The sequence below is a fragment of the Bernardetia sp. Wsw4-3y2 genome (assembly GCF_037126295.1).
In the GTDB taxonomy this organism is placed as follows: Bacteria; Bacteroidota; Bacteroidia; order Cytophagales; family Bernardetiaceae; genus Bernardetia.
Genome location: NZ_CP147017.1, coordinates 173,014 through 230,684, shown reverse-complemented (window position 1 = coordinate 230,684; position 57,671 = coordinate 173,014). Strand labels below are relative to the sequence as shown.

The window sequence follows — 57,671 nt, the reverse complement described above, 5'->3', positions numbered from 1 at the left end:
ATCAGATAATTTAACTTTAGCTATCAGTATTGATTTTGTTTTGACAATTCCGATTATTTATTTTTTGGCAATTCGAAAAACTAAAATTTCTAATCTGACAGCTATTACTTTGATGATTGCAGGTCTTTTTTTAGGATTATATTTCCTGCCAAAAGAAAACCAAGTTTATCTACAACTTTTCAAAACCTACTTTTTTCCTGTGATTGAACTAAGTGTTTTGAGTGTAGTAATCTGGAAAGTTAGCAGAGCCATTAAAAAATATAGAACTTTGAAGGCAAATTATGAAGTAGACTTAGATAAAAATACCACTGACATTTCTTTTGACTTTTTTACAGTTTTGAGAAACAGTTGTGAGGAAATTTTACCAAAACTACCTGCTTCTTTATTGGCTACAGAAATAGCAGTTGTTTATTATTCAGTTATTAACTGGAGAAAAATCAAAATAAATCCTCTAAAAGAATTTACCTATCACAAAAACAGTGGAACAGTTGGGCTTTTGGGAGCTTTAGTTTTTATTATTGCTATTGAAACGATTGCTATTCATTTATTGCTGACTCAATGGAGCGTTTTAGGAGCTTGGATTCTGACTATTTTAAGTATTTATACAGGGTTTCAACTTCTTGCTTTTGCAAAATCGTTTTCAAAAAGACCAATTTTGATAGAAAATGACACACTTTACTTGCGTTATGGCATAATGAGTGAAACCGAAATTGAAATAAAAAATATTAAATCAATAGAAGTTTCTGAAAAATCACTGGAAGAATTATTAGAAATAGAGGGAATAGAAAGTAAGGATCAAATCAAATTATATCAAAAACTTTCTCCTTTAGGAAATCTTGAACAGCACAATATTATAATTCGTCTTCATGAAAAGGAAAAACTAAATGGTATCTATGGAATAAATAAAGAATTTGAAGTTTTGGCTTTTCATGTCGATGAAAAAGTAGAATTTATGAATCAAATTGAAGAAAAAATGGAATTTTAAAACTAAAAATGCAATGGAACACAGATTTTATAGATTAAACTGATAAGTAGTTGCTTATCACAATTAGATAAATAGCGACGAAGTTCCTGTTTTTGAAAAATACTTAGGGAAACTATAAAACGCCTCAGAAATATAAAATTATGTTTTTTGAAATAAAAAATCCATCTTAACAAGATTGTAGCATATAATTACTTAAATAAACCCTAGATTCTCTAAAAATAGAAAAACTAGGGTTTAAATAATTGTGAAATAATCTTGCTTGCTGTAGTTGGTGTCTACACCATGTCATGTCCGTCAAGTTAAGAAAACTGTACTCTATTTTAACGTCCATTTTGGCTTCGCCGACTTAAAAGTTCTTCGAAAATATACGATTGCTAAGGGAGAAAAGTGCTGATTTTGTTTATTTTACCTTAGCAATCGTCAGTTATCGAAGATAACAAGACGTTGATAATGGTAGAATAAACAATAGCTTGACGGCTATGGTGTCTACACCAGAACCTTACTCCACCAAAATCACTAAATCCTCTTGTTCTACCATTGAGCCACCAGCTAAAACAATCTTTTTGACTTTTCCTGCTTTTGGTGTACTGACAGTAGTTTCCATTTTCATGGCTTCAATCACAAAAAGAGAATCTCCAGCTTTTACAGTGTCGCCTTCTTTTACCAAAACTTCAGCTATTTTTCCTTGCAATGGCGAACCCACTTCTCCATCTTCGGTTGCATTTGCTTTTTGATTAGAAATTTTTGTTATTTTCAAACTCTTATCCAAAACTCTGACACGACGAATTTGTCCGTTCATATCAAAAGTAACTGTTTTCATTCCATCTTCGTCAGGCTGACTGATAGAACGCAGTTTGATAATTAGTGTTTTTCCTTCAGCAATATCGACCATAATTTCTTCGTTAGGCTGAATTCCATAAAAGAAAATTTTGGTAGGCAGAATTGAAACATCGCCAAATTCTTGAGTTGTGTTATAAAAATCTGTAAATACTTTTGGATATAATAAATAAGAAAGCAAATCTAACTCATTTGCATTTTTGAATTCTTTCTTAAATGATTTCCATTCCTTTTCCCAATCAATTGGCTCTAAATGAGCATTCGGACGTTCTGTAAAAGGTTTTTCTTTTTTGAGAATAATCTTCTGAACTTTCTTTGGAAAACCTCCTTGTGGCTGCCCCAAATCTCCACGCATCATTTCTTTTATCGATTCTGGAAAAGACATTGTTTCGCCTTTTTCCAAAATATCAGCTTTTGTATAGCCATTTGCTGTCATAAACAAAGCAAAATCACCAACCACTTTCGAACTAGGAGTTACTTTAATTAAATCTCCAAAAAGCTCATTTGCAATAGCATAATTTTTCTTTATTTCTTGGAATTTGTCTCCCAAACCTAACGATTCTGCTTGTGGACGTAGATTAGAATATTGTCCTCCTGGTATTTCGTGTTCATAAACCTCTGCTGTTCCTGCCTTCAAATCTGACTCAAAAGGATAGTAATATTCTCTTACATCTTCCCAATAGTTTGAAAAAGAATTGAGTTTTGGTAAATATATTTTTTGCTCACGCTCGTGTCCTTCCATAGCTGCCACGACAGAGTTGAAAGAAGGCTGAGAAGTTAAGCCAGACATAGAAGCCAAAGCAACATCGACCACATCAACTCCTGCTTCAATCGCCTTCAAATAGGTTGCAGACTGAATAGAAGAAGTATCATGTGTATGCAAATGGATAGGCAAATGAACCGTTTCTTTGAGTTTGGAAATTAGTAATTCGGCTGCATACGGACGTAGAAGTCCTGCCATATCTTTAATTGCCAAAATATGCGCTCCTTCATCTTCTAGTTTTTTAGCCAAATCTAAATAATACTGCAAATTATACTTTCCTTGTGGATTGGTAATAATATCGCCAGTATAACAAATACAAGCCTCTGCTAGTGAATTAGTGTGTTTTCGAATAGTTTTGATACTTACTTTCATCGCTTCAACCCAGTTTAAGGAATCAAAAACACGGAAAATATCAATACCATTTTCAGATGCTTCTTCAATAAACTTTATGACCAAATTATCAGGATAGGCTTTGTAACCCACAGCATTTGAGCCACGAAGTAACATCTGTAAAAGAATATTTGGTGCAGCTTTACGGATGTTTTTTAGTCTTTCCCAAGGGTCTTCGTGCAAGAAACGCATCGAAACATCAAAAGTAGCTCCTCCCCACATTTCCAAAGAAAATACTTCTGGATGGTTTTTAGCAAAACTTTCTGTAACAGCAAGCATATCGTAGGGACGAACACGAGTAGCCAAAAGAGATTGATGAGCATCTCTTAAAGTTGTATCTGTATAATGAATGGCTTTGTCTTTTTTGAGCCATTTGCAAAACTCTTCTCGTCCTAATTTATTTAATTTATCTTTTGTTCCTTTAGGAAATTTATCTTGATATTTTTTATCAAAATCTGGAATTTTTGGCGTTCTGAATGTTTTTGTTGGGTCTAATTTTTTTACACTCTCATTTCCATTTACAGTAGTTTCGGCAATGTAACGGAGCATTTTTGTTCCTCTATCAAAACGACGAGGCATTTCGAAAAGCTCTGGATAGTTATCAATAAACTTAACTGTGGCTTCTCCTTTTTGAAATTCTGGATGAGAAATTACATTTAAAAGAAAATCAATATTTGTCTTTACACCTCTAATTCTGAATTCTCTCAAAGCACGATGCAAACGAACGGCAGCTCCCCAAAGAGTTCGCCCTTTTGCAGAAACTTTGATGAGCATTGGATCAAAAAATGGAGAAATTCGTGCGCCTGTATAACAGTTTCCTGCATCCAAACGAATTCCATAACCGTCAGCAGAACGGTAAGCGACAATTAACCCAAAATCAGGTTTGAAATTATTAGCTGGGTCTTCGGTTGTGATACGACATTGAATAGCAAAACCATTACAAGGAACATCGGCTTGACTATGAATATAAATTCGCTTATCTGTCAGTGGATAACCTTGAGCAATCAGAATTTGAGTGCGAACAATATCAATTCCTGTAACTTCTTCAGTAATAGTATGCTCTACCTGAACTCTTGGATTTACCTCAATAAAATAGATATTTTCGTCAGCATCTACTAAAAACTCAACCGTTCCAACGTTATTATACTTTACTTCTTTTGCAATTGATAAAGCATAATCATAAAGCGCATATTTTGTAGGCTGAGAAAGTGTCGGACTGGGTGCAATTTCTACTACCTTTTGAAAACGACGTTGTACAGAACAATCACGCTCAAACAAATGAACTGTTCTTCCATAATTATCAGCCATTATCTGTACTTCGATGTGCTTTGGGTTATCGATATATTTTTCTAAGAAAATTCTATCATCATTAAAGGCTTTTTTTGCTTCACTCTTTGCTTCTTTAAATGATTTTACCAAAGTAGGTTCATCATGACAAACACGCATTCCACGTCCACCACCACCACCAGCAGCTTTTATAATTACAGGATAACCAATTCTAGTAGCTTCTTTAACGGCTACTTCGGCAGAACTCAAAGGGTCTTTGCTATCTTCAATTACAGGAACTAGCGCACGACGAGCAATTACTTTTGCAGCTACTTTATCGCCTAATTGATTCATAACTTCTGGCAAAGGACCTACAAAAATAATCCCTTCTTCACGACAACGCTGTGCAAAATTTACATTTTCAGATAAAAAGCCATATCCGGGGTGAATGGCATCAATTTTTTTTGCTTTTGCAAGTGCAATAATTTCTTCAATGTCCAAATAGGGTTTCAAAGGATCGTCTTCTGCTCCAATTTGGTAGGCTTCGTCAGCTTTATAACGGTGTAAAGAATATCTATCTTCATAGGTATAAATTGCTACTGTTCGGATATTTAGTTCAGAAGCTGCACGAAGAATACGAATCGCAATTTCTCCACGATTAGCCACTAGAATACGGTCTAGTTTTTTTATGTTTTCGTTTTGCATATATCAGTTATCAGTAAACAGTTATCAGCTACTAGTAAGAATACAGTAAAATAATAAATGCTAATTGTGTAATAGGAAAGGTAAAGAATGCTTTAGTGTATTGTGTTTGGTGTTAATTTTTTAAAATTAGATAAAAAAAGAGTTTTATCAAATCAAAATCTAAAACTACACAACTATTATTACAGAATTTACTTGATAAAAGAATTTGAGAAATAGTTTTAGGTAGTTAGTAAGACATTCACAAAGGTAAAAAATACTTCTTTTTACAAAGTGTTATTTATAAGCTCTATATTATGAAAAAACAAAAGTTATTTCTCTATTCTTAAATACAGTGTACTATAAATTTTTTGGCTCTTACGACAATTTAGCGAAATTATAAAAGGGTGTGCGTTTGTTTTAGCTTCGCTGAGGGGTACACTGTTCTCAGCGAAGCTAAACTGAACACACAATGTTTCGCTAAAAAGTTGGAAGAGCAAAAAATATTTTCCCACAATTAAAATCGTGGGTTTTGTTTTTTTGCAGAAAATGCTGTGGTTGGTGTTTTAGCGACACCAACAACCATAACTTGAGAACAAAGGTTTAAAGCATAATAAAAGACCTAATAGTTTTTATAAGAAAACCTTGTTTACTTGTATAAAATATTCCAGTTTAATAAAAATAATTGTACTTTTGAAAATGCAAAAAAAATATTTCTTCTACTTATTCTTCAAAAATTATAGAATCTATTATTTCTTCATTTTCGCCTTATCAAAAACGTTTTTTTCAAGATATTCTAACGCTTCATTATGGACAAAATGAAACTCAAAACCGTATTACGAGCAATCTTCTGAACGAATATAAAAACAAAAAAACTAACTTCGGTAGAGAAAAATGGGTTTACTTTTCTTCTTATATTTCGCCTTATTCTATGCGAGATGTTTTGTTATATGCAAAACTGAATGGTTTTGATGAAGTAGTCTTAAGAATAATGGCAATGATAGCTTATTTTCAGAAAAATGAAGAAGGACAAAAAGATTTTTTTATAGAAGTTTTACAGACTCTTCAAGATGTAACTTTTTTCTTTGAGTTTTATACAGAATCTTTTGAAAAACCATTTCCAAACGCTCTCAAAAAATCGATTCGTTTTTGTCTAGAAAATAAACCAAAAAAAGACTTTACTATTTTTTTTAAAGACTTTCCACATAAGAAAATGCTTTTGGCTGACTGTCTGAATATCTGTCGCCCTAGATTACATCAGGAAATTAATGCAGCTTTTTTGAAGAAAAATTTTAAAGCAAAAATTCCTGTAAAAAAATGGAAACAAGAACTTACAAAAGCACATTTAGAAAAAGGTTCATATCAAGAAAAACGAAATAAACAAAGTCAGCTTTGGAAAGATTTTGTTGTGAATGATAGACTTTCTAGCCAAGAAATTTTAGAAGAATTGCCTCTAATTTTTAAAAATTCGCCTAAAACTGTAAAAGTAGCTTTAGAAAAGCTACAAAATAAATTAAACCAAACTACACAAGAAGAAAGTGAAAACATAGAATTAGCTAACAAACTTTCGCCATTTCAGATTCTTGAAAGTTATAATCAAATTCATAAAGCATATGTAAAACGAGTACACAGAATTTTGCATACACAAGAATTTGTAGAAAGTATTGTTGCCGAACAAGAAGAAGAACTTCATCGTTTGCAAGTAGCTTCAAAACGCATTTTCAAAAAGTGGGAAGGTGAGCTTTTTTTTGGTGGCTATCATCGCCTAATGCTTATTTTTCATGAGTTAGACGAACAACAACGCCTATTTTTTACTCAAATCAATAAACCTGATTTGCAACAAGCACCTAAACAGATGGCGCAAATTATGCAAAGAAGCATACAGATTGAAAATTTACTTTCTACTTTTGAAGAAAATTATTTGAGTGAACTTCCTCCCTCTTTGGTTCAGCAAGAAGGATGGAGAAAAATTGAACGACAAGCACTCAAAAATTTACGTCGTAAAGTAGGCTTTTTTGGAGAACTAGCAGACGTTTTTTATTCTGAAAAGATAGAACAAATCAAACGCCTTTATTTTTATTCCCCAGAAGAAATACAAGATGTTTTGAAAGAAATTGCTATTCATTTAGAAGAATTAGAAGATACAATTTTGCACAGAATTCGTGGCAGAATTGCAGCCTTTAAAGATATTCAAGAGCTTTATTTGGAACAAGCACGTCCACCTATGCAGGCAGCTTTACAGGAAATGTTTGAAGTAGCTAAAGGAGTAAGCGAGCATTTGACAAAACAACTAAATCAGGCTCAAAAGCAACAAAAAGAACATTTAGAAAATAACTCAGATTCAGAAAATGATAACTCTTCTAATTTATTGGGGGAAGTAATCGAAAAGAATTTGAGTAAAAAACAGAAGCAAAAGGTGAAAAAAGGAGTTAGCTTAGAAGATTTTCAATCAATTTATGAGAATAAAGTGCGTCAAACCTATTGGGATAAAACGAAAGCAAACCAAAAAGAAGAATTATCTGTGCTAAGAAATGAATTGAGAAATCAGTTAGAAGATGCACGAAAAACTATTCAAAATATCATTCAGGTAACAAAAGAAGATATAGAAAATACACTTTCAAAGGCACGAAAACAACTTGCTTCTATTTACCAACAAACAGCACAAGAAGAACGAGAAATGATTCCTTTTTTTAAAGAAATTAGAGGAAAAGTAGAACGTATTTTCGAACGCAAACCTTTTGAAGAGGATTTCTTAACGCTTTATCCAGACCTTACAAAAGCAAATGATATTCAGAAAGGATTATTAAAAGAAATTTTGCCTCATACTATTCAAAATATTTCAAGGCTCAATAATAAGAAGGATAATAAAAGGTTTTCAAAGACACTGATAATTTTGGACGAAGCTCTGACAACAGAAGCCCAATCATTAGAAAAAGCAAGTTGGCTGAGTGCTTTTATTTTTCAAAATTCTAGTAGAAATTCGGTTAGCTCGTCCGATTTGATTCATCTAAAAATATTGAGTGAAGATGCTTTAAACACTTATTACACTCAAAATCAGAAAGATACAGCAGCATTTCAACACCGTTTGCAAGATGCTATGATGAATTATGCTACTTCTGAAAAAGGAAACCTGTCGGTGGCTCTTCGTCGACTTATTCAAGATAAAGAAGCCTATTCAAGAATTATTCTTTTGAGTAAATGGACAGAAAAACAACCTCCTTTTCCTTTTAAATTACTAAAAGAATATCGACAAAAGCATCGTATTTCGCCTTGTGTTTTTCTAGTAAACCTTCAACCTAACCTCTCACCACAGCTTCGCCTACGTAGAAATGGTGTTTTTGCAGTACAAGGAATTTATGAAAACTTGGTAGACTGGGTTTTAGAAATGGAATGTTTGTAATGAATTGCATTATTTTCTCCAAATCCTAAGCATAAACAGGATTAAAACCCTGTTAATTAAAAAAAAGAGTCGGAATTATAAATTGGACAGGGTTTTAACCCTGTTTTTATTTTTGTAGTACCCAAAAAATGTCTATTAGTAGGGTCTTAAAGATAGTTAGGATATAAAAAAGCAAATAGAAATACAAAAAAAAGACTTGCAAATAAGATAAATTATAAAATTTATAGTATTAACAAGTCCTAATTTATCTTCACTTTGGTTTAACTTTAGTTTATCAAAGTAGTAGAAACACTAGAGTAGTTAGAGTAATTCTTATTTGTGTGTACGTTCGTCAGAAACAGTAAGTTTATGACGTCCTTTTGCACGTCTAGCACGAATTACATTACGTCCTCCTGGAGTTTCTGTACGTGAACGAAAACCATGTTTGTTTTTACGCTTACGTTGCGAAGGTTGAAAAGTACGTTTCATAATGGTATAGATTTAAATAATTTAAGAATATTAGAAATTAGAATCAGAATTTAAAATCAGTAGAGCTAATTATAAATTTTGACAAATTTCAAAAATTATATTTTTATGCTATAAGCATTATTCCTAAATCGCTTTACAAATATTTTAAAATAATGAAGGGCAAAAGTACAAAAAGACTAGCGTATCTACAAGAATTATTTAAAATTATTTAGTTTTATCTTTCTACAAGCATTTTATTAACTTCTGTACGTTGTGCTGAACGAAAATGAACAAAATATTCTCCATTCTGCCAACCATTGATATCAATAATCAGAGGTGATTTATCAGCTTCTACCGAAAAATATAGAACTCCATCAGCATCGTAAATCTGAACTGTTGCATGCAAATCTGTACTTGGCAAATGAATTTTGATATATGAAGTTTCTACTGTAGAAGGCACAAATTGATTAGAAGCCAGTGTAAGAATTACATCAACAGGCATAATATCAGAATAAGTAGTTTTGCCAGCCGTATTAAGAATTTTTAAGCGATAATGCAGACGAGAAGCAAATGCTTTTTTATCTACAAAAGAATAATATTCTATATCGTTGCTCTGAATAGTTTCGATAGTTGTAAAATTACGTCCATCAATACTTCTTTCTACTTCAAAATAAGAAACAGGAACTGTTTCAGCAGCCGATTTTAATTGCCATCGCAAAATAACTGTCTGTGGAGAAGTGGCTTGTGCCTGAATACTCACTTCTTGTGCATAACTATCAGCGTGTGTATGGAAAGCACAAAATAGCAAAATCAGAAAACAGCCTATACTATGTACAAGAGGATTAAAAGAAGAATATATATATTTTTTTCGCATAGCCGTTTGGTAGAATTGAGAAACTAATTGATTTATTAAATTCAAGATAGTTTCAAATAAATAGTATTGAATAAGATAGCATTTTTTGAAGAATAAGTATTCTTACTCTAAACTAAAATAGTCAGAATTTATACCAATAACCCTATAAGTCGGATTATAGTATAGTAAAAAACATATTTTTCGATAAAGCCATCTTACTCAGCTACAAAATAATCGTTTACTTCTGTAAAAAAGGAAACTTTTTTACCTCAGCTTTCATTCTTTTTCCTTCTCTTACTTCTACAAAAATTTCACTTCCTGCTTTTGTAAAATCTTTTTGGAGATATGCCATTCCGATAGACTTACCCAGTGAAGGTGATTTTGTTCCAGAAGTAACTTCTCCAATCTGATTTCCTCCTTCTTCTGTATTAAAAATTTTATGATGTTGTCTTGCAATTCCTTTATCCAAAACTTCAAAACCTACCAGTTTTTTAGTAACTCCTTCTTTCTTTTGAAGCTCTAAGGCTTCACTGTTGATAAACTTTTTATTGAATTTGGTTATCCAACCAAGTCCAGCTTCTAAAGGCGAAGTAGTATCATTTATATCGTTTCCATACAAACAAAAGCCCATTTCCAAACGAAGTGTATCTCTTGCTGCCAATCCAACAGGAATAATTCCGTGTGCTGCTCCACTTTCCAAAATAGCATTCCAAACGGCAACAGCATTTTCATTGCTAACATAAATTTCGAAACCTCCTGCACCTGTATAACCTGTATTTGAAATAATTACATTTGGCACACCTGCAAAAGTATCTTTTACAAAATGATAATACGGAATTTCTTTTAAGTTAGCTTTTGTAAGAGGTTGAAGCGCATCAATAGCCACTGCACCCTGAACAGCAAAAAGACTAATGTTATCTGAAATATTTGTCATTTCTACACTTTCAGGCTTGTGTTTCATAAGCCAGTTCCAATCTTTTTCGATATTAGATGCATTGACAACCAAAAAATAATCATTTTCTGCCATCTTATAAACTAATAAATCATCTACAATTCCACCTTTATCATTCGGAAAACAAGAATACTGAACTCTTCCATCATAAAGTGTAGCCACATCATTTGAAGTTACATATTGTAAAAAAGCCTCAGCTTCTTCACCTTTTACAGAAAACTCGCCCATATGCGAAACATCAAACATACCTACTTTTTCACGAACAGCATGGTGTTCAGTAGTTTGAGAAGCATACCAAACAGGCATTTCATAACCAGCAAAAGGAATCAGTTTTGCACCTAAAGCTGTATGCACATCGTGCAAAGCAACACGTTTTAAGTCTGTTGAAATAGAAGAATCTTGAGCCATTTTAATTATATGTTTATTGTGTTAAAATCAAATGTCTATATATAAACACAAAAATAGGTATTTTTTTGGAATGGTTGATTTTGAAAATACGTTAATTTTGTAAGTCTTTGCTAGAATAAATTAGAATATAATCCTCAAATTAGGTAATCTTTGCTTTTATTCGTTTTTTTGCATTCCATTTAGACCAAAAGCAATTCCCAAAAAGTAAAACTATGCAAACTCCAAGCGACGATAACAACAGAAACGACGATTATAAAGATTCGAAAAGTAATTTTAAAGAAAAAAAAGACTATACTCATTCAAGACAGAATAGAAATCAAAGACAAACTACTTCTAATTTTATTTTTGGCTGGCATCCTGTTTTGGAGGCACTCAGAAGTGATAAAACTATCGATAAAATTTTAGTAGAAAAAGATTTTAAAAGTGAAGAAATGACAGAACTTATGCAGCTTGTAAGAAAGCAAAGCATTTATGTTCAGCGAGTTCCTGTTGAAAAGTTAAATAGAGTTACACGAAAAGCGCATCAAGGTGTAGTTGCTTTTGTTTCTGAAATTGATTTTGTTCCCTTAGAAAATATCGTTGCAGGAGCTTTTGAAGCTGGCAAAAATCCATTGATTTTGATTTTGGATAGAATAACAGATGTTAGAAATTTTGGTGCAATTGTTCGTTCGGCAGAATGTACAGGTGTAGATGGAATTGTAGTTCCGACACGCTTAACAGCTCAAATGGGTGCAGATGCAGTCAAAACTTCAGCAGGCGCACTTATGCACATGCCAATTTGTAGATATAGAAGTTTGGTAGGCGCAGTTAATTTTTTGAAAGAATCAGGTTTGAAAGTAGTTGCCTGTACTGAAAAAACAGACAAACAGATTTATGATTTGGAATTAGATATGCCTTTAGCCATTGTGATGGGTTCAGAAGAAGTAGGAATTTCGGAAGAAGTGCTAGAAGTAGTAGATGAAAGAGCTAGTCTTCCTATGGTGGGAAAAGTAGGTTCGCTCAATGTTTCGGTAGCAACAGGTGTAGCTTTATACGAGGTAGTTCGTCAAAAATCAATTACGAATTAAAAATTACGACCTAAAAAAGCAGCAAAGCTAATTTTCTAAAAAATAAAAATACAGTTACAGTAAATTAGTATTTTACTGGTAACTGTTTACTGATAACTGATAACTGACATGTGGAGTTTTTGGGAAAATAAATCATTTAAAAAGTACGACTATATTATTGTCGGTGCTGGCATCACAGGACTTTCGACGGCTGCTAGTCTCATCGAAAAAAATCCAAAGGCTAAAATTGCTGTTTTGGAAAGAGGTTTTTTGCCTACTGGAGCAAGCACCAAAAATGCAGGTTTTGCTTGTTTTGGAAGTCTTTCAGAAATTGCTTCCGACCTAGAAACAATGAGCGAAACTGAGCTTACAGACCTTGTAACAAACCGTTTGCAAGGACTTGAAAAGCTACGTAATCGTTTGGGAGATAAAAAAATAGGCTATAAAAATTATGGAGGATACGAGCTTATTTTGGATAAACAAATTCCCTACATTAATGAATTAGATAAAGTAAACCACCTTTTACAACCCATTTTTAACGGACAAAATGTATTCAAGACCAAAGACGGCTTAATAGAAGGCTTTGGCTTTAATGCTCGCCACGTCAGAAGGATTGTCTATAATCGCTTTGAGGGACAGATTCATACAGGCAAAATGATGAAGTCGCTTTTAAATTATGTCCAAAAGAGAGGCGTTACTGTTTTTACAGGCTGTGAAGTAACAGATTTTGAAGATGTACAAATAGAAGGAAAAGCAGGAAAAAACAATGTATCTGTAAAAATCAAAAATCCTTTACAAAATGAAGATGCAAATTTTCCAGACATCGAACTTACTGCCTCAAAAGTAGCCATTTGCACAAATGCTTTTTCTAAAAAACTCATTCCAGATTTGGATTTGCAAGCAGGACGAGGACAAGTTTTGGTAACCAAACCCTTAAAATATTTACGTTTTAAAGGTACTTTTCACTTAGATGAAGGTTTTTATTATTTCCGAAATTTTGGTAGAAGAATTATTTTAGGAGGAGGAAGAAATATGGATTTTGAAGGCGAAACAACCACAAAATTGGAAACTACAGAACTAATTCTTGAAGATTTAAAATCAAAACTAAGTGAGATTATTATTCCAAAACACAAATTTGAAATAGATACCACTTGGGCAGGAATTATGGCTTTTACAGAAAGTTCAAAAACAAAAATCCCACTCCTTCAAAATTACTCTAAAAATGTCGTTTTAGGAGTTCGTTTGGGTGGAATGGGAGTCGCTTTGGGAAGCAAACTTGGAGAAGAAATAGCTGAAATGATGGGAAATTAGGACTTAGAACATATGACATGGGAATTGGAAAATACAGAAATTCAACTTCTATTTTAGAAGTAGGGTTTTCTTATAAAAAAAGAAAAATGCCCTTGTTGGTGTTTTAGCGACAGCGACACCAACAACCAAAACTTGACCATAGAGGTTTAAGATATAAAACAGAACTGAATAGTTTTTATAAGAAAACCCTGATTTTAGAAGTTACGCACCTTAAACTTACGTAATTTTTTTTTAACTTTAGAGCCTGTTCGAGTTTAGATACATAAAAAAGAACATCAGATTTTTTTATTAGTTAAGTTATTGATTTTCAGTTACTAATTAAAATATCAATGACTATGTTTACTAATGAATATTTATCTGATGCTCTTTGGCAATATATGAAAAAATTTATACCTTTTTCGTACTTGGAAAGAAAACGCAAACACAGTTTGTATAATATCTTTTCAGGACTATTTTACATCACTCGTTCTGGCAGTAGTTGGCGTTTACTTCCCAGTAGTTATGGTATTCCTTGGAGTAGTTTGTATGACTACTTTAGCAAATGGCAGAAGATGGGTTGGTACAAAAAACTTTTGGACAAGTTGGTCACAAGAGAACGGTTGGCTCAAGGTAGAAATGCTAAACCCTCTTTGGGTTCTATAGACTCTCAAAGTGTACAAAGTGTATATGGAGGGGAAGCTATAGGTGTAGATGGTTACAAGCTCAAAAAAGGACGTAAACGGCATATACTGGTAGATACGCAAGGAAATTTACTAGAATTAGAGATTAGTCCAGCCAATGAAGCTGACGTGAATCAACTTGCTTATCTAGCTTATTTAGCTCAATTTAGAGGAAGAAAATTCTTTAAAATTCTTGCTGATGCAGGCTATAGAAGTGCTAGTTTGGCTGCTGAAATATTTAGTCAAACAGGAGTACAAATTGAGATTGTCAATAGTCCAAGAAGAGAAAAAAAAGAGGATAAAGCATTTGTACCTCAACCCAAAAGGTGGGTAGTAGAAAGAACTTTTGCTTGGCTTAATCAAAACAGAAGACTAAAAGTAGATTATGAGAAAACTGTAGATTCTGCTAAAGCATTTGTGTATTTAGCTATGATTTTAAACCTCATAAATAAAGGGGCTAGAAGAAAGAAAAAATAAAAACTCGAACAGGCTCTTAGGTTGTGTTTTTTTAGTATGTTTTTTTATTACTTAAATTTTACTTTTGATGAGAGTGTTGATACGAAAATCAACTGCATTTTGTAATTTATCTCTTTATAGTAATTATTTATTAGTAAATCCTAGAAATAAAGGATGTACTCAACTAGCTTTTGGAATGAAAAAAATGAGCCATGATAGTGTTCGCAATTTTTTAGTCCGTGAAGATTATACCCCACAGGATTTGTTTGAACATGTTTGTTTACTGATTGTACTAGCAGGAGGCACTTTAAGTATTGATGCTAGTGTTTGGGATAAACCCTATAGTGATGCCAAATTAAATCCTTTTATAGCTCGTCAGTATTCAGGCAAACATCATGGTGTTGTAAAAGGTATCTGTTTAGTTACCTTATTTTATACTGATATAAATGGGGTTCGTCTTCCTGTTAATTATAGAGTATATGAGCCAACTTCAGGGTTACAAAAAATGAACTTTTTCTTAAAATGCTTAGAGAAGTATTGGATTGGGTTTAGCTCCTGCACTTATAACAGGTGATAGTTGGTATTCTTCAAAGGAAAACTTGCGTTTTATTCGTTCTCATAAAATGGATGCTTTTTTTGGCGTCGAAAAAACTCGTACTGTTTCTACTCAAAAAGGAGTGTGTCAAAAGGTAGCTGATATAGAAATTGATGAAAATGGAGTACTTACTCACTTAAAGAATTTTGATTTTGTAACTTTGTTCAGAAAAGAACAGGCAGGTAAAGTTCGTCATTATGTCTATTAAAAATATTACAACCTAAAAGAACAAGAAAAACCTCAAAAAGCTACAAAAGAAGATTTTGAAAAATCACACCAACTACATTGGCACATTGAAGAATTTCATAGAGCTAGAAAGCAGCTTTGTAATGCTGAAAACTTCTTGGTGCGAACAAGAAAAGCTGTACAAAATCATATTTTTTCAGTCTATTGGGCATTTGTTACACTAGAAGAATATGTAATAAATAAAATATATAAAAATTGGTATAAATTTAAAAACAAAATTACATATCAAACTATCAAAACAAACCTTAGAAAGACTAAAAAAATAAATTTACATTTTTAGCTATCTATAAAACAGGGTTTTAACCCTGTTTATTAATGCGTGAATTTTTCAAAGTGTAAATTTATTCATTTTATATTCTTTATGTAGTATTAGGATGCGTAACTTCTATAGAATATAAGAAAAAAATAGCAATTTAGACTTGTGCCTAATCGATAGGGTTTGCAAACCTGTCGCTACGGAAAAATGAACATTACTAAATTAACCGTGATAACCTTTAATAAATAAACTGTAAATAATTTAGCTCAATTACTTATTTTCTTTAGAAGACTAAATACTTACCTAACTTTTATTTTTACGCAGTGTTTATAGAAATTATTTCAAAAATACATAAAAAGGAAAATAAGATAAGGTTTTTAGCTAAAATTTTTAGTATTTTGCATTTTATTTTTACATTTTCACTTGTTTTGTTTTAATTTATGTCTGATAGTCGTCAGTTTCAAGTGGCTTTATCGCTCTTGCCTCATGTGGGTGCAAAGACTGCCAAACTTTTGATTAGTTATTGTGGCTCTGCTCAGGAGGTTTTTAATGCTTCTCCATCCAAACTACTAAAAATTCCTAATGTAGGACAAAAACTTATTGCTTCACTAAAGCAAAATAAAACAGAAGTATTACATAAAGCTGAAAAGCAGTTGGCTATTGCTGAAAAACAAGATGTCAAAATTCTGATTTATACAGACAAAGGTTATCCTCAACGCCTTTTAAGACACGAAGATTCTCCTTATATTTTATACTACAAAGGCAATGCAGATTTGAATGCCCAAAAAACAGTTGGAATAGTGGGAACACGCAAAGCCACTGAGTATGGCAAAGAAATGACACAGAAGATAGTTAGAGATTTAACGAAATATAATCCTTTAATAGTAAGTGGGTTAGCTTATGGAATAGATATTTTTTCACACCGAGCAAGTCTAGAAAGTGGATTAGATACAATTGGTGTGATGGCAAATGGTCTTGATCAAATATATCCTCCAGCACATAAAAATACCGCTTTTGAAATGATTGATCAAGGAGGACTTTTGACTGAAGGTTGTTTTGGCACAATGCCTGATCCTTCTCGTTTTCCACAACGCAACCGAGTAATTGCAGGTCTTTCTGATGTTTTGATTGTAGTAGAAGCTGCTGCAAAGGGAGGCGCACTTATTACAGCTCATATTGCAAATGCCTATAATTGTGAAGTTTTTGCAGTACCAGGTAACTTGGATTCTGCAAGTTCGGCAGGTTGTAATCGTCTTATTCGCAATCATCATGCTCATATTTATACAGCAATAGAAGACATTGAATATATTTTGAAATGGGATTTGGACGAACAAAATATTCCTCCTATCAAAAAATCAAATGGTCAACTAACCATGGAAGAGCAAATTATTATCAATAAATTAGAAGATGTAGGAGGAACAATGGCAATAGATAATCTTTCTATCAAAACTCAAATTCCCCTTGGTCAGCTTGCAGGACAATTATTGATGATGGAAATGAAAGGAATCATAAAGGCTTTACCTGGAAAACAGTTTAAAGTAATTAGTTAAAACAAAACTGACTTATCAAAATTTTGTCAGAGTTATCTCCTAAATCCAAATAACTCTGACAATAGCTTGAAAAAATAGTCATTCTTAAACAACTTCTATATCTAAAAATAGTATTTCAAAAACGTATTTTCATTCTCTGCGTTCTCTGTAACTCTGTGTTTAACAAAACATACGTATAACTACTTATTATCTAGTTATTTCCCTTCTACAATTTCTTCTTTTATTAAAATGCCATTTCTGTCAGTCATTCTAAAATAAAATGTTTGTCCTCTTCCCAAATAATGTTTAAAAACGGTTGGAATAGTTCTATAACCGTGATGCAATCCACTATTTTCTAAAATATTGGCTACTTTATTTCCATATTGGTCATAAACATCAAGATTTACTCCTGACACAGGATCGACAAGGTTTACTTCAAAGTTATGTCTTTGAACAATCATTTCTTTGCGTTCTATCTTATGCCCATCTGTATAAACTCGCTCCCTTCCTACTTCTTTTCCATTTGTGTCTTTAGCTATCAAAAAATATGTTCCACTTTTGGGAATGAAAACATTATGACGAATATTTATGACTGTCTGTGAGCTTTTATTGTATTCTTTATCTGTAAAATAGGATTTAAAAAGATGGTCTTGGTCATCGTATAAGGCTAGATTCAATTTTGTAGGTTCATCCAAAACAAAAACAAATTTATTTTCAGTTTCGATAAGTTTCATATCTTCATTGTGAGCAATGCTATTTTTATTTACTTCTTGCTCTGCCAACGTTCTCTCTTCATTTTCTTTTGCTGGATTAATTAATTTTATTTTGAAAGTTGCATCTTCTCCAATTTGTTGTGTAAACATAAAAGAACGATAAAAAAAACCTGCTTTTGCTGGAAAGTTTTTTACAATGGTTTTAAAAAACTTTCCTTGCGCATCATACACTTCAATATTTACTTTTTGGTCTTGTTCCAAAAAAGTCTGTAAATAACCATTAAATGTATAAGTAGGAATGTATTTTTCTTGTGCTGTGAATTTCATTTTATCAAAATCTTCTCCTTTAGCTTCACAAACTGCCTTTGCTAAATTTTCAAAAACTTCTTTTTTTGGATGAGAAAGATAAGATGTTTCTTTATTATTAGAAACACACCAAACACTAGATTGAGCAAGATATTCTTTTTGATAGTCATGCTTTGCAATCGTTTGAGCTACTTTTGAAAGTCCTTCATTATCTAATCTATCAAACTGATAAAGAGAATTTTTGTAAGGTGAGCCGTTGCTTGCCTGAATACAGGCTGTCATGACTGGTTGAAGTTTGGTAGCTCCTTTTTGAATGGCAAATTGATAATTTTCCAAAATCATTAGGTCTTGAATGCCTTCATCTTCACTTCGAAATATTGTTCCTGCTGAAATCTTTACTAAAAGAGGTTTTGAGTATGTATTATAAATATTTAGCAAAAGACTTTCACCAAAATAACCTCCCAGTCCTCGTGCATTTATTTTGACTTGTTGTTTTTCAATTAGTTCTGCTAGTTCTATATGTGCCATTTGAGCAGAAGAAAAACTAAAGAAGGAAAATAGAATAAATAATGAAATAGATAAAATAGTAGTTTTCATAAAGTTTAAATAGTAAAAGTGGATAATTGGAGTTCTCTAATTTAACGAAAAAAAGTTATTTTATTTTATTAGTCTGTTTTTCAATTATCAAAATTGCTACTGGCTAGTTAATTTATCTATTTTCTAAAGATATAGCTAACAATTATAATTTAAAAAATTCATATATTGTAAATATAATTTTCTGTAAAAAATATTTCAGACTCAAAAAAATTCATGCAAAAGACAATTGAAGGCATTTTATCAATTATAGTGGCTGTTATTCTTCTTCAAACACTTTATTTTAAATTTGGGACAGCACCCGAATCTGTTTGGATTTTTTCTAAACTTAATGCAGAACCTTCAGGTAGATATTTGTCTGGTTTTCTTGAGCTTATTGTAGCTATCTTAATTTTGATTCCAAAAACTCGTCGTGTCGGAGCTGTAGGAGCAATTGTTATTATGTTGGGAGCAATTGCATCTCATATTTTTATTTTAGGTATTCGTATTCAAGATGATAAAGGACTTTTGTTTGCTCTTGCTTGTATTACACTTGCTTGTGCCATTAGTGTGTTGATTATGAGAACGATACGAAAAAGATGATATGAATTTTAAGTATTCTTTTAAGTGAAAGAAAACAGGAAGTATAAACTACTATTTTCACATTTTTAATGCGTTGATTGTCAATGTATTAAATTCGTAATTCCCCCTTAGGGTTTAAATTTAAAAACAAGGAAACTAACCAAACCCATCCATGCTAAAGCAATACCATAAGTAATTAGAAAATAACCTTTTTTCTGGTTTTTATGCCTAATTTGATACATTAAAAATAAAATACTAAATGCCCCTCCTAATAGTTCATAGAAATGTAAAGTACGTTCTTTTATTCTCTTTTTAGATTGTATTGCTTTACGCTTGTCCCACCAAAAAATAATACCTGAAGCAATATTAATCAAAAATAAGTATACAAATAAATAGTTCATTGAGCTATATTTTATAGTAGAAGTTGTTTAAGAATGTTTTTTTCTAGTTCTGGCAAATATTAAAGTAAAGGCTAAATAGTGTAAACTTTGCCACGTATGAATTTTAGTTTCGTACCTCATAATTAAGGCTTTGAAAGCATCTAACCACGCATTAGTTCTTTCAATAACGAATCTCAATTCATACATTTCTTCATCTTTAAATGGTTGATTATCAAGGTCTTTTTTATTTCTTTTATTAAAATCTATATTATCTACAATATCTAAATGATTACAAAAAGAACGAAAGGCTTGTGTATCAAAGGCTGCATCAGCATTGAGAAAAATTCCTCCTTCTCTAATTTGAGAAGCATTCAAATCATCTATCATAGATTGCATATTTTTTTCAAGTTCAAAAGCATCGTGATGATTGCCTGCTCTTGGAACAGACATCGCTACTGGAATACCATTTTTATCCGTTAGAAAAAGTGCATTGGTTGTTTTTCCTGCTTTTCTTTTGGAATATCCAATACCTTCTCCTCCTCGTTTAGCTGAAGTGTGGCTGCCGTCTAGCTGACAAATAGAAAAATCTAATTCTCCACGATAATCTTCTAAATACTTGATCCATAATTTCTTCCAACTTCCTAATTTTGACCATTTATTATAATGGTAATATACTGTATTCCAGCTAATTGATAAGTTTCCGAAAAATTGTTTCATAGGAAGTTCTCGCCATTGACTCCCTGATTTTAAGCGATACACAATGGCTTGGATAATACGCCAAAGAGCTACTTTTATACGACGACCTTTTGTAAATTGATGTAAATAAGGTAAAATATTTTCGGTTATAAATTTTTTTGATAAGTTTACGTACATAGAGGGAAAAATAGTTAGATTGAAAATGTGATGATTTACAAGTATAACTATTTTGACCTCTTTTTAAAAAAATAAATCACCATTCTTAAACAAGTTCAGTAGAGTACTGGACAGTTGTCAAAATAAATCAGATTGTTTTTATAAACCTAAACAAAAAAAACCTATCCAACCAAAAAGATTGAATAGGGTTTTGCTTTTTTAAACTAAACTATTGTTTAATTTATTCTTGTTCTAAAACTGCACTAATTGCTTTGTCAGCTTGGATAAAGTTACCAGCCTTTTCACCAGCTTCTAATTCTTTACCTGTTGATTTCAAGATTTCAAAAGCAGTTTTTGTATCTAGTTCTGGGTTTAATGCTTTCATTACGCCCAAAAGACCAGCTACATAAGGAGTTGCCATTGAAGTACCGTTTAAGAATTTGTATGTTCCTTTAGGATAAGTAGAAAAAATCTGAACTCCAGGGGCTGCAATTCCCATTTTCATATCTTGTACGTGGTTAGAGAAAGGAGCTATACTCAAATCAGGAGAAATAGCTGAAACAGTGATTACACCATCTGCATTAGCTGGAGAAAAATCTTTTGCATTTTTGTTAGAATTTCCTGCTGCTACTACTACAATTGCACCTGCTGCATTTGCGTATTTTACAGCTTCTGAATATGCTTTTTGATGAGCATCATTTGAAGGACCTCCCAAAGAAAGCGAAATTACATCTGCTCCTGCGTCTGCTGCTTTGATAATTCCTGCCAAAACAGTTTCTTGAGAACCAAAACCAGCATCGTTCAATACTTTAATACTAGAAACCGTTACAAATTCAGAATTTGGAGAAAAAGAAGCGATTCCTTTACCATTGTTAGTTACTGCTGCAGCAATTCCTGCACAATGTGTTCCGTGTCCTAGTTTGTCATAATCACTTTTCTTTTCAAGAGAAAGATAATTTGAAGTAATATCTTCGTGGTCAGCTTCTACACCTGTATCTAAAATAACAATTTTAGCTTTTTTCTTAGGCTTTTGTTCTTTCAAAGAAGCATACATTTCTGCTACTCCCATTTTCTCAAATCCCCAAAGGTCTTTTAAGTTAGGGTCATTGATTCCAAAAGAAGGTTTGTTTGGAGCTACATCAAAAGAAGTTGTTGGATTAGTTGGAAGCTCTAAAATTTCGTTGTTTTCTAAATAATCTACTGCACCTGAGTTTTGAAGTTCGCCAATAATTACATCAATATTCTTTAATTGGAAAGTAGGAATATCTAAAATATAATATTCTTCTAATTCAGAATATTCATCATGCTGTAAATCTGGAAATGCTCTACGAATAGACATACTGTATTTTTCCAAAATTGGAACAATAGCATCTTTATTAGCCATGTTCAAATCCAAAAGAAGCTCGCCATTTGCACTAAGGTTTGAAGGCAAAGTAGTAGTTTCTTTACTTCCAATTATAGTTTCAGCTTCATTTGATTCCATTCCACAAGTAAAGCCATTTTCGTAAGCATCTACTACTGCATCTCTACCTGCATCAAAAAAGAATAACTTTAGTCCTGCAATAACTGCAAAAATAGTAAAGTAAAGAACTTTAGGACGAGGTGCAAAACGATTGAAAATCAGAATGACAATAGTAAGAATTGCCAAATCGGGAGCAAGAACACCCAAAAGGTCGTACATTACTCCACCATCATTAAAAAATAATGATAGAATATAAAGGAGTGAAGAAACAAAAAAGCTGTTTCTTGCAAAACCTGCTGCATGTTGGCGTTCTTTCAGGAAGAAGTAAACTGCTGCTGAGAGCAGAATTCCACCATACGCCAAAGGATATAAGAAATTGAAATTTTCCATAAAATTAGAGTTGATTTATTTTTAAAATGAGAATTTATTACAGATTGAGTTAGGTTTGAACTAAATAATTATCAAAATACACTTTTTTTGAGCCATTACAAAATTGATTAACTTTAATTATTTATAATTTACTACTTTGGTTTGTTTTCTTTTATAATATACCGTCAAAACTACCATTAAATAGGCAGTTTAAAAAAACATTTAATTATATAACGGATTTTCTATCTGTTAAGGTTTCAAATCCAAATTCTTTTAATTTCCTTATTTCTTATCTAGTTTAAAAATAAATAACCAAATACGAAACTTTAGTGGTTTAAGTCCTAAACAGACTATTAAAACTTATCACAGTTGGTAGTTCAGACTGCCGTTCTGAACATCACAAACAGTATTTTGTCAAATTCAATAATCTGGAAGACTGTTATACAAAAATAACCGTGATAACCTTTCTTGATAACCTTTATAGTTAAAACGAATTTTTATAAAAAAATAAACAATAATTTTAGCTAAAAAGGATATGTTTTTCTGTTAAACTTCACTAAACAATGTCATTTCGTAAAACGAAATTTCTTTTTTTTCTGTATATTAGATAAACAAATAGAAAAATGGTCATTTATTTGTGCCTATTATTAATTAAGTCAGCATACAATTATCTGAATAAAAATAAAAAAAGAAACTCATCAAAAAACTTTATATATTCTTCCTATGAAATTAAAATTGCCTAAACTAAAGCTTCCAAAGTTAAAAAAACGATTCAAATACGGCATTGCAGGACTTTTAATTGTCTTCATGACAGGTTCTGCGTTCTATAATCCAAGTGAAAAATACTTTGAGATTGCTAAAAACCTAGATATTTTTGCCACTCTTTTTAAGGAAGTGAATACATGGTATGTAGATGATGTAACGCCTTCAAAACTTATGAAAACAGGGATTGATGCCATGCTTGCGTCTCTTGACCCTTACACAAATTATATTTCAGAAGACCAAATTGAAGATTATCGAACCATGACTACTGGTGAGTATAGTGGAATTGGTGCAACTGTAGGAACTAGAGATGGAAGAATACTTATTATGATGCCTTTAGAGGGGTTTGCTGCTGATAAAGCAGGAATAAAAACGGGTGATGAAATTATAGCTATAGATGGAATTTCATTAGATGGAAAAACGTATGATGAAACTAGCCAGCTTTTGAAAGGACAGGCAAAAACAGATGTAATACTTTCTATAAAGCGTTATGGACTAGAACAACCATTAGATATTACAGTCACAAGAGAAAAAATTCAGACTTATAATGTTCCTTATTATGGAATGGTAACCTCAACTATTGGAATGATAAAACTGACTGATTTTACTCGTGATGCTAGTAAAGAAGTAAGGGATGCCTTATTAGATTTAAAATCACAAGGAGCTGAGAAAATTATCTTTGATGTCAGAGGAAATCCAGGTGGACTTTTAGATGAAGCAGTCAAAATTTCTAATATTTTTGTAGAAAAAGGAAAAGAAATTGTAAGTACGAAAGGAAAAGTAAAAGATTGGAACAAAACCTATAACGGTCTTTCAGATGCTACAGACACAGAAATTCCTTTGGTTGTCTTGACAAGTGGTACAAGTGCATCTGCTGCTGAGATTGTATCTGGAGTGATTCAGGATTATGATAGAGGAGTTTTGATTGGAGAAAATACGTATGGAAAAGGACTTGTACAGGCTACTCGCTCACTTTCTTACAATTCAAAATTAAAAGTTACGATAGCAAAATATTATATTCCAAGTGGAAGATGTATTCAAGCAATTGATTATGCCAACAGAAATGAAGATGGAAGTGTGGGCAAAATGCCTGATTCGCTTCGCATGCCTTTTAAAACGGCTGCTGGACGTATAGTGTATGACGGGGGTGGAGTGAAGCCAGATATTGCTATTAGTCATGATTTTTATGCGCCAGTTACACAAACTTTAATTTTGAAAGGACTTTTATTTGACTATGCAAACAAATATTATTTTGAAAATAAGACGATTGCAGAAGCAAAAGAGTTTAATTTGACTAATACTGAATATGATAGTTTTATCAAATGGCTTTCTACTAAAGAATATGATTATACTACTAAAGTAGAAAAAATGATAAAGCATTTGGAAGAAACTGCTCAAAAAGAGGAGTCTTATGAAGCCTTAAAACCTCAAATTGATGAGTTTAAGAAAAGCATTGCTCACAATAAGGAAAATGATTTGCGTAATCATAAAGTTGAAATTATTGAACTTTTAGAGCAAGAAATAGCAAAACGTTATTATTTAGAAAGGGGAGAAATGGAAGCTACTTTTGATGATGATCTAGATTTGAAGGCAGCTATTGAAGTCTTGAATGATGAAGCTAAGTATAAAAAAATATTAAGTAAGTAATAATCAATTCAAGTTACGTATCACAGACTGATAAGTCTGAAATACTTATATCTTTAAAATAAACCCAAAACAAAGACGGTATTTCGAAAGAAATATCGTTTTTTTGTGGAATAAAAATTACCAAAATAATTTAAATAAAATATAATTTGAACCAACTCACAAAAAGTCGCAGTCCTTATTTACTCCAACATGCTCAAAATCCTGTTCATTGGCAGATGTGGAATAATGAAACCTTACAGAAAGCAAAACAAGAAGACAAGCCTATTTTGGTCAGTATTGGTTATTCGGCGTGTCATTGGTGTCATGTGATGGAACACGAAAGTTTTGAAAATGAAGCTGTCGCAAAAGTGATGAATGAGTATTTTGTGTGTATAAAAGTTGATAGAGAAGAACGCCCAGATGTAGATGCAATTTACATGGAAGCTGTACAAATGATGGGTGTTTCGGGTGGTTGGCCTCTGAATGTTTTTTTGACTTCTGATGCAAAACCATTTTGGGGAGGAACTTATTTTCCTGCTAATCAATGGGTTGATATTGTGCAGCAAATAGGAAAAGCCTATCAAAACCAAAGAGAAGAAGTAGAAGAGTCGGCAAATAAAGTAACCAAAGTTTTGTCTATTTCTACATTAGAAAGATATAACTTGAAAGATGTTTCTGAATTTGATATAACTATTTTAGAAAAAGCCTTTGCTAGTTTAGAAAAACGTTTTGATAAAGAGTTTGGTGGAATCGGAGAAGCTCCAAAGTTTCCTATGCCGTCTTATTATTTGTTTTTGCTTCGTTATTATGATTTTCTGAATAGCAAAAGTGAAGAAAATAATAGTATAACAAATCCTATAAAAGAAAAAATACTAAGTCAAGTAAATCTCACTCTCAATAAAATGGCTCAAGGTGGAATGTACGACCAAATTGGAGGTGGTTTTGCTCGTTATTCAGTAGATAAAGAGTGGTTTGCGCCTCACTTTGAAAAAATGCTTTATGATAATGCTCAATTGCTTTCTTTATATGCAGAAGCCTATACAATTACAAAAGATAATACACAAAGAGAAGTCTATAGACAAACAATTGAACAAACAACCGAATTTTTAACACGAGAATTACAAGACAAAAATGGGGGCTTTTATTCGGCTTTAGATGCTGATAGTGAAGGAAAAGAAGGGAAATTTTATACATGGACAATAGACGAAATAGAAAAAGTTTTTACAAATCACACATTTAAAAATTCTACAAACCCAGAACAGGATTTACAGCTTTTTAAAAAATATTATTCCATTACTTCAATAGGAAACTGGGAAAGCCCACACGCAACGGAAGGAGCAAATATTTTATATAGAAAAGATACAGATGAAGTTTTTGCTAACCAAAATGATATTGATTTAAGTATTTTGAAAGGCAAAGTTAATGAGTGGCAAAATTATTTTTTAGAAGTTAGAAAAGAGAAAGTTCGTCCTAGTTTGGATGATAAAATCCTGACTTCGTGGAATGCACTTTTGATAAAAGGTTTTTGTAATGCCTATTCTGCTTTAGGAAATAAAAACGAAAGTGAGAAATATTTAGCTTTAGCTTTACAGACGGCTGAATTTATAGAAAGTAATCTTTTTGATAAAGAAAATAAATCTAAATTATATCATACTTTCAAAAATGAAACTGCTGAAATAGATGGTTTTTTAGAGGATTATGCACTTTTGATTGAATCTTATATTACGTTGTATCAAGTTTGTTTTGAGGAAAAATGGATTCTAAGAGCTGACGAGTTGACAAAATATGTTTTTACTAATTTCTATGATAAGGAAGAAAAATTATTTTACTTTAGCGACCAACTGGGAAGTGAAAAATTAGTAGCTCAGAAGAAAGAAATTTTTGATAATGTAATCTCTTCTTCCAATTCTGTGATGGCGACAAATTTATATTTCTTAGGAATTATCTTAGAAAATAACTTGTATAAAGAAACAAGCAAAGAAATGTTAGGAAAAGTAGCATCTTTGATTGCAGCCGAACCAAGACACGTTTCGAATTGGGCATCATTGTTTACATATTTCTTGACTCCAACTCCAGAAATAGTAATTGTTGGAGAAAATTATAAAGAAGTTTTAAAAGAAATTTCTAGTTTTTATATTCCCAATAAAGTAATTATTGCTGCAAAAAGTGAAGAAGAAGGTCAAAAATCTGCTTTGCCACTTTTGGAAATGCGTCCAGTTATAAATAATCAAACAACGATTTATGTTTGTAAGAATAAAACGTGTCAATTACCTGTCAATAGTGTGGAAGAGGCTTTGAAACAGATTTGATACTTGTGCTATACTATAAATAAGATGTCTTTGTCGGTGTTTTAGCGTAGCGACACTGACAAAGACATCTAAAATCCATTCTTAAACAACTTGAATATTTTAATTTTCAGGTGTTCCATCTGCTACCCAACATTCAATAGCTTTTATTTCTGCATCAGTTAGTTCACGACCAGAAGAAGCTGGAGGCATAGAACGAGCAGAAGCACGAGCAAAAACTCGTGAAGAACTTTGAGAAACGCCTTCAAAAGTAGATAAGTTTGGAGATTGATTACCTGAATGACAGCCTGAAATAGCACAGTTTGTATTGATTATAGAAGCAATATTGTCTGTATAATTTATACCTGTTTTTAGTTTTGTTTTTGCTGTTGCTTCACAGTTTTCTGAATCTTTTACTGTAATTGTATATTCTTTGGCAGTTAAGTTTTCAAAAATATTGCTGTTTTGGAATCCGCTTTCATCAATTTTATATTGTAAATTACCACTTCCACCAGTTGCTGTAACTGTTATTTTTCCATTATCAGAATCACAACCTGTATTTTGAGAAGCCAAAGAAATAGTAGGAGCATCTGCATTTTCGACAGTAGTTTTACTTTCTTTAGTACAACCTTCATTATCTTTTACTGTAACAGTATATTCTCCAGCAGCTAGATTTTCAAAAATATTACTACTTTGAAAATTTCCACTTCCTAGTTTATAAGTCAATGCGCCTGTTCCTCCTGCACCTGTGGCAGTTATTGAGCCTGTATTACTTGAGCAGCCTGTGCTTTCAGAAGTCAATGATAATGTTGGAGGAGAGCTACAAGGAGTTGTATCTACTGGGTCTGGTGTTGGCTCTTCTTCACTACCTCCACAAGAAAAAAGAAGAATACTAGAAAAGAGCGTAAAAAATAGAAGAACAAATAAATAATTAGTTTTCATAAAATGGAATAATTCAGGATAAGTGTAAAAAAGTAATGATTAGAAGGGTATTTTTTTCAATATAATAATTATAATTGATTTATGGTTCTACTTTGTTAATCTCATTTAAGAATGTTACTAATTTTCTTGTTGCGATGGCTCTATGACTAATTTTATTTTTTTCTGATAAGCTCATTTGCGCAAAAGTTTTTTCATAACCATTAGGAATAAAAATAGGGTCATAACCAAAACCATCTTCTCCTGTGGGTTCATTTATAATTTTTCCCTTTATTATTCCCTCAAACTGATGTTTTTTCCCATCTATGACAAGCGTAAAAACAGTTTTAAATTGTGCATTTCGATTTGTATTTCCTTCTGAAGCTTTTTCACTTAGATTTTTCAAAACTAATTTCATATTTTCTTTTGAATCTCTATATGAACCAACAATTTTGTCTGCATACATTGCAGAATCTACCCCCGGTTCTCCGTCTAAAGCTTCAATTTCTAATCCTGTATCATCTGCAAAGCAATTTGTATTATAATTTTGATAGACATACATTGCTTTTTGTTCCGAATTTCCTTCAATAGTTTGTGTAGTCTCTGGAATTTCCTCTGTACAACCAATTTCCTTCAAACTGACTAATTGAATAGCAGAAGGGATGGCAGCCGTTACTTCTTCTATTTTTTTTGCATTATTGGTAGCAAAACATATTTTCATAATTTTGATATTTTTGTTAGATAATTTTTTACAAATCTAATTATTTCTAGCTTAGGTAAAGTTAAAAAAGAAGTAAATGAAAACATATCTTCAGAATTTCGTTAGACTAAATAGTTTTAAAAATCTGTATTAAAAAAGATATGCACATTCACAAAATAAATTCAAACTCACAAGAACACCAAAGTTTCTTATCTCAAAATAGAAAAGACCCAATTACTGGAGATTCTATTTTAGAAAGTGATGAGGTGGTTTTTTGTGCAGGTTGTAAATCTGTATTTTTATGTGATACGTGGGAGTATTTGGGAAAACGACATTGTGGACAGAGTGGAACTTTGATTGATTTTCCTTTACAACAAGCTATTCATATAAAATTAGATAACGAAATTCTATTTTATAAATCATTACTTACAAACGGAGAAAGCCTATTTAACATACCTAGTAAGGCTAAGAAAAAACCTTGGTTGTATGAAGAAAACTTTTTATCAGCTTATGATAAGTTTCAAGAGAGTAATATTAATACAGGTTTATTTATATTTTTAGTTAGTCTTGTTTCTCTAGCTCTATATTTTTTCACAAGTAACTTCTTCATTTTTCTATCAATACTAGTAATATTGTTGTTATTACTAATTGTAGGAAGAATTCACGATTCATATTATATAAAAAAGGTAAATCTAAAGTATAAGAAATTCTATAGTAATACATTTTATATTTCCAAAAAGACAGTAGGTTTTGTAACAAAATATGGTAAAAAGCAATATACTTTACCTGTAAGATATATTGAAAAGGTAGTTTTTCGTCATACAGGACACAAAGCTAAAAACAAATATTTTAAAATTTATTATAAGGTGGAAGGCGTTGAAAAAACTGAACATGTTACTTGCTACTTATCTGATGATACATTTGAAGACCCATTTTCATTATTTGATTCTATACGTTTTTTATCCCAAAACAAAGATATACAAGTTAAGATAGAGAGCATAGAAGAGGATACAATTAATCATCTTAAAAAATTAAATCAAAAATGGAGTACGAACTTTTCTATTTCTTATTTACTTCATAACAATTTATTTTTATAAATGCACATTCACAAAATAAACCCAAACTCACAAGAACATCGAAGTTTCTTATCTCAAAACCGAAAAGACCCAATTACAGGCGATTCTATTTTGGAAGGCGATGAAGTGGTTTTTTGTGCAGGTTGCAAATCTGTTTTTTTAAAAGATACGTGGGAGTATTTGGGGAGTCAGCATTGTGAGCAGAGGGGAACTTTGGTTGATTTTCCTTTTAATTTTACTAACCTAACAATTCAAAAGACAGATCTTATTTTGTTTTATGAACAATTGCCACTAGAAGGACAAAAGAAAGGAAGTAAAATTCCTAGTAGATTAGATCCGACTATATGGAAATATAAAGAAGGAGAGTTAGCTAGTTATGAATATGATTTTTATCTTACTCCTATTTTTTATGCTGTTATTGCCTTTGGATTTGTAATGGGAATTATTGGTTGTATATTATTGGAATCATTTTTTCCTATTGGTGGTTCAGTTATTTTTTCAATATTATTGACGTTAATAGCAGCACAAGAAGAAAATACACAAGCAAAAAAACTCAAAACAGCTCACAAATATTTTTATGATAATGTTTTCTATATTTCTAAAACAGGAATAGGTTTTAGTAGGAGATATGGACGACAAGAATATATTTTATCGATTGCTTATATTCATTCATTAGAATTTCAATTTTCTTATTCTTTTTTTGCTTCTAATTATTGCATCATTGAAGATATAAACGGAAATAAAACAAAGTTTTTGATTACTAACTATTTAGAAGAAAATAAAACCACACAATTTTTAGAAGCACTACACAGTATGAATCAAGAAGCTATTTGTTCTATCAAAATACAGATAGAAGATAATGCGCTGCTTTGTAATATATTAGAAAATGAAATACAACAAAATGGTTATGCTATTTCTATTTTAAGAAAATAAAATGCACATTCATAAAATAAATCCAAACTCACAAGAACATCAAAACTTTTTAGCACAAAACCGAAAAGACCCAATTACAGGCGATTCTATTTTGGAAGGAGATGAGGTAGTTTTTTGTGCAGGTTGCAAATCTGTTTTTTTAAAAGATACGTGGGAGTATTTGGGAAATAGGCATTGTGAGCAGTCTGAAACATTGATTGATTTTCCCGTTCAGGAGTTAATGCAGTTGAAAGCTAAAGAGAGAATTTTATTTTATCAAACTTTAGATACTTACTCAACCCAAATTTCTATTCCAGCAAGAGTAAAAAAAGCTCCTTGGATAACTAAAAAACGACATATATCTCCCTATTATAATTTATTCTACAGTATTATTAAACCAGTAACTATTACTGCTTTTTGGCTTTTGACTTGGTTGATATTTTTTATAGTTTACTTAAATGGCTTTTTAAGTTTTTTCATTTCAATACTCTTGACTTTTCTATTTAATCTTATACATATAGTTGTGAGAAAAATACACGACAAGTATTATGGTAAAAAACAAAAAACACTTTATAAATACTTTAATCACAATACATTTTTCTTAACAAAACACTCCCTCATATTTTCTCATCCTTATGGAGTAAAAGAATATATTTTATCTTTAAAATATATAACTACTTTTGTTTTTCACGAGACAAAATCAACTTTTGATGATAGTTTTTGTACAATTTTTTATAAAAAAGAAGATTTTAATCGTTCTAAAATGTCTCTCAAATTCGTTCTTCCAGATAACACTTTCTACAAAGATTCGTTTTTTGATAGTTTATCTTTGTTATCTTCTTTCTATTCTATTCCAATAATAATTGATGCTCATAAAGAAAATACGATTTTGAAAGTACAAGAAATAATTAATGGAGGTAATACAAATGTATCTTTTTTAAATTAACATGCACATTCACAAAATAAATTCAAACTTACAAGAACACCAAAGTTTCCTAGCTCAAAACCGAAAAGATCCAATTACTGGAGATTCTATTTCAGAAGGCGATGAGGTAGTTTTTTGTGCAGGTTGTAAATCTGTGTTTTTACGTGATACGTGGGAGTATTTGGGAAGTAGGCATTGTGAGCAGAGTGGAACATTGATTGATTTTCCTTTAAATTATAAATTGGATTTAGTGAGTAAAGAAGGTATTTTCTTTCATACTCATTTTTTCGGAGATGATGAATCAAATAGCTTTCTCAATAAACTAAATACTAGCATGTGGAGAGTTAAAAAAAGTGCAGCTTTAGAAAGTTATTATATTCTTAATGGTCTTATAATTACAGTTATTGTTTCAATTTCTGTAACAATTTTCGTCATGTTTATGGCGATTATCTGGGCTTTTTTTATAGGAATTCTATTTTCTTCTGTTACTATAACATTCAGTATTTGGTATTATTTCAAGTATTTTAAACAATCAAGCATAAGCTCTAAAAAAAATAAAGAGGAAAAAGAATTTTTCTTTTCCAAAACAGGAATAGGATTTAGTATTCATTATGGATTGAAAAGGTTTTTTTTAGATGCAGAGTATATTGAATCTTTACAATTTCGTTTTAATACTGGCTTTTTTTCGCCGTCTTATTGTATCATTAACTATTTTAATAAAACACAAAATAAATTCCCAATAACTAATTTCTTTAAACAAAAAAAAGATAAAGAGTTTTTAAATGCCTTAAAAAAGCTTAGTTCTAACCTATCCATTCAAATTTATGTAACCGTAAATCAAAATTCTATTTATCAATCTGCAATAGACTTTTAGAGCCTGTTCGAGTTTTTATTTTTTCTTTCTTCTAGCCCCTTTATTTATGAGGTTTAAAATCATAGCTAAATACACAAATGCTTTAGCAGAATCTACAGTTTTCTCATAATCTACTTTTAGTCTTCTGTTTTGATTAAGCCAAGCAAAAGTTCTTTCTACTACCCACCTTTTGGGTTGAGGTACAAATGCTTTATCCTCTTTTTTTTCTCTTCTTGGACTATTGACAATCTCAATTTGTACTCCTGTTTGACTAAATATTTCAGCAGCCAAACTAGCACTTCTATAGCCTGCATCAGCAAGAATTTTAAAGAATTTTCTTCCTCTAAATTGAGCTAAATAAGCTAGATAAGCAAGTTGATTCACGTCAGCTTCATTGGCTGGACTAATCTCTAATTCTAGTAAATTTCCTTGCGTATCTACCAGTATATGCCGTTTACGTCCTTTTTTGAGCTTGTAACCATCTACACCTATAGCTTCCCCTCCATATACACTTTGTACACTTTGAGAGTCTATAGAACCCAAAGAGGGTTTAGCATTTCTACCTTGAGCCAACCGTTCTCTTGTGACCAACTTGTCCAAAAGTTTTTTGTACCAACCCATCTTCTGCCATTTGCTAAAGTAGTCATACAAACTACTCCAAGGAATACCATAACTACTGGGAAGTAAACGCCAACTACTGCCAGAACGAGTGATGTAAAATAGTCCTGAAAAGATATTATACAAACTGTGTTTGCGTTTTCTTTCCAAGTACGAAAAAGGTATAAATTTTTTCATATATTGCCAAAGAGCATCAGATAAATATTCATTAGTAAACATAGTCATTGATATTTTAATTAGTAACTGAAAATCAATAACTTAACTAATAAAAAAATCTGATGTTCTTTTTTATGTATCTAAACTCGAACAGGCTCTGAGAATGAAAAAGATAGTAAAGTAATAATTGTAGTTTTGTAAAATAAAATATTTTCTTAGCAAATGCACATCCACAAAATAAACCCAAACTCACAAGAACATCGAAGTTTCTTATCTCAAAACCGAAAAGACCCAATTACTGGAGATTCTATTTTAGAAAGTGATGAGGTAGTTTTTTGTGCAGGTTGTAAATCTGTGTTTTTACGTGATACATGGGAGTATTTGGGAAAACAGCATTGTGAGCAGTATGAAACATTAGGCAAATTCCCTATTCAAAAGCAAATTCGCTTAAAGGTAGAAGATACTATTTTGTTTTATACTTCATTACCAAAATCAGGAAAATCTCAAACGAGTATTCCAAGAAAAGCAAAAAAAGAACCTTGGATGAAGAAATCTCAAAATATATCTCCTTACCAAGAGGTTTTGCATCATCCTTTTATGAAGTTTGGTAAAATTGCTGCTTTTTTATTGTTTTACATCCTATTTGTCTCAAAACTAAACTCCTCTTTTTTTCCATTAATTTACGTGCCTTTTATATTAGAAGCTATGATTTGGATACATGATTGGCACTATGGAAAAAAAATAGAATCTGTCTATCAACATTTTAAAAATAATACATTTTATATTACCAAAAAATCAGTCGGTTTTTCAACTCAGTATGGAATAAGTGAGTTTGTATTGCCAGCCGAACAAATAAATGAAATCGTGTTTCATGAGAAAGATAATTTTTTGTCAAATAGCTATTGTCAGATATATTATCAAAAAGATGGAATGATTAAAGATTTAAAATTCAATATAGATAGTGGTATTTTTACTAATTCTAGTACTCTTATTTCAGCTCTCAACTCTTTGTCTATCAATCGTAATGTGCCTGTGCGCATAGAAAGCCAAAGAGAAAATACATTATTTTATGTAAACAAAATGATTGCAAATGGGAATTCTAATTTTCTGATTTCAAATCGATAATCAATTTAATTTGCTATATTCAAACTAAAAAATAATCACAAATTTATCACAACTCATGAAAAAAATAATTTTTCAATTTATATTCATATTTCTTTCTGTTTTTTGTTGCCAAACTGTTTTTGCACAAAATAATTTTCTCTATAAAAGAGAACTAAAAGGAATACAGAAAAGCAATCAGACAGAATGGTACAAAATAAATGTACCTATCGAAGTCATAGAAAAAATAAATACTGATTTTTCAGATATTCGAATTTTTGGTGTAACTAATTCTGATACATTAGAAGCTCCTTTTCTCACTAGAAAAATAATGCAAAAGTCTGAAAATCAAAAAGTTGATTTTAAGATAATTAATTCTTCCAAAAAAGAGAATGCCTATTTTTTTACTTTAGAAAAAGATAACACTACACGTCAAGAAGAAGCAACAAACTTAATAAAACTAGATTTTGAAAATACTAATTTTGACTGGAGAGTAAAATTAGAAGGAAGTCAAAACCAAAACGAATGGTTCGAAATTTTGAATGATTATCGTATTGTTTCTATCCAAAATGAATTTACAGAATACAAATTTACACGCCTTATATTTCCAAACTCAAAATACAAATATTATAGAATTAAATTATCAGATAAATCTGAAAAACAAAGTCAAAATGGTTTTAAGAATAATGAACCAAAGCTGAATTCAGCAAGCGTCTTTTTACAAAAAACAATAGAAGGAAATTTTGAAGGTTTAGAAATTATTTCTAAAAATATTGAAGTAAATAAAGATAAAAAACAAACTATAATTGATATAGAATTAACCCATTCTGTTCCTATTGATTTTCTTTCTTTGGAAGTAAAAAATGATTTTGATTATTACAGAAGTATTCAAATTAAATATTTGTTAGACAGTACCATAACTGAAAAAGGTGTGATTTATAATTTTGTTACGCTTCACACAAGCACTCTTTCATCAATAGAAAAACAAAATGGTAGTTCAAGTTTTTTTATTAATTCTAATGAAAAATCTAAAAAATATCAAATCATTATTGATAATCAAGACAATCAACCATTAGATATTGGACAACTAGAAATCAAGGGTTATATCAATCAGATTTTTACACGAGTGAGCCCGAGTGACAAAGCAATTTCTTATTTTTTAATGTATGGAAATGAAAGATTACAAAAACCTAATTATGATATTGTTCGTTTTCAAAATACAATTCCTACTGATGTCACTTTGTTAGAATTGGATTCGGAACAAAAAATACCACAAAAAGAAGTAGAAAAAGTAACACCACTTTTTGAAAATTCACTTTGGTTGTGGTTACTTATGGGAACAATTATTTTAGTTTTGACAGTCTTTACTTTCAAAATGATGAAAAAATAAACTTTAAATCCTCGTTTGACGGTTATAAACCTCAACGACGGTTACAAATAAAATTATGGAAAAAACACTTAATAAAGTAGTCAATTCGTCAGTCGTTACCTTTGATTTGGAAGATTTATATCCAAAAGGGGAAAGAATTACGTATGATTTGAAAATTAATCTTTTTCAAGAACTTATCTTGAGAGAAAAGGATTTTAGAGAGTTCGTCAAAAATCATGATTGGAAACAATATGAAGGCAAGTTTGTAAATATAATTTGTTCAGTAGATGCGATTGTTCCTATGTGGGCATTTATGGTTGTTGTATCAAATATTCAACCTTATGCCGAAAAAGTAGTTATAGGAACAAGCGAAGAACTGGAAAGCGAACTTTATAGAGATATTTTTCAAACTTTTGATTGGCAACAATTCGAACAATCAAAAGTTGTTATCAAAGGATGCAGCAAAATTCAGATTCCGAATTATGTCTATGGAGAAGTTACTCGCAGACTTGCACCTATTGCAAAACTGATTATGTTTGGTGAGGCGTGTAGTAGTGTTCCTGTTTATAAGAAACCTAAAAAATAATTACGAATTAAAAATTACGAATATTTCAGTTAAAACGAATTGTGTGCCTGTAAATTTATAGTTTTTAAATCGTACAAAGCATTTTTTATTATCTCATTTTTTTAATCATAAATTTCAATTTTTATTATGACACATTTCAAAGGAAAAGTAGTTTATCAAGATTTAGAAGGTGGTTTTTGGGGAATTGTTGCCGAAGACGGCACAGAGTACAAACCTGAAAATTTAGCTCCTGAATTTCAGAAAGAAGGCTTAAAAGTAGAAGTAAAAGCTGAAGAAGCTATGGGTTTTGGTATCTTTATGTGGGGAACACCTATACAAATCAAGGAATGTAAAAAAATATAGATTTTATTTTTCTAAACCCTAAGGCTCTTCAAGAACCTTAGGTTTTTTTTTAGTTGCCATTTCTTGGGTCTCCACAAGCTAAATTATTAATACATAATAATTTATACTTTCAAAGCTCTTTTGTATAGTCCGATTGTGTTTTCTAGTCCTAGATAAAGAGCATCACAAACAAGCGCATGACCAATAGAAACCTCTTGTAAATAAGGTAAATGTTTAGCTAAATAATTTAGATTATCTAAATCCAAATCATGTCCTGCATTGATTCCTAAACCTAACTTGTGAGCAAACTCTGCACATTGAACATATTTTCTGATTGCTTTCTCAGGACTTTCTTGAAAGTTTTTTGCATAACTTTCTGTATAAAACTCTATTCTATCTGCACCTGTTGAGGCAGCAGCTTCAATAAACTGGTCTATTGGGTCGATAAAAATAGAAACCCGAACTCCTAGAGCCTTCAAATCAGTAATTACTTCTTTTAGATAATCTTGGTGTTTTATAGTGTCCCAGCCTGCATTAGAAGTCAAAACTCCATCTGAGTCAGGAACTAAAGTCGCTTGCGTAGGTTTTATTTCTTTTACAATTTCTAAAAAACGTCCTTGTTGTGGATTTCCTTCAATATTAAATTCTGTTTTGACAATTTTTGCAAGTGCAAAAGCATCCTCATAACGAATATGACGCTCGTCTGGACGTGGATGTATTGTAATTCCTTGCGCTCCAAAACGCTCACAATCTTGTGCTACTTGTATCAAATCTGGATTGTTGCCTCCTCTTGCATTTCGCAGGGTTGCAAATTTATTGATATTTACGCTTAATTTAGTTGAGTTCATTTGGCTATATTTTATTGTGATTGATTTGTAGCTTTCTTGATAGAGAGAGATAACTATTCTGAATTATACTGATGTTCAAAATTACTCTTTTTATCTGCATCAAACAATATTTGCATCAGACAAAATACTTGTTCATGAACTATGTAGAGAATTACTAAAAGAGTTAAGACTTTTTTGTATTTTAGAGATTCAAATACTCATCACTTCATAATGCTTAATTCTCTTGTTAAAATACCATATTCGTCTTCATTTTGTAATTTGGCTTTCTAGTCTTGTTCCTTTGGTAGTCAATCAAATTCATTTATCAGCTACTGAACTTGTTTTTTATCGAACTTCAATGGCTGTAGTATTTTTGGCTATTTGGCTTTTAGTTATTAAAAAGTTTAAATGGACAGGTAAAAAGACTTATTTTTTGATGGGAACTGGAATCCTAACTTTTGCTTATTGGACATTAATTGTTCTTTCGGCAAAACTAGCAAATGAAGCTGTTTGTTTGATTGGACTTGCTACAATTCCTCTTTTTGTTAGTATTTTGCGACCCATTTTGGGAAAAGGAGCTTTATCAGTGGGTGAAATAATTACAGGACTAAATGCTATTTTTGGAATCTATATAATTTATAGCTCTGATTTTGATTATGGTTTAGGCTTTTTTTTAGCTCTTTTAGCTGCTTTTTTTGGTGCATTGGTTACTATTTTTAATGCAGATTTAGTAAAGCAAGAAGACTCTTTAGTTATTACCTTCTATCAAATGTTAGGAGCAAGTATTACAGCTTTTCTTCTCTTGCTTTTTTCTACGTTTTGGGGAGGAATAGTAAGTGATTTTATTCCTGTAAAATGGAGTTTGACTTGGCGTGATTTTATATTGATATTTAGTTTAGCATTGGGAGTTTCTGTCTATGCGTATAGCGAATCAGTACGATTGATGAAGTTTTTGAATCCTTTTACAGTGGCTATGGTGGGAAATTTAGTTCCTTTATATGGTATTGTTAGTGTAATTATTTTATCTTACTTTATTAGTTCTGTGGAGGCTTCAAAAATGGATATTTATTTTTATGCAGGTGGCATAATACTGGTTTCGGCTGTTGTAGCTCGTCCTTTGGTTACGTGGTATTTTGAGATATATGATGGTGGTAAAAAAAATAAAATAAGTAAATAATCATTTTTTTAATAAAAAATGAAAGTTTATCTATTTCATAAATCTCATTATAAAACTAGTTTCTTTATCCTGTTTGCTTTCTACCCAAATTTTGCCATATTGTTTTTGAGTTGTCTCATTTTTCTCTTTACTTTCTACAAAATGCGCCTCTACAATTCGTTTAGCGATGCTTAATCCTAAACCTGTTCCTTTGGGTTTTCGATTATTTTTGTCTCTAATTTGATGGAATTTTTCAAAAATAGAAACTTGATTTTCTTTTGAAATTCCTTTTCCATTGTCTTTGATGCTTATTTGCCAAAAGTCAGATTCAATTTGGGTTATTATTTTGATAGTATAAGGAGGAAATGCTATGTTATTTTTTTCATTTACTCTTAAATCTATTCTATCAATAGGAATTTCATTTTCATTAAATTTCATGTGGCTAATTGCATTTGAGACTAAATTAATTAGAGCTTGTTCGATACGCTTTTCGTCTGCTTTTACTGTTGCTTTTTCTTTTAATGAATTTTGTGGCATAAAAATCATTTCTAAATCAATGTTTTTTTCTTTTGCCAAAGGTTGCATTATTGTATAGACACGAGAAATTAGCTTTATCAAATCAAATTCCTTGAGTTCTAAAGGCAACGTATTATTTCTAGCATGATTATCAAAACTTTCTATATCCAAAATTTCATTTATCAAAAGACTAAGCCTTTCACATTCGCCCACTACATTTTCCAAAAAGTTTTGTCTTTCATCTTGTTCTAAATCTGGATTTTGATGAACAATTTCGGAAAGCGCACGAATTGCTGTAATGGGTGTTCTGAGTTCATGCGTAACCGTTGAAATGAAATCATCTTTTATTCTGTCTTGTTCCTTCAATTTTTGATTTGAAGTTTCTAATTCTTGTGTCAATCGTTTGAGTTCGTTTGATTTTTGACGCAATTCTCTATTTGTAGAAAGAACATTTTGAGATTCTTTTAAAATGGTAATTACTTCTTCCATCGCCACCGTTTCTTGTTCTTGTAGAAGCGAAGAAACCAAAATACGAGCTGAAACCGAACCTACAACACTAGAAAGCATACGTTCGGCAAGAGTCAGAAGACGAGAATCTGCCAAAACAATTTGTGCTTCATTTAGAAATTCATCAGTTTTTATTTTTTCTTCTTCTGTATTCGTTTTTTGATAATTTTCTAATAAAAAAGTAGTTCGTTTTTCTCCTAAAAAGCTATTCAATAATTCTTTTACTTCTGAAAAATAGGCTTTTCCTTTCCATAAAACAGCACTTTCAAAACGATTGGAGTATTTAAAAATATCTACAAAAATTTCAGCTTCATTTCGTTCTGTTGCTGATTGGACACTCATGACTGAAACAACAACATAAAAAAAACTATTTAGAAAAAGTGACCAAAACACACTCTGAGAGATAGAATCTAAATAATCCATTCCAAAAAGAGCATTCGGATTTAATAATTTTAGAAAAACAGAATCCGAGTTCCAATAAATAGGAAAATAACCACTTTGTGCAAAAGAAGGTAAAATAAGTGTATATGCCCAAATCAAAAAACCTATAACAATTCCTGCAAAAGCACCGTTTTTAGTTCCTCTTTTCCAAAAAATACCTCCAAAAAAAGCAGGTGCAAGTTGAGCTATGGCAGCAAAAGAAACCATTCCGACCGAAACAAGCGAAGAAAATTCGCCAATTACTCTAAAATAAAAATAGGAAAGAAATAGAATAAATAAAATTCCGAGCCTTCGAAACCATTTTATAGTAGTAATGGCTTTAAAATTAGGATTTTTCCAGTCAAAATCTGAAACCCAGTTTGGAAGCAATAAATTATTTGAAATCATTGTACTCAACGCAGCCGTAGAAACGATAATCATACTTGTTGCAGCCGAAAAACCACCAATATAGGAAAACAAAGCTATTTGTGGAAACTCAGAAGCTAAAGGCAAACTTAGCATAAACATATCCGAATTGAGTACAGAACTTGTTCCTTCAAACCAAATTCTGCCACCTAAAGCAATTGGTAAAACCAAAAAATTGATAACCAAAAGATAAAGTGCAAAAATCCACATAGCAGGAAGAATGTGTTTTTCATTTTCATTTTCTACTACTGAAACTTGAAACTGGCGAGGCAAGAGAAAAATAGCTAAAGCCGATAAGAGTAAATACCAAAACCATTCTCCACTATTTTTTTGATGTTGAATAGTAGTGAGTTTTTGTAAATCTATATGTAGTGCTGTTTTTTCAAAGATATCAATTATTCCGTCAAACATTCCATAGACAATAAAAATACCTACTCCTAAAAAAGTCATTAATTTAATAATAGATTCGAAGGCAATGGCAGCTATCATTCCTCTATTTTTGTTGTCACTTTGTAAGTTGCGAGTAGTAAAAAGCATCGTAAAAAAACCAAGAATAAGGGTGGCATAAAAAGCAGTATCGCTTATCCAAAATTTAGTAGAATTTTGACTAGAAGTGGTAAGAACTTCAATACTCATTGCAATAGCTTGTATTTGAATGGAAATATAAGGAACAATTCCAAACACACACAAAATAGTAATCAGACGACCTAACGCAATACTTTTTCCGTAACGAGCCGAAATAAAATCAGCAAGTGTAGTAATTCCTTTTGCTCTACTAATTCGGATTATTTTACGCAAAACAAGCCACCAAACAGGAATAGTTAGCAAAGGACCTATATAAGTAGTCAGAAAGCCCAGTCCAGAAGTTGCTGCTTGTCCAACACTTCCATAAAATGTCCAAGCCGTACAATAAACACCCATAGAAAGGGCATAAATAATAGGTTTGAAAAAACTACTTCCTAATTTTTGGTCAGAAGTAGAAGTTAATTCTTTATCTTTCTTTGTTGCCATTGTCCAAAAAAATAGACTTCGGTATTCTGTCCAGTAAGCCACACCAAACAAAAGACCTAGATAAGCAATAGAAATAATAAAAAGTAGAAGTTCGGAATACACAATAAAATATAATTTATTTTGCTCAAAATTTAATTATTCATTGAATTGCTATAGTAATACAAACAGTTTTCCAATCAATACGTTTGATTTAGATAGAATTACTATTAAATTGAATATCAATTTATAAAAAAACTCATTAAAATTACTTTAAAACACCAAATTTTCCTAAATCTATGAAACGTATTTTAATTGCTGACGACGAACCTAATATTTTACTGTCTTTAGATTTCTTGATGCGAAAAAGTGGCTATGAAGTTTTTGTAGCACGAGATGGAAAAGAAGCTGTTGAGATTATCAAAAATAAAAAACCTGATGCCGTAATTTTGGATATTATGATGCCTGAAATGGATGGCTATGAAGTTTGTCAGTTTATCAGAACTCATGAAGAATTAAAAACTACAAAAGTAATTTTTCTATCAGCCAAAACCCAACCTGTTGATATTGAAAAAGGACTTAAAATGGCAGATTCGTATATTACAAAACCATTTTCCACGAAAGATATTGTTAATGAAGTGAAGAAATTGGTTTGATTTTGTGTAGTTGGTGAGACACCAACAACGGCAAAAGATTGAAAAAATATCAAATACTAAAAAAGCAAATGCAATCTACGTTTAAAATAGAAGACAAATTTACAGTTAAAAATGATGTTTATATACTTGCAAGTATTGTTGGAGACATTTCAGAGTATAAACTGACGGAAAATTCAACATTAGGAGGTATTCCTATAAAACCCTTTCTTACTATACCAAGAGTAACAGATAAAAATGGAAATCCAAGATTTGATTTATTCGGCTTTTGTCTAAAAAGTAAAAATGATTTAGAAAAAGTAGAAATTGGAAAAGTAGTACAGCTTATTTTCTAAAAAAAGGAAGAACAACTCAAAAAGAGCGTTCTTCCTCAATATCCGACATAACACAGTTTCAGCGTTTCCAATGATAAATAATAAATATCAAAAGAATAACCGAAACAAACCACACACCAAATAGGTAAAAGAAGGCTGTCGGAACTTTCTCCACCCATTTTATCTTATTGAACATTCCCAATAGTGGATAATTGAAAAGAACAACCATTAGTGCAGTCAAAATCAATAAATTGCGTGTTAATTTCATTCAGTTAGCAGTTATCAGTAAACAGTTACCAGTTAAATACAATTTCTTTAACTGCGTAATAAATTTTATTATAAAAACATTCAAATTATCAGTTACCAATAAGCGTATTCAACTGATTACTGGTAACTGATTACTGATAACTGTCTAGTGGTCAACGGCTGCACCAGCACCACGAGGCAAACGAATATCTTCTACAATGTCCTGTACTTCTTGTGGAGGTGGAGGTGTAAATTTACTTACAGCTAGAGATACAATTACATTGAGTATCATTCCAACTGTTCCAATTCCTTCAGGAGAAATTCCGAAAAGCCAATGTTCAGGAATATTTAAGTTAGGGGAAATAAATTTGAAATAAACGATATAAACAATCGTAAAGACAAGTCCTACTACCATTCCTGCAATTGCTCCTTCTTTATTCATTCGTTTGTAGAAAATTCCCATTACAATAACAGGGAAGAATGAAGCTGCTGCTAGTCCAAAGGCAAAGGCGACTACTTGTGCTACAAACCCTGGAGGATAGATTCCGAAAAGACCAGCAATAACAATAGCTACAGCTGCTGCAATACGTGCAGCTACAAGCTCCCCTTTTTCAGAAATATTCGGCATTACTACCTTTTTCAATAAATCATGTGAAACTGAAGAAGAGATTACTAAAAGAAGTCCTGCTGCTGTTGAAAGTGCTGCTGCTAAACCACCTGCTGCTACAAGAGCAATTACCCAGTTTGGAAGATTTGCAATTTCAGGATTAGCAAGAACCATAATATCTCTATCAATTTCCATTTCATTTCCTTTGTATCCTTTTGCAGCGACTTCTGCTAAAAAGGCTTCATCTTTACTTTTGTCATTGTAATATTGAACAATTCCATCACCATTTTTGTCATCGTATTTAATAAGACCAGTCTTTTCCCAGTTTCCTACCCAAGCAGGCATTTCAGAATAGGGTTTATTACTTATCGTATTAATTAGATTTGTACGAGCAAAAGCAGCAATGGCAGGAGCAGTTGTATAAAGGATAGCTATGAAAATAAGGGCATAACCACCTGAAATACGAGCATCTTTTACACGAGGAACAGTAAAGAAACGAACAATTACGTGTGGAAGTCCTGCCGTTCCGACCATTAAGGCTGCTGTAATAAAGAAGACATCTATAGTACTTTTTGAACCATCAGTATAAGCTGCAAATCCAAGTTCTTGATTGAGTCCGTCTAGTTTATCTAAAAGATAGGTGTCTGTTCCTGCTAAAGTCCCTCCAAAACCGAGTTGAGGAATTATAGTATCTGTCATTTGAATTGAAATAAAAATGGCAGGAACCATAAAAGCGAAAATCAAAACACAATATTGGGCTACTTGGGTATAAGTAATTCCTTTCATTCCACCCAAAACAGCATAGAAAAATACAATACACATTCCGATAACTACTCCCCACTCAACAGAAACTTCTAAGAAACGAGAGAATACTACTCCTACTCCACGCATTTGACCAGCTACATAAGTAAAAGAAACAAAAAGCGCACAAATTACGGCTACTAAACGAGCTGTATCTGAATAATACCTATCTCCTACAAAGTCAGGAACAGTAAATTTTCCAAATTTTCGCAAATAAGGGGCAAGTAATAATGCTAACAGCACATAACCTCCTGTCCAGCCCATTAGATAAACTGAACCATCGTAGCCACTAAAGGAAATAATTCCTGCCATAGAGATAAATGAAGCTGCCGACATCCAGTCTGCTGCTGTGGCAATTCCGTTAGCAAGTGGAGAAACTCCTCCTCCTGCTACATAAAACTCTTTTGTCGAACCTGCTCTTGACCAAATGGCAATACCAATATAGAGGGCAAAAGTAATTCCGACGATAATATATGTCCAAACTAGAATACTCATAGTAATTGAAATTTATTTTGTGTGGTGTGTATTTTTTTATAATTAATCTCGTTGGTGGAGAGACCAACAACGGCTAAGAAAATATTGCTTGTGAGGACACGAGCAAAGGATAAAAAGACGACTTGAATCGTAAGTTAAGAATGGTAATTTGTATTTAATTTATAATTTACCATTCATCATTTACAATTATTTCTCATCTACATCAAATTCTTTATCTAGCTTGTTCATCAGCCAAACATAGACAAAAATCAAGACGACAAAAATGTAAATTGAGCCTTGTTGAGCGAACCAAAAACCGAGTTTGAAACCTCCTATTTTTATTCCATTAAGTGCATCGGCAAACATAATTCCTGCACCATAAGAAACTATAAACCATATAATAAGTAGAATAGTCAGATAGGAAAGATTTTTTTTCCAGTATTTATCCATACTTGCTTTGCTGTGGTCTTTGTCATTTTTCATAATTATTTTCAGTTATTAGTAAACAGTTACCAGTCATCAGTGAAATACAAACTGAAACCATTTATTTTTGTGTGTGTGAATTGATTTTTAAAAAATAGAGTTAAGGTAAGTTATAAATTATTAATTGTGAATGGTAAATGAAATATTTTCTTGAATGGTGAATTATAGATAAATTAGTAATTTGTATTCATTCATAATTTACCATTCACAATTTACAATTAGCATTTTATAGCCAAATATGTGTTTGAAGGATAATTTCTCCTCGTGTGGTATCTAAATTTCCTGCTGCATAAACAGGACGTTGAGAATATTGTAGCGTAATTTTGGCGTGATGAGAATTAATGAAATAATTTGCTCCAATATCAAACTGTGAAGAAGGGTCATTTAAGGCTTCAAAGTTTTTATAAGTAAAGGCTGCAAAAGGTTGAAATTGCGCTCCATTTTTAAATTTTGCAAATGCATAACCAGCTTGTGTATAAGAAATTGTACCTGTTCCGATGGTAGGTTGTGTATTTCCTCCCCCTCCAGAAATATTCATAATTCCTACATTGCGAAGATAATTATCACCAAAATCATAGCTATAAAAAGCTGAATACGCTGTAAGTCCACCTTTTCCCATTGGTAATTCTAAGAAAGCATCAACTGCAAAAAGTGAAATGTCTTTTAATTGAGCTTCTGTTTGTCCTGCTTTTTTTACGGCTGTTGCTTCTGGGTGATAATGAAATCCTGCTCCAATATTAAAAATCTTTTTGCTTCCCATATATGTTCCTACAAAATAAGGTAGCTTATTAGATTCTTTATCAAAAAATTGATAATTAAAATATCCTTGTACGGCAGTGTTATCATTCAAAACATTTCTTGCAATGCCATCATCTGCCAAATCATTCGCTGCTCCACCTGATGCAAAAGGTTTATTAAGTGCGATGCGATAGTCAAAACCACCAATTTTTCCTTTTGCATAAATTCCAAACTGACGAGCAAATTGGTCTGTCAATTCAATCGTTGCCCAGTTAAAAATAGGTGCATCAATTGTTAAAAAATTGAGTGTACTGGCATTTGTCATTCTTGAAATGCCATTCCAATAATGAAGTCCTGTTCCAATATAAAGTTGGTCAGCTACTTTGTATTCTGTCCAAGCATCATGCATAAAAATTTGTGGTTTTTTTCCTGTACCTCCTGTAACTCCTCCATTTACAAAGGTTTGATTATTCAGTCCAAAATGAGTAAGTATTAAAAAACGAGGAGAAATTTGAGCATACATCAAGACACGAGAGCGACGAAGACCAATATCAAATGTATTGTCTGAAGGGTTTCCTGCTAAATCCACGCTATTAGGATTATTTTGAGTAGAACGAACCCAGAACTGATGCCAAGTAAGAAAACGAATATATTTATTCCCACTATCATCTAATTTAAGAGTTAGAGGCTTGTAAGAGTGGTCAATTTCTTGTTTTTCTTCTGTTTTTTCTTGAGCGAATAAATTTTGGCTAAAGCAGAATAAAGCCAAACAAAATACAATCAATATTAATTTTAATAGTTTCATTATGTGGTAGGTTTGTGTGTATATGAAATTTTATTTTGTGTTTTGTTCCTCAATGATACACACAAGTCGACCTAATAGCCAAATGGTGGGTTGTTTTCTGTTAAATGAAAGATAGCTTTTTTTGAATTATGAATTGTGAGTGATGAATTATGAATGAATACAAATTAGTATTTCGTCTGACATTTATAATTTGTTTAAGTTTCTTTTTGTTGTCTTTATAATGCTTGTGATGATACTCATTATTTCATCTGCATCTTTGTATAGGCTTTCAAATTGTTGTTGAGTTAAATAATCTGTTTCTTTCAGTAATTCTAGCCAATATAGTGTTTCATTACTTTCTTTTTGAGCTATTGACATTTTGTGTACAAAATCCTTTTTACTTTCTGCGTGTACAGCTTCTCTTATCATTGCTCCTATACTTGTTCCACTTCTTAATAACTGTTTTGACAAGGTATATTCTTTTTTCTCTTTTTCTAAAAACCTATATAACTTGACTATTCGGACAGCTAAATTGAAACTTTTTTCTTTAACAGGATTAGAGTGCATAATGAATGGAATTGTGAGTGATAAGTTGTGAATGATGAATGAATACAAATTACTAATTAATTTTAATTCATAATTCACCATTTCAAAAAAGTATTTTCATTCATAATTCACCATTAATAATTCACAATTTCATAAACGTTCCCACTTGATTATCATAAACTTATCTCCCAAAGGCGTTATCAAAATACTAGAGTCTTCTAACGCATTTTCTTCGGCTAGAAATTCTAATAATTCGCTGTGTTTCAATATTTTATAAGTAGGACGGTATTCTCTCATTTTTGGACGAGAAATTTTATATTCTTTCACCCAGTTCATTACAGATACATGGCTTACTCCAATAATTCGTTCTATTTCTCTGTATGAAAGTCCTTCTAAATAAAGCTGTAAAGCCTTGACTACATAGTAATTATCGATACGTTTGCCGTCCTTCTGAACGGTAAAATAATAAGTACATGATTTACATAAAAAACGCTGTTTTTTGCGTATTGTGCCACTTTTTATAACTTGATTGCTTTGGCAGCGTGGGCAATCTGGAACTTTGAAAGTATTCATAATATAGTATTTAAACCCTAAGGGCTTTTAAAAACCCTTAGGGTTTAGTACAATTTTATACAATTTAATCAAAAAAAAAGAACTATCTAAAATTTACTTTGCATAGCTATATCAATTTTGCATAGCTATATCATTTTAGCAGAGTATGTTTTGTGGCTTTTAAGAAAAACTATACTTTGCTAAAATACTATATTTTTTTAGGGAAACCGTTTTTATTTTTTTAGATTGTGTAATAATTTGTATTACAGGCTTAACCAAGTCTGTGATAAAGTAAAAAATAATTTCAACTCACAGACTAGAAATCTGTGCAATATAAACCACACACAATCATGAGAATTAGAACATTAGAAGATTATAGCACAGCCTATCGCAAAAGTGTAGAAAATCCTGAACGTTTTTGGGAAGATGTAGCAGAAACTTTTTCTTGGCACAAACGCTGGGACAAAGTTTTGGATTATAGTTTTGAAGATTATTATGTAAAATGGTTTGAAGGTGCAAAATTCAATATTACGGAAAATTGCTTAGACAGACATTTACTCACAAAGGGCGATAAAGTAGCCTTAATATGGGAACCAAATAGTCCAGATGAAGACGAGATAGAATTTACTTATAAACAGTTACACGAAAAAGTATGTCAGTTTGCCAATGTTTTGAAAAATAATGGAGTTGAAAAAGGAGATAGAGTAGTTTTATATATGCCAATGGTGCCAGAGTTAGCAATTGGTGTTTTGGCTTGCGCTCGTTTGGGTGCTGTTCATTCAGTTGTTTTTGCAGGATTTTCTTCTTCTGCTTTGGCTGATAGAATTAATGATGCACAAGCAAAAATAGTTTTGAGTTCGGATGGAAATTTCAGAGGAAATAGAGTATTTGAAGTAAAAAATGTAGTAGATGAAGCTCTTTCAACCTGTCCTTCTATCGAAAAGCAAATTGTTTTGAAACGCACCAATTCAGATGTAACTATGAAAGAAGGTAGAGATATTTGGTGGCACGAACAAACAGAAAAAGCTGACCCATTTTGTCCTGCAACTATTATTGATGCCGAAGATCCTTTATTTATTCTTTATACTTCAGGTTCGACAGGAAAACCAAAAGGAGTTGTTCATCATGCAGGTGGCTATATGGTTTATGCAAAATACAGTTTTGAGAATGTTTTTCAGCTTCAAGACGATGATGTTTATTGGTGTACAGCTGACATTGGTTGGATTACTGGTCATTCCTATATTGTTTATGCACCTCTTTTGGCTGGCTCAACCACAATGATGTTTGAAGGAACGCCTACTTTTCCAGATGCAGGTCGTTTTTGGGAAATTGTAGATAAATATAAAGTTTCTATTTTTTATACTGCTCCAACAGCTATTCGTGCACTACAAGCAAAAGGGCTTGAATTTGTCAATAAATATGATTTGTCTTCTTTGCGTGTTTTGGGGACAGTTGGCGAACCTATCAATGAAGAAGCGTGGCATTGGTATCATCAGCATATTGGAAAGGGAAATTGTCCGATTGTAGATACGTGGTGGCAAACTGAAACAGGTGGAATGATGATTTCTAACATGGCAGGAGTAACACCAAACAAACCGACTTGTGCAACACTTCCACTTCCAGGTATTCAGCCTGTTTTATTAGATTCAGAAGGAAATGAAATTGAAGGAAATAACGTAGAAGGAAATTTATGTATAAAATATCCTTGGCCTAGCATTTTGAGAACCACTTATGGCGACCACGAACGCTGTAAACAAACTTATTTTTCTACTTACAGAGGTTATTATTTCACAGGAGATGGTTGTAAAAGAGACCACGACGGAATGTACAGAATTTTGGGAAGGGTAGATGATGTAATCAATGTTTCTGGACATAGAATGGGAACGGCAGAAGTAGAAGATGCCATCAATCAACACGAAGATGTCATTGAATCAGCAGTTGTGGGTTATCCTCATGACATAAAAGGACAAGGAATTTATGCTTTTGTGATTTGTGATATAAATTCTAGTAAATCTCATGAAGAACTTCAAAATGAAATTTTGAAAACAGTTTCGCAAGAAATTGGAGCGATTGCCAAACCTGAAAAAATTCAAATCGTTTCTGGACTTCCAAAAACTCGTTCTGGAAAAATTATGCGTAGAATTTTGAGGAAAATTGCAGAAGGAGATGTTTCTAATTTGGGAGATACTTCTACACTTCTTGACCCAGAAGTTGTGAACGAAATAAAAGAAGGCGCAGGATTAGCTGTATAGGCATTTATAACTTACAACTCATAAAAAAAGCAACTTCTAAAAGAGGTTGCTTTTTTTGTTCCAACAATTAAAAAAGTAATTAGAATTACTAATTTAGAAACTAGATGAGAAAAATGTATTTTAGGTTGCTTTTATAACTTAAATAAAATTATTTCTAAAATAAAGATAATATTTAGTATATTTATGCTATACTTACTACTATAAAAAAATGAAATTTTATCTTTCCAGTTTTTATAAAATATTTTTATTCTTTTTACCTATTTTTTTCTGTTGTGTTCCGACAACTATTTTTGCTCAAACAATAGTTTTAGAAGATGAAAAAGAAATTTCTAGCCTAGCAAGTTCACTTTCGTATTATGTTGAAGGACAGAATGAAAACTATACAATACAGGAGGTGTCAAGTCAAAGTTTTAATCAAAAATGGCTTCAAAATCCTGCTGAACATCTCAATTTGGGTTATAATTCTAAAGTAATTTGGCTCAAAATAGAAATAGAAAATCAAAGTAAACAAGAAGATTGGAATCTTATATTGGACTTACCTTATATTGATAGTATTTATTTTTATGAGCCAGTTATTAAATCTGATACTAAAGTAGAGAATAACACTTCTAATTCTAAAAGGAAAATTATACAGACAGGTTGGCATTACCCTTATAATACCCGTACTAATTTAGAATCTAACGGTTTCGTATTTCCTTTATATCTTTCTCAAAATCAGAGTGGAATTTATTATTTGCGAACTCAGTCTACCAATCCTGTTCTTTTCCCCATTTCTATTACCAAACAGAAGCAAGCAATCCAACAAAGCCAAGATAATCATATTGGATATGGTATCTATTTTGGAATCTTGTTAGTTATTTGTTTGTATAATCTAATTATTTTCATAATGGTTAGAGATATAAGTTATTTATATTACGTAGCTTCTATTGTATTTACTTTTCTTATATTTGGTGGAGTGAGTGGTTATTTGTTTAAGTATATTTATCCTAATTATCCAGAAGTAAATGTCTATTTAGTGCGTCTTGCTATGATAGGAATCGTTTATGCGACAGGCTTATTTGTACTCAAGTTTTTAGAAGTTAAAAAATATAGTGTGCTATTTTACAGGTATTTTCTATTCATTTTTGTACTTGCTTTTGTAGCTCTTATCTTAGATTTTTCAGGATATAGTTCTTCTATCAATAATATAGTCAAATTACATTCTTTTTCTTTGTTAGTTGTCGGTATTTATTGTTGGGTAAAAGGAAATAAAGTGGCTTATATCTATACTTTTGCTTGGATAGGATACACAACAGGAGGGTTAATGATTACACTCCGAAATAGTGGTTCATTACCTATTAATTTTTGGACGACACATGGTGCTGAAATAGGTTCAGCTTTAGAAGTGGTTTTGCTTTCAATTGCACTTGCAGAACGCTACCGAATTATGAAGAGAGAAAAAGAAATTGCTACCAAAAAAGCATTGGCATTAGAACAAAGAACAACTCAAGAATTAGAAGAAAAAGTAAATGAACGCACCTTAAAACTCAATGAAAGTAATGAAGAATTAGCACAAATCAATGAAGAATTATCTATAAACATTGAAACTGTTGAAAAACAAAAAACAGAAATTGAATCCAAAAATCAAGATATTACAGCCAGTATAAATTATGCTAAACGTATTCAAGATGCTATTTTACCTTCCCAAAGTTCTATTCAATCAGCTTTTACAGATTCTTTTACACTTTATTTGCCCAAAGATGTAGTAAGTGGAGATTTTTATTTTTTCTTTAAGAATCCAAAACATATTTTTTTAGCTGTGGCTGACTGTACTGGACATGGCGTTCCAGGGTCTTTAATGGCAATGATTGGAACAAATCTTTTGAGAGAAAGCATTGTAGAAAAACAAATGATTTTACCCTCTGAAATTTTGATGAATTTACACGAGGAAATAGTATCTACACTAAAACAAAAAGAAACAGGAAATCGTGATGGAATGGATATTTCTCTTTGTGTGATTAATAAAATGGAAAACAAAATCTATTTTTCAGGAGCTAAAAATCCACTCATAAGTATAAAAAATGAGGAAATTACGGAACATAAAGGAAGCCGATTTAGTATTGGAGGTTCTATCAAAACAGAAGGAATTAATTTTGAAGATAAAATAATAGAAATTGATAATCAAACTTCTTATTATATGTATTCTGATGGATATCAAGATCAGTTTGGAGGAGAAAGTAATAAAAAATTTATGCGAAAAAATCTTAAAAACCTTTTGCAAACCATTCACAAATTACCTTTTCAAGAACAAAATAATATTTTAGAAACGACACTTTCTAAATGGAAAGAAATTGCTCAAGCTCCCCAAATTGACGATATTTTAGTAATGGGATTCAAAATCTAATGTAAAATGCTATATGGTAGAATCTGCAATAAATTGTAATGCTAAATCTCTTCCTTTTTTAATACAATCACTTACCGAAACACCTCCAAACCAGTTTGCACAAATATAAATATCTGATTTTTTGAGTCGTTTTAGTTGTTTTTCTACTTTTAAAAGCTGTTCATCATATTGTGGTACAGATTTATCCCAGCGTGTAAATTGCTGAATAATAGGGTCATTTTTTATTCCATAAATCTGTTTTAATTCTTCTGTATGTAGTTTCAAAATTTCCTGTTTGGGTAATTCTGCATTTTCTTGCCACTGTCTTCCCCCCACAAAACCAGTAAATAAAACTTCATCTTTGGGCGCACGCCCCTCAAAAACACTACTACTCCAAATTGTTCCTGCCGAAAAAAGGTCTTCTACTTTTGGATGTAAAGCTCCAAAACCATCTAAATCAAAATCTACATCTTCTTTTTTGAAAATACTATGAATCAAACACATAGTCGGATAATGAATATCTCTAATAGTAAGAGCAAGTTTTTCAAAATGAGGTTCTAACAAATTAGCTGTTATTGAGGGAGGAGTCGTTATAAAAACTTTATCAAATTCTAGACTTTCAATTTCTCTTTTCCCTCTTTTTTCGCTTTCTATTTCTAAAACCCAACGTCTATTTCTGCGTTCTATAAAATCACTATTTTTGATTGAAACAACAGTATGATTGAGTTGAACATTCAGATTCTTAGCTATATGTTTTGCCAATGATTGCATTCCATTTTTGAAAGAAACGGATTGTTTTCTGCTTCCAGATTTATTTTTTATGAATCCTTTCAATACTGAACCGTGGTTTTGAGCATATTCTGTTAGTTGAGGAAAAGTATATTTGAGCAAAAGTTGATAAGCATCAGCTGCATAAATACCTGTTACAAAAGGACTGACAGCATAATCGACAACTTCTTTTCCAAAATGATTTTCTAAAAATTCGCCTACTGTTGTTTTTTCATCTAATTCCTCTTTTTTATAGGATAGTTCTTTAAAAATTTTAGCTTTTGTCTTTGTAGAAAAAAAAGAGCCAAATAACAATCCTTGTGGAGAAGTAGGTAATTTTTTTGGTTTTCCATCACGCACAATAAAGCGGCTTTTACTTACTTTATTTGCATAAACAAGTTCGTTTGCAAAACCTGAATTTTTGATAAACTCAAAAATTTCATCATCCATAAGCAACGAGTTTGCTCCTCTTTCAAGCAAATAGGCTTTATTTTTTCCCATCTGTATAGTTTTCAAATACCCTCCTACTTCGTTGCTAGATTCAAAAATTTGATAAGGGATATTTTTTTGATGTAAATGCCAAGCTAATGAAAGTCCTGAAATACCTGCGCCAACGATTGCTATCATTTTAAAAAGTGGAAAAAATGAAAATTATTAGGATAGAATTAAAATTAACCTACGAAAATAAAGAGTTATTTTCTAAGAAACAAAATTAGTAAATTTATAGCCTCAAAAGCTATTATATTATAATACAAAAAAAGCAATAAATAATGACAAAACAGCGCAAACTTTTATCTCAATATCATCCAGTTTTATATTTTATATCAGTTTGGGAAAAAAGAATACGAAGACAAATAAGTTGGTTAGTAGATTCGAAAATATATACTCAAGAAAAGCAAAGTGAAAAATTAGCTTTCAGAGTGAAAAAGCATCAATCTAAGTTACTTAAAAAACTAGGCGACTCAGATATGCAGTTACAATATAATAAAGTAAAAAATTTAGAAATTGTTGTAGAAAAAATCAATGGAACACTCATAAAACCCAATGAAACTTTTTCTTTTTGTAAAACAGTAGGATTACCAACCAAAAAGAAAGGCTATAAATTGGGAATGGAACTCTCTTTTGGCGAAGCAAAAACAGGAATTGGAGGTGGAATTTGTCAAAGCTCAAATTTATTGCATTGGTTGGCTTTGCATTCTCCTCTTACAATAAATGAAAGACATCATCACAGTTTTGATCCGTTTCCTGATGATGGGCGTGTGTTACCTTTTGCAAGTGGTGCAACTGTTTTTTATAATTACCTAGATTTCCAGCTTACTAATACGACAGATTATACCTTTCAAATCAATCTTTGGCTAACTGATAAACTTTTAGAAGGTGAAATACGAATTAATGAAGAATTAGATTTTGCTTATCATGTCTTTGAGAAAAATCATAAGTTTTTAGAGCAAAAAGGAGACTTTTTTAGAACAAATGAAATATGGAGAAATAAAATATTAAAGTTTCAAAGTGGAAAAATAGTTGATACAGAATTGATTACAAAGAATTTTGGACGTGTAAAGTACAAACCTCAAGAGTACGAAAGTGTAGAATGAGCTAACAAAATCAACATAAACAGTTCTCTTGTAAGTAAAAATTGTATTTAAGTGGTATATAATTTAATTATTTATAATAAAAATTACTTGTAGTTATTAATATGAAATAAAATTTTGCTTTTTTAAATTAATTCAAAATATTGTGCTGTGAGTTACTAAATTATTTGTGCAATAGAATGATTAATTTAGTAAATTATTTGTGTTTTTCACGTAAAAAATAGTTAATTAATTTACATGATTAATTTAATTAACTATGTAAGTTTATTTATATCTTCAAAATGTACCTAAATTTGCAATCTTATTTCTTTAAATGAAAAAATATCCCCTTAGATTAAAGAATTAATAAAAATTTATGTACATGTTCCCCTTTTCAAACCTAAGCACTATCGATTATGACAATGAAAATGATTTTCTTTTACTTACCATGAAAGGAAATATGAATTTTGAAGGATACAAAAATTATTTTTTTGATATTCTTAAAGCTGCTAAAGAATATAATTGTAGGTATTGGATTTATGATTTATCAGAGTTTGAATATGACTCTTTACAAGCTAGAATATGGCAAGTTTCTGTTTTTTTACCAAAATGTTTTAGAGAATTAAATCAAGAAATAATAATAGCTATGATTCCCCCTCCTAATCCTATACATAGAATGGGAATTAAGACAGCTCTAAAAGCAACTGATATGATGAACTATCCTTATCAACTAAGTTATTTCTCTACTCTTGAAAAAGCTAAAGACTGGACTTTGAGTAAAAAATAAGCAGTAAAATTAGTTGTTTTTATCATATTTTTTTGGCGCATACAAAAAACCGTATGCTTCTGAGTCATTTTTTTTATGAGAACGATGATGAACACCATGCGCCCTAACAATGCGCTTGAGATATGCGCTTTTGACTTTAATTTTTATAAACGGAATTCTGTTATGTGTCAAAATGTCATGAAAAATAGCGTACATTATTCCATAAAGTGAAATTCCTATTCCCAAAGCTAATAAAATATTCCATTTGGGATAGGTAATTCCTACAATAATCATTACCATAGATTGAACTGAAAAAATAACAGCAAAAATATCATTTACTTCTAGAGTATGATTATGATTGGTATGATGAGATTTGTGTAAAAACCACAAAAAACCGTGCATAATATATTTGTGTGTAAACCAAGCCACACCTTCCATAAAAATAGCTGTAAGAATACTAACGCAGATAATTTGCCAAAGAGATAACATCAGATAAGTTGTGAGTTATAAATTGTGAGTTCTGAATTGAAATGCAATTTCATTTTTGAAATTACTAGAAATACCATGTAACATAAATTATTTTGCGTAAAACAGGGTTAAAACCCTGTTCAATTTATAATTCTGCCATTGTCAGTAAAATACAAACAAACTTATGTTACAAGGTATTAATAACTTTTGTTTTAAAAAGAAGGTTTTCATTAATTTCAATTTTGTGATTTCTCATTGCATTTACATCTAAATTGCTTTCTGATGTATAGTAACTTCATCAATTCTACCTTCTAAAATCAGACTTTTAAATTGGTTTTAGCGTCTATCTCTCCAGTTATTTCTACGGTTAAGTTTCAAATCCTGTAATAAACTAGATTTTACACGCAAATCAAGAGAGTAACCACGACGGAAACCAACTGGTGTCCAACTTACACGAAGCTCCCAGCAATGTAAATCTCTATGAATATTAAAAGTAGCATCTGAAAATGTATTGAGTTCTAAATCATAACTAGCATTATAGGCTACCTTCCATTTTGGTGTAACACTCACATCTCCATTAAAAGATAAGTTTTGGCTGGCATTTCCTTCTATCAATCCTGTACGAGAATAATTCCAATTATAACTTACACTTATTGTCCAAGGGACATCAAAATCTACATACAAATTTCTATTCTGATTAATAAAATCTAAATCGGCTTGCGAAATAGCCTGACTACTTGCCTCCTCTTCATTATCACTCTTAAAACCATCTGCTGATAAAGAAGTATTCAAAGAAATAGCTAATGTACTCAGTGTTCCTATACTTGCGCCTTCTGTCCAAGCATAGCTATCTATTTTTCTTTGTGTCAAGACTAAATTGGTTAGTGTATCTCTCGTTAAAGCTTGATAGGTATAAGGATCAATTGCACCTCTAACATTGATACCAATCTTGTTTTTGAATAACGATGTTCTTAGATTGACATTGATGTTACCTAAATTAAAAGAATCTGCTGCTAAATTATAAGACGATGAAAAGTCAAAGCTATCTAATAACTTACGTTTTTCATCTTTTCCTTCTTTGGTTTCTACTTTTGCTTCTAAAGTATTACGCAATGAAAAAGAAACTGTTCCAGATTCTCCAGTTGAAGGAGAGCCATAAAGACCAGTCATACGAGCAATACGCTGTGTACGTCCATCTTCACTTACTTGTACCTCTTGATAAAAACCAAAACGAGGGTCGCTAAAATCAGGTTGATAACTCAGTGAAATAGTTGGAATCATAGTGTGACGCAATGCTTTAAACTTTTGACTTTTAAATAAAAAAGTAGAGTAAAAAGTAGTTGTGAAATCTACTGAGGCATTGTAAGAATAAAACTGTGAAATTCCTTGATTAACAATTGTTCTGACAGTATCTTTTTGTGTCCATTCATAGGAATTGCGACTTCCATAAATAACTTGAGTAAAGTTAGCACTAGGATTCATTTTGAAATAACGTAGAAAAGTAACCGAAGTAGAAAGAGGAACTGAATGTTTTAATCCCCATTGCAAATTATCTAGTATTTCAGGCAAATTATCCATATCAAAAGCAAGAGTATCAGATGCTTTACGTTGGTCTGAAGGAATTTTGAAATTGCCTTTTATATTGTTTGTAAGTAAATTAGAAATCTTTGCTTGCCCATCCAAACGATAAGAAAAACCAAGTTGAGCTAATGGAGATTGAGAGTTTTTGACCAACTTTCGAAGTGGAAAAATACGATTCATACTTAAGTTAGCTTGTGGCGAAACATTTGTAATCTTGGACTGTAAGTTTTGGTCATGTCTTAGACTTCCTGAAAATACAAACGGTGTTCCTGTAAATGTTTTATTATAGTTGATGCCTGAATTTACAGAAGCCTGTGTATAATCATTTGGGTTAAATGAGT

The 57,671-nt window shown here is 31.5% G+C and carries 48 protein-coding genes (2 of these 48 only partly in view); 26 read left to right on the top strand and 22 right to left on the bottom strand.

The window, feature by feature from the left end; translation table 11 throughout:
* Positions 1-985: the 3' portion of a hypothetical protein gene (locus V9L05_RS00930; RefSeq protein ID WP_338814009.1), read on the top strand. 119 nt of this gene lie to the left of the window's left edge; 985 of the gene's 1,104 nt are visible here — the last part of the coding sequence; the start codon falls outside the window, past its left edge; its stop codon occupies positions 983-985.
* Positions 986-1,484: 499 nt separating this feature from the next.
* Here the strand turns inward: V9L05_RS00930 and V9L05_RS00925 are convergent, their stop codons facing one another.
* Entirely contained in the window at positions 1,485-4,946 is a 3,462-nt protein-coding gene (locus V9L05_RS00925; RefSeq protein ID WP_338814008.1) for a pyruvate carboxylase, read from the bottom strand.
* Between the two features lie 907 nt (positions 4,947-5,853).
* Between V9L05_RS00925 and V9L05_RS00920 the strand changes: the two genes are divergently transcribed.
* Entirely contained in the window at positions 5,854-8,322 is a 2,469-nt protein-coding gene (locus tag V9L05_RS00920; RefSeq protein ID WP_338814007.1) for a hypothetical protein, read from the top strand.
* A 312-nt stretch (positions 8,323-8,634) separates the two neighbouring features.
* Here V9L05_RS00920 and rpmH read toward each other — a convergent pair whose 3' ends face one another.
* From rpmH to gcvT, 3 genes are all read right to left on the bottom strand, one after another.
* A complete protein-coding gene (gene rpmH / locus V9L05_RS00915; RefSeq protein ID WP_014799268.1) occupies positions 8,635-8,790 on the bottom strand; it encodes a 50S ribosomal protein L34 in 156 nt (51 codons plus the stop codon).
* Positions 8,791-9,004: 214 nt separating this feature from the next.
* On the bottom strand, positions 9,005-9,643 hold the full coding sequence (locus V9L05_RS00910; RefSeq protein WP_338814006.1) for a T9SS type A sorting domain-containing protein: 639 nt from the start codon (positions 9,641-9,643) through the stop codon (positions 9,005-9,007).
* Between the two features lie 217 nt (positions 9,644-9,860).
* Positions 9,861-10,982 (bottom strand): glycine cleavage system aminomethyltransferase GcvT, encoded by a 1,122-nt coding sequence (gcvT, locus tag V9L05_RS00905; RefSeq protein ID WP_338814005.1) that lies wholly within the window; start codon positions 10,980-10,982, stop codon positions 9,861-9,863.
* Between the two features lie 212 nt (positions 10,983-11,194).
* Between gcvT and rlmB the strand changes: the two genes are divergently transcribed.
* The 6 genes from rlmB to dprA all read left to right on the top strand — a co-directional run bounded on the left by rlmB (position 11,195) and on the right by dprA (position 17,101).
* Positions 11,195-12,049, top strand: a complete 855-nt coding sequence (rlmB, locus tag V9L05_RS00900) for a 23S rRNA (guanosine(2251)-2'-O)-methyltransferase RlmB (RefSeq protein WP_338791296.1) — start codon at positions 11,195-11,197, stop codon at positions 12,047-12,049.
* A gap of 108 nt (positions 12,050-12,157) precedes the next feature.
* The gene (locus V9L05_RS00895; RefSeq protein WP_338814004.1) at positions 12,158-13,339 is read left to right on the top strand and encodes an FAD-dependent oxidoreductase; all 1,182 of its coding nucleotides are present in this window, start codon (positions 12,158-12,160) and stop codon (positions 13,337-13,339) included.
* Between the two features lie 335 nt (positions 13,340-13,674).
* Positions 13,675-14,475, top strand: coding sequence for an IS5 family transposase (locus V9L05_RS00890; protein ID WP_338811837.1), 801 nt, complete (start codon positions 13,675-13,677; stop codon positions 14,473-14,475).
* A 67-nt stretch (positions 14,476-14,542) separates the two neighbouring features.
* Positions 14,543-15,028 (top strand): hypothetical protein, encoded by a 486-nt coding sequence (locus V9L05_RS00885; RefSeq protein ID WP_338814003.1) that lies wholly within the window; start codon positions 14,543-14,545, stop codon positions 15,026-15,028.
* Entirely contained in the window at positions 14,997-15,257 is a 261-nt protein-coding gene (locus V9L05_RS00880) for a hypothetical protein (RefSeq protein ID WP_338791299.1), read from the top strand. Before V9L05_RS00885 ends, V9L05_RS00880 begins: the two co-directional genes overlap by 32 nt.
* A gap of 734 nt (positions 15,258-15,991) precedes the next feature.
* Positions 15,992-17,101 (top strand): DNA-processing protein DprA, encoded by a 1,110-nt coding sequence (gene dprA / locus V9L05_RS00875; RefSeq protein WP_338791300.1) that lies wholly within the window; start codon positions 15,992-15,994, stop codon positions 17,099-17,101.
* Between the two features lie 194 nt (positions 17,102-17,295).
* On the opposite strand, the gene V9L05_RS00870 is transcribed toward dprA, so the two are convergent.
* Positions 17,296-18,696, bottom strand: coding sequence for a hypothetical protein (locus tag V9L05_RS00870; protein ID WP_338814002.1), 1,401 nt, complete (start codon positions 18,694-18,696; stop codon positions 17,296-17,298).
* Positions 18,697-18,909: 213 nt separating this feature from the next.
* Here V9L05_RS00870 and V9L05_RS00865 point away from each other — a divergent pair, with 213 nt between their 5' ends.
* Positions 18,910-19,275: a DoxX family protein gene (locus tag V9L05_RS00865; RefSeq protein WP_338791302.1), complete on the top strand. Its 366-nt coding sequence runs from the start codon at positions 18,910-18,912 to the stop codon at positions 19,273-19,275.
* 107 nt (positions 19,276-19,382) lie between these two features.
* On the opposite strand, the gene V9L05_RS00860 is transcribed toward V9L05_RS00865, so the two are convergent.
* The 3 genes from V9L05_RS00860 to V9L05_RS00850 all read right to left on the bottom strand — a co-directional run bounded on the left by V9L05_RS00860 (position 19,383) and on the right by V9L05_RS00850 (position 22,338).
* Complete coding sequence (locus V9L05_RS00860) at positions 19,383-19,655, bottom strand: DUF1294 domain-containing protein (RefSeq protein WP_338814001.1); 273 nt, start codon at positions 19,653-19,655, stop codon at positions 19,383-19,385.
* A gap of 27 nt (positions 19,656-19,682) precedes the next feature.
* Positions 19,683-20,507, bottom strand: coding sequence for an IS5 family transposase (locus V9L05_RS00855; protein ID WP_338812825.1), 825 nt, complete (start codon positions 20,505-20,507; stop codon positions 19,683-19,685).
* A gap of 220 nt (positions 20,508-20,727) precedes the next feature.
* Complete coding sequence (locus V9L05_RS00850) at positions 20,728-22,338, bottom strand: S8 family serine peptidase (RefSeq protein WP_338791304.1); 1,611 nt, start codon at positions 22,336-22,338, stop codon at positions 20,728-20,730.
* Positions 22,339-23,040: 702 nt separating this feature from the next.
* Between V9L05_RS00850 and V9L05_RS00845 the strand changes: the two genes are divergently transcribed.
* Both V9L05_RS00845 and V9L05_RS00840 read left to right on the top strand, forming a co-directional pair.
* Positions 23,041-24,726: a S41 family peptidase gene (locus V9L05_RS00845; RefSeq protein ID WP_338814000.1), complete on the top strand. Its 1,686-nt coding sequence runs from the start codon at positions 23,041-23,043 to the stop codon at positions 24,724-24,726.
* 146 nt (positions 24,727-24,872) lie between these two features.
* Positions 24,873-27,014 (top strand): thioredoxin domain-containing protein, encoded by a 2,142-nt coding sequence (locus V9L05_RS00840; protein ID WP_338813999.1) that lies wholly within the window; start codon positions 24,873-24,875, stop codon positions 27,012-27,014.
* Between the two features lie 99 nt (positions 27,015-27,113).
* On the opposite strand, the gene V9L05_RS00835 is transcribed toward V9L05_RS00840, so the two are convergent.
* On the bottom strand, positions 27,114-27,932 hold the full coding sequence (locus V9L05_RS00835) for a hypothetical protein (RefSeq protein ID WP_338813998.1): 819 nt from the start codon (positions 27,930-27,932) through the stop codon (positions 27,114-27,116).
* A gap of 79 nt (positions 27,933-28,011) precedes the next feature.
* Positions 28,012-28,629 carry an RdgB/HAM1 family non-canonical purine NTP pyrophosphatase gene (gene rdgB / locus V9L05_RS00830; RefSeq protein WP_338813997.1) on the bottom strand — a complete coding sequence of 206 codons (618 nt, stop codon included), beginning with the start codon at positions 28,627-28,629 and terminating at the stop codon, positions 28,012-28,014.
* 140 nt (positions 28,630-28,769) lie between these two features.
* Here rdgB and V9L05_RS00825 point away from each other — a divergent pair, with 140 nt between their 5' ends.
* The 4 genes from V9L05_RS00825 to V9L05_RS00810 are packed head-to-tail and all read left to right on the top strand — an operon-like array spanning position 28,770 to position 32,395.
* Positions 28,770-29,705: a hypothetical protein gene (locus tag V9L05_RS00825; RefSeq protein ID WP_338813995.1), complete on the top strand. Its 936-nt coding sequence runs from the start codon at positions 28,770-28,772 to the stop codon at positions 29,703-29,705.
* Entirely contained in the window at positions 29,706-30,617 is a 912-nt protein-coding gene (locus V9L05_RS00820) for a hypothetical protein (protein ID WP_338813994.1), read from the top strand.
* A gap of 1 nt (position 30,618) precedes the next feature.
* Positions 30,619-31,542 (top strand): hypothetical protein, encoded by a 924-nt coding sequence (locus tag V9L05_RS00815; protein WP_338813993.1) that lies wholly within the window; start codon positions 30,619-30,621, stop codon positions 31,540-31,542.
* Between the two features lies 1 nt (position 31,543).
* Positions 31,544-32,395, top strand: coding sequence for a hypothetical protein (locus tag V9L05_RS00810; protein ID WP_338813992.1), 852 nt, complete (start codon positions 31,544-31,546; stop codon positions 32,393-32,395).
* Between the two features lie 15 nt (positions 32,396-32,410).
* Here the strand turns inward: V9L05_RS00810 and V9L05_RS00805 are convergent, their stop codons facing one another.
* Positions 32,411-33,211: an IS5 family transposase gene (locus V9L05_RS00805; RefSeq protein WP_338811837.1), complete on the bottom strand. Its 801-nt coding sequence runs from the start codon at positions 33,209-33,211 to the stop codon at positions 32,411-32,413.
* 159 nt (positions 33,212-33,370) lie between these two features.
* On the opposite strand from V9L05_RS00805, the gene V9L05_RS00800 reads away from it, so the two are divergent.
* The 4 genes from V9L05_RS00800 (at position 33,371) to V9L05_RS00785 (ending at position 36,546) form a co-directional block, all read left to right on the top strand.
* Positions 33,371-34,273: a hypothetical protein gene (locus tag V9L05_RS00800; protein WP_338813991.1), complete on the top strand. Its 903-nt coding sequence runs from the start codon at positions 33,371-33,373 to the stop codon at positions 34,271-34,273.
* Between the two features lie 55 nt (positions 34,274-34,328).
* A complete protein-coding gene (locus V9L05_RS00795) occupies positions 34,329-35,639 on the top strand; it encodes a hypothetical protein (RefSeq protein WP_338813990.1) in 1,311 nt (436 codons plus the stop codon).
* 55 nt (positions 35,640-35,694) lie between these two features.
* Positions 35,695-36,204, top strand: a complete 510-nt coding sequence (locus V9L05_RS00790; protein WP_338813989.1) for a DUF2480 family protein — start codon at positions 35,695-35,697, stop codon at positions 36,202-36,204.
* 126 nt (positions 36,205-36,330) lie between these two features.
* Positions 36,331-36,546, top strand: a complete 216-nt coding sequence (locus V9L05_RS00785; RefSeq protein WP_338791316.1) for a hypothetical protein — start codon at positions 36,331-36,333, stop codon at positions 36,544-36,546.
* Positions 36,547-36,647: 101 nt separating this feature from the next.
* Here the strand turns inward: V9L05_RS00785 and V9L05_RS00780 are convergent, their stop codons facing one another.
* The gene (locus V9L05_RS00780) at positions 36,648-37,373 is read right to left on the bottom strand and encodes a pyridoxine 5'-phosphate synthase (RefSeq protein WP_338813988.1); all 726 of its coding nucleotides are present in this window, start codon (positions 37,371-37,373) and stop codon (positions 36,648-36,650) included.
* Between the two features lie 223 nt (positions 37,374-37,596).
* Between V9L05_RS00780 and V9L05_RS00775 the strand changes: the two genes are divergently transcribed.
* The gene (locus V9L05_RS00775; RefSeq protein ID WP_338813987.1) at positions 37,597-38,529 is read left to right on the top strand and encodes an EamA family transporter; all 933 of its coding nucleotides are present in this window, start codon (positions 37,597-37,599) and stop codon (positions 38,527-38,529) included.
* Positions 38,530-38,559: 30 nt separating this feature from the next.
* Here V9L05_RS00775 and V9L05_RS00770 read toward each other — a convergent pair whose 3' ends face one another.
* Positions 38,560-41,490 carry a sensor histidine kinase gene (locus tag V9L05_RS00770; RefSeq protein WP_338813986.1) on the bottom strand — a complete coding sequence of 977 codons (2,931 nt, stop codon included), beginning with the start codon at positions 41,488-41,490 and terminating at the stop codon, positions 38,560-38,562.
* Positions 41,491-41,663: 173 nt separating this feature from the next.
* Here V9L05_RS00770 and V9L05_RS00765 point away from each other — a divergent pair, with 173 nt between their 5' ends.
* Both V9L05_RS00765 and V9L05_RS00760 read left to right on the top strand, forming a co-directional pair.
* Entirely contained in the window at positions 41,664-42,020 is a 357-nt protein-coding gene (locus V9L05_RS00765; protein ID WP_338791320.1) for a response regulator, read from the top strand.
* A gap of 68 nt (positions 42,021-42,088) precedes the next feature.
* The gene (locus tag V9L05_RS00760; RefSeq protein ID WP_338791321.1) at positions 42,089-42,352 is read left to right on the top strand and encodes a hypothetical protein; all 264 of its coding nucleotides are present in this window, start codon (positions 42,089-42,091) and stop codon (positions 42,350-42,352) included.
* A gap of 58 nt (positions 42,353-42,410) precedes the next feature.
* Here the strand turns inward: V9L05_RS00760 and V9L05_RS00755 are convergent, their stop codons facing one another.
* The 6 genes from V9L05_RS00755 to V9L05_RS00730 all read right to left on the bottom strand — a co-directional run bounded on the left by V9L05_RS00755 (position 42,411) and on the right by V9L05_RS00730 (position 47,583).
* Positions 42,411-42,599, bottom strand: a complete 189-nt coding sequence (locus V9L05_RS00755) for a hypothetical protein (RefSeq protein WP_338791322.1) — start codon at positions 42,597-42,599, stop codon at positions 42,411-42,413.
* A 144-nt stretch (positions 42,600-42,743) separates the two neighbouring features.
* Complete coding sequence (locus V9L05_RS00750) at positions 42,744-44,480, bottom strand: sodium:solute symporter family protein (protein ID WP_338813985.1); 1,737 nt, start codon at positions 44,478-44,480, stop codon at positions 42,744-42,746.
* 186 nt (positions 44,481-44,666) lie between these two features.
* A complete protein-coding gene (locus tag V9L05_RS00745) occupies positions 44,667-44,942 on the bottom strand; it encodes a DUF4212 domain-containing protein (protein WP_338791325.1) in 276 nt (91 codons plus the stop codon).
* Positions 44,943-45,168: 226 nt separating this feature from the next.
* Positions 45,169-46,485, bottom strand: coding sequence for a porin (locus V9L05_RS00740; RefSeq protein WP_338813984.1), 1,317 nt, complete (start codon positions 46,483-46,485; stop codon positions 45,169-45,171).
* Positions 46,486-46,668: 183 nt separating this feature from the next.
* Entirely contained in the window at positions 46,669-47,031 is a 363-nt protein-coding gene (locus V9L05_RS00735) for a four helix bundle protein (RefSeq protein ID WP_338813983.1), read from the bottom strand.
* A gap of 129 nt (positions 47,032-47,160) precedes the next feature.
* Positions 47,161-47,583 carry an IS1 family transposase gene (locus V9L05_RS00730; RefSeq protein WP_338813982.1) on the bottom strand — a complete coding sequence of 141 codons (423 nt, stop codon included), beginning with the start codon at positions 47,581-47,583 and terminating at the stop codon, positions 47,161-47,163.
* 329 nt (positions 47,584-47,912) lie between these two features.
* Between V9L05_RS00730 and acs the strand changes: the two genes are divergently transcribed.
* Both acs and V9L05_RS00720 read left to right on the top strand, forming a co-directional pair.
* Complete coding sequence (gene acs / locus V9L05_RS00725; RefSeq protein ID WP_338813981.1) at positions 47,913-49,814, top strand: acetate--CoA ligase; 1,902 nt, start codon at positions 47,913-47,915, stop codon at positions 49,812-49,814.
* Positions 49,815-50,022: 208 nt separating this feature from the next.
* Complete coding sequence (locus tag V9L05_RS00720; protein WP_338813980.1) at positions 50,023-52,197, top strand: 7TM diverse intracellular signaling domain-containing protein; 2,175 nt, start codon at positions 50,023-50,025, stop codon at positions 52,195-52,197.
* Between the two features lie 9 nt (positions 52,198-52,206).
* Here V9L05_RS00720 and hemG read toward each other — a convergent pair whose 3' ends face one another.
* A complete protein-coding gene (gene hemG / locus V9L05_RS00715) occupies positions 52,207-53,571 on the bottom strand; it encodes a protoporphyrinogen oxidase (protein ID WP_338813979.1) in 1,365 nt (454 codons plus the stop codon).
* A 143-nt stretch (positions 53,572-53,714) separates the two neighbouring features.
* On the opposite strand from hemG, the gene V9L05_RS00710 reads away from it, so the two are divergent.
* Both V9L05_RS00710 and V9L05_RS00705 read left to right on the top strand, forming a co-directional pair.
* On the top strand, positions 53,715-54,539 hold the full coding sequence (locus tag V9L05_RS00710) for a VanW family protein (protein WP_338813978.1): 825 nt from the start codon (positions 53,715-53,717) through the stop codon (positions 54,537-54,539).
* Between the two features lie 358 nt (positions 54,540-54,897).
* Positions 54,898-55,302 (top strand): hypothetical protein, encoded by a 405-nt coding sequence (locus V9L05_RS00705; protein WP_338813977.1) that lies wholly within the window; start codon positions 54,898-54,900, stop codon positions 55,300-55,302.
* 9 nt (positions 55,303-55,311) lie between these two features.
* On the opposite strand, the gene V9L05_RS00700 is transcribed toward V9L05_RS00705, so the two are convergent.
* Both V9L05_RS00700 and V9L05_RS00695 read right to left on the bottom strand, forming a co-directional pair.
* Positions 55,312-55,770, bottom strand: coding sequence for a beta-carotene hydroxylase (locus V9L05_RS00700; RefSeq protein WP_338813976.1), 459 nt, complete (start codon positions 55,768-55,770; stop codon positions 55,312-55,314).
* 315 nt (positions 55,771-56,085) lie between these two features.
* A protein-coding gene (locus V9L05_RS00695) for a putative LPS assembly protein LptD (protein ID WP_338813975.1) crosses the window boundary here: on the bottom strand, positions 56,086-57,671 show its 3' portion. It continues 1,087 nt past the right edge of the window; 1,586 of the gene's 2,673 nt are visible here — the last part of the coding sequence; the start codon falls outside the window, past its right edge; it ends in the stop codon at positions 56,086-56,088.

Bases quoted from the DNA above. Each gene is read 5' to 3' on its own strand.
- V9L05_RS00805 (WP_338811837.1), bottom strand. From the start codon at position 33,211: ATGTTTACTAATGAATATTTATCTGATGCTCTTTGGCAATATATGAAA.
- V9L05_RS00730 (WP_338813982.1), bottom strand. From the start codon at position 47,583: ATGAATACTTTCAAAGTTCCAGATTGCCCACGCTGCCAAAGCAATCAA.
- hemG (WP_338813979.1), bottom strand. From the start codon at position 53,571: ATGATAGCAATCGTTGGCGCAGGTATTTCAGGACTTTCATTAGCTTGG.
- V9L05_RS00745 (WP_338791325.1), bottom strand. From the start codon at position 44,942: ATGAAAAATGACAAAGACCACAGCAAAGCAAGTATGGATAAATACTGG.
- V9L05_RS00895 (WP_338814004.1), top strand. From the start codon at position 12,158: ATGTGGAGTTTTTGGGAAAATAAATCATTTAAAAAGTACGACTATATT.
- rlmB (WP_338791296.1), top strand. From the start codon at position 11,195: ATGCAAACTCCAAGCGACGATAACAACAGAAACGACGATTATAAAGAT.
- V9L05_RS00765 (WP_338791320.1), top strand. From the start codon at position 41,664: ATGAAACGTATTTTAATTGCTGACGACGAACCTAATATTTTACTGTCT.
- V9L05_RS00800 (WP_338813991.1), top strand. From the start codon at position 33,371: ATGCACATCCACAAAATAAACCCAAACTCACAAGAACATCGAAGTTTC.
- V9L05_RS00860 (WP_338814001.1), bottom strand. From the start codon at position 19,655: ATGAACTATTTATTTGTATACTTATTTTTGATTAATATTGCTTCAGGT.
- V9L05_RS00720 (WP_338813980.1), top strand. From the start codon at position 50,023: ATGAAATTTTATCTTTCCAGTTTTTATAAAATATTTTTATTCTTTTTA.
- V9L05_RS00705 (WP_338813977.1), top strand. From the start codon at position 54,898: ATGTTCCCCTTTTCAAACCTAAGCACTATCGATTATGACAATGAAAAT.
- V9L05_RS00865 (WP_338791302.1), top strand. From the start codon at position 18,910: ATGCAAAAGACAATTGAAGGCATTTTATCAATTATAGTGGCTGTTATT.
- V9L05_RS00925 (WP_338814008.1), bottom strand. From the start codon at position 4,946: ATGCAAAACGAAAACATAAAAAAACTAGACCGTATTCTAGTGGCTAAT.
- dprA (WP_338791300.1), top strand. From the start codon at position 15,992: ATGTCTGATAGTCGTCAGTTTCAAGTGGCTTTATCGCTCTTGCCTCAT.
- V9L05_RS00855 (WP_338812825.1), bottom strand. From the start codon at position 20,507: ATGTACGTAAACTTATCAAAAAAATTTATAACCGAAAATATTTTACCT.
- rpmH (WP_014799268.1), bottom strand. From the start codon at position 8,790: ATGAAACGTACTTTTCAACCTTCGCAACGTAAGCGTAAAAACAAACAT.
- V9L05_RS00850 (WP_338791304.1), bottom strand. From the start codon at position 22,338: ATGGAAAATTTCAATTTCTTATATCCTTTGGCGTATGGTGGAATTCTG.
- V9L05_RS00820 (WP_338813994.1), top strand. From the start codon at position 29,706: ATGCACATTCACAAAATAAACCCAAACTCACAAGAACATCGAAGTTTC.
- gcvT (WP_338814005.1), bottom strand. From the start codon at position 10,982: ATGGCTCAAGATTCTTCTATTTCAACAGACTTAAAACGTGTTGCTTTG.
- V9L05_RS00785 (WP_338791316.1), top strand. From the start codon at position 36,331: ATGACACATTTCAAAGGAAAAGTAGTTTATCAAGATTTAGAAGGTGGT.
- V9L05_RS00815 (WP_338813993.1), top strand. From the start codon at position 30,619: ATGCACATTCATAAAATAAATCCAAACTCACAAGAACATCAAAACTTT.
- V9L05_RS00790 (WP_338813989.1), top strand. From the start codon at position 35,695: ATGGAAAAAACACTTAATAAAGTAGTCAATTCGTCAGTCGTTACCTTT.
- V9L05_RS00825 (WP_338813995.1), top strand. From the start codon at position 28,770: ATGCACATTCACAAAATAAATTCAAACTCACAAGAACACCAAAGTTTC.
- V9L05_RS00755 (WP_338791322.1), bottom strand. From the start codon at position 42,599: ATGAAATTAACACGCAATTTATTGATTTTGACTGCACTAATGGTTGTT.
- V9L05_RS00795 (WP_338813990.1), top strand. From the start codon at position 34,329: ATGAAAAAAATAATTTTTCAATTTATATTCATATTTCTTTCTGTTTTT.
- V9L05_RS00810 (WP_338813992.1), top strand. From the start codon at position 31,544: ATGCACATTCACAAAATAAATTCAAACTTACAAGAACACCAAAGTTTC.
- V9L05_RS00700 (WP_338813976.1), bottom strand. From the start codon at position 55,770: ATGTTATCTCTTTGGCAAATTATCTGCGTTAGTATTCTTACAGCTATT.
- V9L05_RS00835 (WP_338813998.1), bottom strand. From the start codon at position 27,932: ATGAAAACTAATTATTTATTTGTTCTTCTATTTTTTACGCTCTTTTCT.
- V9L05_RS00890 (WP_338811837.1), top strand. From the start codon at position 13,675: ATGTTTACTAATGAATATTTATCTGATGCTCTTTGGCAATATATGAAA.
- V9L05_RS00750 (WP_338813985.1), bottom strand. From the start codon at position 44,480: ATGAGTATTCTAGTTTGGACATATATTATCGTCGGAATTACTTTTGCC.
- V9L05_RS00780 (WP_338813988.1), bottom strand. From the start codon at position 37,373: ATGAACTCAACTAAATTAAGCGTAAATATCAATAAATTTGCAACCCTG.
- V9L05_RS00920 (WP_338814007.1), top strand. From the start codon at position 5,854: ATGCGAGATGTTTTGTTATATGCAAAACTGAATGGTTTTGATGAAGTA.
- V9L05_RS00845 (WP_338814000.1), top strand. From the start codon at position 23,041: ATGAAATTAAAATTGCCTAAACTAAAGCTTCCAAAGTTAAAAAAACGA.
- rdgB (WP_338813997.1), bottom strand. From the start codon at position 28,629: ATGAAAATATGTTTTGCTACCAATAATGCAAAAAAAATAGAAGAAGTA.
- V9L05_RS00735 (WP_338813983.1), bottom strand. From the start codon at position 47,031: ATGCACTCTAATCCTGTTAAAGAAAAAAGTTTCAATTTAGCTGTCCGA.
- V9L05_RS00885 (WP_338814003.1), top strand. From the start codon at position 14,543: ATGAGAGTGTTGATACGAAAATCAACTGCATTTTGTAATTTATCTCTT.
- V9L05_RS00760 (WP_338791321.1), top strand. From the start codon at position 42,089: ATGCAATCTACGTTTAAAATAGAAGACAAATTTACAGTTAAAAATGAT.
- V9L05_RS00870 (WP_338814002.1), bottom strand. From the start codon at position 18,696: ATGAAAACTACTATTTTATCTATTTCATTATTTATTCTATTTTCCTTC.
- V9L05_RS00710 (WP_338813978.1), top strand. From the start codon at position 53,715: ATGACAAAACAGCGCAAACTTTTATCTCAATATCATCCAGTTTTATAT.
- acs (WP_338813981.1), top strand. From the start codon at position 47,913: ATGAGAATTAGAACATTAGAAGATTATAGCACAGCCTATCGCAAAAGT.
- V9L05_RS00740 (WP_338813984.1), bottom strand. From the start codon at position 46,485: ATGAAACTATTAAAATTAATATTGATTGTATTTTGTTTGGCTTTATTC.
- V9L05_RS00910 (WP_338814006.1), bottom strand. From the start codon at position 9,643: ATGCGAAAAAAATATATATATTCTTCTTTTAATCCTCTTGTACATAGT.